General features: G+C 61.7%; 52 protein-coding genes (1 of these 52 running past the window's edge). 23 read left to right on the top strand and 29 right to left on the bottom strand.

Translation table 11 applies throughout. The annotated features are described in order from the left end of the window. The 5 genes from H281_RS0106345 to H281_RS0106325 form a co-directional block, all read right to left on the bottom strand. Positions 1–1,015, bottom strand: partial view of a CmpA/NrtA family ABC transporter substrate-binding protein gene (locus H281_RS0106345; protein WP_027804345.1) — the 5' portion only. Its footprint begins 134 nt before the window's first position; only the first 1,015 of its 1,149 coding nucleotides appear in the window; its start codon is at positions 1,013–1,015; its stop codon lies beyond the left edge, outside the window. A 9-nt stretch (positions 1,016–1,024) separates the two neighbouring features. Then, positions 1,025–1,600, bottom strand: a complete 576-nt coding sequence (locus tag H281_RS0106340; RefSeq protein ID WP_020066242.1) for an ANTAR domain-containing response regulator — start codon at positions 1,598–1,600, stop codon at positions 1,025–1,027. A 382-nt stretch (positions 1,601–1,982) separates the two neighbouring features. After that, positions 1,983–2,258 carry a translation initiation factor IF-1 gene (gene infA / locus H281_RS0106335; RefSeq protein ID WP_013343004.1) on the bottom strand — a complete coding sequence of 92 codons (276 nt, stop codon included), beginning with the start codon at positions 2,256–2,258 and terminating at the stop codon, positions 1,983–1,985. A 163-nt stretch (positions 2,259–2,421) separates the two neighbouring features. Then, on the bottom strand, positions 2,422–2,703 hold the full coding sequence (locus tag H281_RS0106330; RefSeq protein WP_027775843.1) for a hypothetical protein: 282 nt from the start codon (positions 2,701–2,703) through the stop codon (positions 2,422–2,424). 532 nt (positions 2,704–3,235) lie between these two features. Further along, a complete protein-coding gene (locus tag H281_RS0106325) occupies positions 3,236–3,454 on the bottom strand; it encodes a hypothetical protein (protein WP_020066239.1) in 219 nt (72 codons plus the stop codon). A gap of 197 nt (positions 3,455–3,651) precedes the next feature. Here H281_RS0106325 and H281_RS0106315 point away from each other — a divergent pair, with 197 nt between their 5' ends. Beyond that, on the top strand, positions 3,652–4,296 hold the full coding sequence (locus tag H281_RS0106315) for a helix-turn-helix transcriptional regulator (protein ID WP_020066237.1): 645 nt from the start codon (positions 3,652–3,654) through the stop codon (positions 4,294–4,296). A gap of 29 nt (positions 4,297–4,325) precedes the next feature. Beyond that, positions 4,326–4,529 carry a DUF1653 domain-containing protein gene (locus H281_RS0106310; protein WP_020066236.1) on the top strand — a complete coding sequence of 68 codons (204 nt, stop codon included), beginning with the start codon at positions 4,326–4,328 and terminating at the stop codon, positions 4,527–4,529. A 49-nt stretch (positions 4,530–4,578) separates the two neighbouring features. On the opposite strand, the gene H281_RS0106305 is transcribed toward H281_RS0106310, so the two are convergent. Together H281_RS0106305 and H281_RS0106300 are read right to left on the bottom strand one after the other, a co-directional pair. Next, positions 4,579–4,890: a 2Fe-2S iron-sulfur cluster-binding protein gene (locus H281_RS0106305; protein ID WP_020066235.1), complete on the bottom strand. Its 312-nt coding sequence runs from the start codon at positions 4,888–4,890 to the stop codon at positions 4,579–4,581. A 244-nt stretch (positions 4,891–5,134) separates the two neighbouring features. Beyond that, entirely contained in the window at positions 5,135–7,111 is a 1,977-nt protein-coding gene (locus H281_RS0106300; protein ID WP_020066234.1) for a sigma-54-dependent Fis family transcriptional regulator, read from the bottom strand. 397 nt (positions 7,112–7,508) lie between these two features. On the opposite strand from H281_RS0106300, the gene H281_RS0106295 reads away from it, so the two are divergent. Continuing rightward, on the top strand, positions 7,509–7,799 hold the full coding sequence (locus H281_RS0106295) for a DUF1488 family protein (protein ID WP_025597272.1): 291 nt from the start codon (positions 7,509–7,511) through the stop codon (positions 7,797–7,799). Positions 7,800–7,829: 30 nt separating this feature from the next. Here H281_RS0106295 and H281_RS0106290 read toward each other — a convergent pair whose 3' ends face one another. The 5 genes from H281_RS0106290 to H281_RS0106270 all read right to left on the bottom strand — a co-directional run bounded on the left by H281_RS0106290 (position 7,830) and on the right by H281_RS0106270 (position 13,392). Then, the gene (locus H281_RS0106290; protein WP_020066232.1) at positions 7,830–9,131 is read right to left on the bottom strand and encodes an NCS2 family permease; all 1,302 of its coding nucleotides are present in this window, start codon (positions 9,129–9,131) and stop codon (positions 7,830–7,832) included. A gap of 222 nt (positions 9,132–9,353) precedes the next feature. Continuing rightward, a complete protein-coding gene (locus H281_RS0106285; RefSeq protein WP_020066231.1) occupies positions 9,354–9,614 on the bottom strand; it encodes a DUF4148 domain-containing protein in 261 nt (86 codons plus the stop codon). A gap of 120 nt (positions 9,615–9,734) precedes the next feature. Further along, the gene (locus tag H281_RS0106280) at positions 9,735–10,508 is read right to left on the bottom strand and encodes a slipin family protein (RefSeq protein ID WP_020066230.1); all 774 of its coding nucleotides are present in this window, start codon (positions 10,506–10,508) and stop codon (positions 9,735–9,737) included. 49 nt (positions 10,509–10,557) lie between these two features. Then, the gene (locus tag H281_RS0106275; RefSeq protein ID WP_020066229.1) at positions 10,558–12,273 is read right to left on the bottom strand and encodes an NfeD family protein; all 1,716 of its coding nucleotides are present in this window, start codon (positions 12,271–12,273) and stop codon (positions 10,558–10,560) included. Between the two features lie 81 nt (positions 12,274–12,354). Then, complete coding sequence (locus tag H281_RS0106270; RefSeq protein WP_020066228.1) at positions 12,355–13,392, bottom strand: AraC family transcriptional regulator; 1,038 nt, start codon at positions 13,390–13,392, stop codon at positions 12,355–12,357. 211 nt (positions 13,393–13,603) lie between these two features. Here H281_RS0106270 and H281_RS0106265 point away from each other — a divergent pair, with 211 nt between their 5' ends. From H281_RS0106265 to H281_RS0106240, 6 genes are all read left to right on the top strand, one after another. Continuing rightward, the gene (locus H281_RS0106265) at positions 13,604–14,737 is read left to right on the top strand and encodes an acyl-CoA dehydrogenase family protein (RefSeq protein ID WP_020066227.1); all 1,134 of its coding nucleotides are present in this window, start codon (positions 13,604–13,606) and stop codon (positions 14,735–14,737) included. Between the two features lie 95 nt (positions 14,738–14,832). Then, complete coding sequence (locus tag H281_RS0106260; RefSeq protein ID WP_020066226.1) at positions 14,833–16,536, top strand: AMP-binding protein; 1,704 nt, start codon at positions 14,833–14,835, stop codon at positions 16,534–16,536. Between the two features lie 80 nt (positions 16,537–16,616). Next, positions 16,617–18,125, top strand: a complete 1,509-nt coding sequence (locus H281_RS0106255; protein ID WP_020066225.1) for a CoA-acylating methylmalonate-semialdehyde dehydrogenase — start codon at positions 16,617–16,619, stop codon at positions 18,123–18,125. Positions 18,126–18,153: 28 nt separating this feature from the next. Beyond that, on the top strand, positions 18,154–19,083 hold the full coding sequence (gene mmsB / locus H281_RS0106250) for a 3-hydroxyisobutyrate dehydrogenase (RefSeq protein ID WP_020066224.1): 930 nt from the start codon (positions 18,154–18,156) through the stop codon (positions 19,081–19,083). After that, positions 19,080–19,916 (top strand): enoyl-CoA hydratase, encoded by an 837-nt coding sequence (locus H281_RS0106245; protein ID WP_020066223.1) that lies wholly within the window; start codon positions 19,080–19,082, stop codon positions 19,914–19,916. The genes mmsB and H281_RS0106245 overlap by 4 nt, the downstream gene beginning before the upstream one ends. Next, positions 19,913–21,073 carry an enoyl-CoA hydratase/isomerase family protein gene (locus tag H281_RS0106240; protein ID WP_020066222.1) on the top strand — a complete coding sequence of 387 codons (1,161 nt, stop codon included), beginning with the start codon at positions 19,913–19,915 and terminating at the stop codon, positions 21,071–21,073. The genes H281_RS0106245 and H281_RS0106240 overlap by 4 nt, the downstream gene beginning before the upstream one ends. 37 nt (positions 21,074–21,110) lie before the next feature. On the opposite strand, the gene H281_RS0106235 is transcribed toward H281_RS0106240, so the two are convergent. The 3 genes from H281_RS0106235 to H281_RS0106225 form a co-directional block, all read right to left on the bottom strand. After that, positions 21,111–22,373, bottom strand: a complete 1,263-nt coding sequence (locus H281_RS0106235) for an MFS transporter (RefSeq protein WP_020066221.1) — start codon at positions 22,371–22,373, stop codon at positions 21,111–21,113. 83 nt (positions 22,374–22,456) lie between these two features. Next, positions 22,457–23,281, bottom strand: a complete 825-nt coding sequence (locus H281_RS0106230) for a siderophore-interacting protein (RefSeq protein ID WP_020066220.1) — start codon at positions 23,279–23,281, stop codon at positions 22,457–22,459. A gap of 106 nt (positions 23,282–23,387) precedes the next feature. Then, positions 23,388–24,200 (bottom strand): PadR family transcriptional regulator, encoded by an 813-nt coding sequence (locus tag H281_RS0106225; protein ID WP_020066219.1) that lies wholly within the window; start codon positions 24,198–24,200, stop codon positions 23,388–23,390. A 410-nt stretch (positions 24,201–24,610) separates the two neighbouring features. Between H281_RS0106225 and H281_RS0106220 the strand changes: the two genes are divergently transcribed. The 7 genes from H281_RS0106220 (at position 24,611) to H281_RS0106190 (ending at position 31,818) form a co-directional block, all read left to right on the top strand. Further along, entirely contained in the window at positions 24,611–25,555 is a 945-nt protein-coding gene (locus H281_RS0106220) for a dihydrodipicolinate synthase family protein (RefSeq protein WP_020066218.1), read from the top strand. Between the two features lie 310 nt (positions 25,556–25,865). Continuing rightward, positions 25,866–27,017, top strand: coding sequence for a branched-chain amino acid ABC transporter substrate-binding protein (locus tag H281_RS0106215; protein ID WP_020066217.1), 1,152 nt, complete (start codon positions 25,866–25,868; stop codon positions 27,015–27,017). Positions 27,018–27,294: 277 nt separating this feature from the next. Then, the gene (locus tag H281_RS0106210; RefSeq protein ID WP_020066216.1) at positions 27,295–28,275 is read left to right on the top strand and encodes a 4-hydroxyproline epimerase; all 981 of its coding nucleotides are present in this window, start codon (positions 27,295–27,297) and stop codon (positions 28,273–28,275) included. Beyond that, a complete protein-coding gene (locus H281_RS0106205; protein WP_020066215.1) occupies positions 28,257–29,438 on the top strand; it encodes an NAD(P)/FAD-dependent oxidoreductase in 1,182 nt (393 codons plus the stop codon). Before H281_RS0106210 ends, H281_RS0106205 begins: the two co-directional genes overlap by 19 nt. Continuing rightward, positions 29,431–29,697, top strand: coding sequence for a (2Fe-2S)-binding protein (locus tag H281_RS0106200; protein WP_020066214.1), 267 nt, complete (start codon positions 29,431–29,433; stop codon positions 29,695–29,697). Before H281_RS0106205 ends, H281_RS0106200 begins: the two co-directional genes overlap by 8 nt. Further along, the gene (locus H281_RS0106195) at positions 29,694–30,962 is read left to right on the top strand and encodes an FAD-dependent oxidoreductase (RefSeq protein WP_020066213.1); all 1,269 of its coding nucleotides are present in this window, start codon (positions 29,694–29,696) and stop codon (positions 30,960–30,962) included. The genes H281_RS0106200 and H281_RS0106195 overlap by 4 nt, the downstream gene beginning before the upstream one ends. 76 nt (positions 30,963–31,038) lie before the next feature. Next, positions 31,039–31,818, top strand: a complete 780-nt coding sequence (locus H281_RS0106190) for an AraC family transcriptional regulator (protein ID WP_033379447.1) — start codon at positions 31,039–31,041, stop codon at positions 31,816–31,818. Positions 31,819–31,862: 44 nt separating this feature from the next. On the opposite strand, the gene H281_RS35890 is transcribed toward H281_RS0106190, so the two are convergent. The 14 genes from H281_RS35890 to H281_RS0106125 all read right to left on the bottom strand — a co-directional run bounded on the left by H281_RS35890 (position 31,863) and on the right by H281_RS0106125 (position 47,885). Beyond that, complete coding sequence (locus H281_RS35890) at positions 31,863–32,120, bottom strand: phage integrase family protein (RefSeq protein WP_084690041.1); 258 nt, start codon at positions 32,118–32,120, stop codon at positions 31,863–31,865. A gap of 42 nt (positions 32,121–32,162) precedes the next feature. Next, positions 32,163–32,915 (bottom strand): SDR family NAD(P)-dependent oxidoreductase, encoded by a 753-nt coding sequence (locus tag H281_RS0106185; protein WP_020066211.1) that lies wholly within the window; start codon positions 32,913–32,915, stop codon positions 32,163–32,165. A 132-nt stretch (positions 32,916–33,047) separates the two neighbouring features. Next, positions 33,048–33,839, bottom strand: coding sequence for an enoyl-CoA hydratase/isomerase family protein (locus H281_RS0106180; protein WP_033379465.1), 792 nt, complete (start codon positions 33,837–33,839; stop codon positions 33,048–33,050). Between the two features lie 161 nt (positions 33,840–34,000). Beyond that, positions 34,001–34,912, bottom strand: coding sequence for a LysR family transcriptional regulator (locus H281_RS0106175; protein ID WP_020066209.1), 912 nt, complete (start codon positions 34,910–34,912; stop codon positions 34,001–34,003). A gap of 143 nt (positions 34,913–35,055) precedes the next feature. After that, a complete protein-coding gene (locus H281_RS34375) occupies positions 35,056–36,417 on the bottom strand; it encodes an MFS transporter (RefSeq protein WP_020066208.1) in 1,362 nt (453 codons plus the stop codon). Positions 36,418–36,548: 131 nt separating this feature from the next. Next, positions 36,549–37,301 (bottom strand): SDR family NAD(P)-dependent oxidoreductase, encoded by a 753-nt coding sequence (locus tag H281_RS0106165; protein ID WP_020066207.1) that lies wholly within the window; start codon positions 37,299–37,301, stop codon positions 36,549–36,551. Between the two features lie 28 nt (positions 37,302–37,329). Then, positions 37,330–38,211 carry an SMP-30/gluconolactonase/LRE family protein gene (locus H281_RS0106160; protein WP_020066206.1) on the bottom strand — a complete coding sequence of 294 codons (882 nt, stop codon included), beginning with the start codon at positions 38,209–38,211 and terminating at the stop codon, positions 37,330–37,332. 11 nt (positions 38,212–38,222) lie between these two features. Then, the gene (locus H281_RS0106155) at positions 38,223–38,795 is read right to left on the bottom strand and encodes a nuclear transport factor 2 family protein (RefSeq protein WP_020066205.1); all 573 of its coding nucleotides are present in this window, start codon (positions 38,793–38,795) and stop codon (positions 38,223–38,225) included. A gap of 60 nt (positions 38,796–38,855) precedes the next feature. Then, positions 38,856–40,940 carry an acetate--CoA ligase family protein gene (locus tag H281_RS0106150; RefSeq protein WP_027804340.1) on the bottom strand — a complete coding sequence of 695 codons (2,085 nt, stop codon included), beginning with the start codon at positions 40,938–40,940 and terminating at the stop codon, positions 38,856–38,858. Positions 40,941–41,002: 62 nt separating this feature from the next. After that, positions 41,003–43,291, bottom strand: a complete 2,289-nt coding sequence (locus H281_RS35725) for an acyl-CoA dehydrogenase family protein (protein WP_020066203.1) — start codon at positions 43,289–43,291, stop codon at positions 41,003–41,005. Between the two features lie 78 nt (positions 43,292–43,369). Further along, on the bottom strand, positions 43,370–44,143 hold the full coding sequence (locus H281_RS0106140) for an enoyl-CoA hydratase/isomerase family protein (RefSeq protein WP_020066202.1): 774 nt from the start codon (positions 44,141–44,143) through the stop codon (positions 43,370–43,372). A 44-nt stretch (positions 44,144–44,187) separates the two neighbouring features. After that, positions 44,188–45,000, bottom strand: coding sequence for an SDR family NAD(P)-dependent oxidoreductase (locus tag H281_RS0106135; protein ID WP_027804339.1), 813 nt, complete (start codon positions 44,998–45,000; stop codon positions 44,188–44,190). Then, positions 44,987–46,225, bottom strand: coding sequence for an SDR family oxidoreductase (locus H281_RS34365; protein WP_033379446.1), 1,239 nt, complete (start codon positions 46,223–46,225; stop codon positions 44,987–44,989). The genes H281_RS0106135 and H281_RS34365 overlap by 14 nt, the downstream gene beginning before the upstream one ends. A 4-nt stretch (positions 46,226–46,229) precedes the next feature. Further along, a complete protein-coding gene (locus H281_RS0106125) occupies positions 46,230–47,885 on the bottom strand; it encodes a long-chain fatty acid--CoA ligase (RefSeq protein WP_020066199.1) in 1,656 nt (551 codons plus the stop codon). Positions 47,886–48,410: 525 nt separating this feature from the next. Here H281_RS0106125 and H281_RS0106115 point away from each other — a divergent pair. The 7 genes from H281_RS0106115 to H281_RS0106080 form a co-directional block, all read left to right on the top strand. Continuing rightward, a complete protein-coding gene (locus H281_RS0106115) occupies positions 48,411–49,472 on the top strand; it encodes an LLM class flavin-dependent oxidoreductase (RefSeq protein WP_020066197.1) in 1,062 nt (353 codons plus the stop codon). A gap of 388 nt (positions 49,473–49,860) precedes the next feature. Then, positions 49,861–51,051: a porin gene (locus H281_RS0106110; RefSeq protein WP_020066196.1), complete on the top strand. Its 1,191-nt coding sequence runs from the start codon at positions 49,861–49,863 to the stop codon at positions 51,049–51,051. Between the two features lie 655 nt (positions 51,052–51,706). Next, positions 51,707–52,495 carry a flavin reductase family protein gene (locus H281_RS0106100; RefSeq protein ID WP_020066194.1) on the top strand — a complete coding sequence of 263 codons (789 nt, stop codon included), beginning with the start codon at positions 51,707–51,709 and terminating at the stop codon, positions 52,493–52,495. Positions 52,496–52,778: 283 nt separating this feature from the next. Next, positions 52,779–53,786 (top strand): alcohol dehydrogenase, encoded by a 1,008-nt coding sequence (locus H281_RS0106095; protein ID WP_164701833.1) that lies wholly within the window; start codon positions 52,779–52,781, stop codon positions 53,784–53,786. Beyond that, positions 53,783–55,768 carry an alkyl/aryl-sulfatase gene (locus H281_RS0106090; protein ID WP_020066192.1) on the top strand — a complete coding sequence of 662 codons (1,986 nt, stop codon included), beginning with the start codon at positions 53,783–53,785 and terminating at the stop codon, positions 55,766–55,768. Before H281_RS0106095 ends, H281_RS0106090 begins: the two co-directional genes overlap by 4 nt. After that, on the top strand, positions 55,765–56,967 hold the full coding sequence (locus tag H281_RS0106085) for a CaiB/BaiF CoA transferase family protein (protein WP_020066191.1): 1,203 nt from the start codon (positions 55,765–55,767) through the stop codon (positions 56,965–56,967). The genes H281_RS0106090 and H281_RS0106085 overlap by 4 nt, the downstream gene beginning before the upstream one ends. A 51-nt stretch (positions 56,968–57,018) precedes the next feature. Continuing rightward, the coding region (locus tag H281_RS0106080) for an electron transfer flavoprotein subunit beta/FixA family protein (protein WP_020066190.1) at positions 57,019–57,671 on the top strand (653 nt) is incomplete at its 3' end.

Raw genomic sequence — 57,671 nt, 5'->3', positions numbered from 1 at the left:
AAAGCTGGGTTTGGTTGATGCTCTCCGCGATCTGCGTGTAATCGCTGCGTGCGTCGATCATGCCCCAGCGCTCGAACTGCGTCAGAAACCACGCGCCTTCGAATGCGTGCGGGTAGTTCACCTCGCCGTTGTCGAAGAAGCGCATTGGCAAACCGCGCGGCACGGAGGCCGGAATTTTGTCGCCAAAGCGCGCCGCGATCAGGGCCTCGTCGATGCCGATATAGTCCGGCCGGGCAAGCCACCGCGCGATCTCAGTGCGATGACCGGGGCCGTCGAGCCAGCGGCACGCTTCGAGCATCGTCTGTACGAGCGCGCGCGCCGTATTCGGATACGCGCTCACAAAATCGCGCCGGCACGCGAGCACTTTCTCTGGGTGATCGGGCCACACTTCGCTCGTATACGCGACCGTTCTGCCGACGCCTTCCGCTTCGGCCATCGCGTTCCACGGCTCGCCGACACACAGGCCGTCGAGCTTGTCTTCCGCGAGCGCCGCGACCATTTGCGGCGGCGGAATCACCACGCTTTCGATGTCGCGCAACGGGTGCACACCTTGCGCAGCGAGCCAGTAATACAGCCACATCGCGTGCGTACCGGTCGGGAACGTCTGCGCGAATACCGGCTTGCGTCCGAGTGTAGCGAGCGCCTTGGGCAAGTTGCCATGTTCGGCGAGTGCATCCGCGAGACGGCTCGACAGTGTGACCGCCTGGCCGTTGCGGTTGAGTACCATCAACACCGCCATGTCGGTTTGCGGACCGCCCAGCCCGAGTTGCACTCCGTAGACGAGGCCGTAGAGCGTGTGCGCCGCGTCGAGATCGCCGGATAGCAGCTTGTCGCGCACGGCTGCCCACGAAGGCTGGCGCGACAGTTCGAGCGTGAGGCCGTGCGCGTGACCGAATTCAAGCAGCTTCGCGGCGACGAGCGGCGCGGCATCGGCGAGCGCCACGAAGCCGAGCCGCAAGTGGGTCTTCTCCAACGGCGCTGATGCTGACGATGCGAGGTGACTGGGAGTGTTCATGGACGTGCTTCACTTGAGCGATTCAGCCGACGCGACGACCGCGCGCGCGACCTCGGCGAGCTTGACGCCCTGATTCATCGCGCGTTTGCGCAGCGTGGCGTAGGCGGCGTGCTCGGTGATTTTCTGCTGATCCATCAGCAGGCGTTTGGCGCGGTCGATCAGCTTGCGCTCCGCAAGTTCGTTTTCGACTTGCGCGAGGCGTTCGCGCAGCTGCGATTCCTGCGCGAACCGCGCAAGCGCGACTTCGAGAATCGGCGCAAGCCGTTCGGTTGCCAGCCCTTCGACGAGATAGGCGGTCACGCCCGCGCCGACGGCGTCGCGGATCAACTGCTGGTTGGCGTCGTGACTGAACATCAGGACCGGGCGCGGCGCGGTCGCGTTCATCACCGCGAGCTGTTCGAGCGTATCGCGCGAAGGCGAGTCCGTATCGATGATGATGACGTCCGGCCGTTCACTCTGAACCACGCTATGCAACGCGTGCGGCGTCGCGGTGCTGGCGAGCATCTCGTAGCCGAGGCGGGCGAGCGCGTCACGTAGGTCGCCTATCGGCTTGTCGGTATCGGTGACGAGGAGAACACGCAGCATGGAGTAGTGGCAATCGACGACTGACCATCATTCAAGCAACGTCTATGCCATTAACCGCCAAGCCTTTGTATGCGGGCTCCTCGGAGATTCAACGCAAGCTTGACGACTGAAGTCATGCACCACAAAAGGGCGTGCAAGAGCCATGCACCGAAGCGGCGCGAAAAGAAGCGAGCATGTGGGGTGCAGCCAAACGGCAGGAGCGCATCAGGCGCGATTGACATCGCAACGATCGCCGCGACGAACTGATGAGATAAAGCGCCGCCGCTGCGCGCCGCTCAGATTCGACTGGAGCCGAACCGGAGAAGGCGCGCGAAAGGCTTCGCGAACAACGTTGCTGCAAGGGCACGCCAGCTAGCCCGAACGGGGCCGCGTGCCGTTCGCCTTAACGGCGACGGAATTGCGAGTTGCTACGGGCAGCGCCGCCACCGCCTGCGCGCTCGTCTTTGTGACGGAAGTTGATCCGTCCTTTGGTCAGGTCGTAGACCGACAGTTCCAGCGTCACGCGGTCGCCCGCGAGAATACGAATATGGTTCTTGCGCATGCGTCCGGACGCGTAAGCGCCAACTACGACGCCGTTGTCGAGCGTCACGCGGTAACGACTGTCCGGAAGTACTTCGTCGACGATACCGTCAAGTTCAAGCAGTTCTTCTTTCGCCATGCATAACTCCTGGTCGATGGGATAAGGGGTGCGCGACGCCTTGCGGCGGCGCTGCATCTGATACGGTTGCCGGCGGGTTCGAGCCCGCCGCTTGCGGCACCGGCTTATGCGCCGATTTATGCGCAGATACTAGTGCCGCGCGTGTTGCCGCGGCTCGTGCCGCTCAAAGATCGGCGACCGACTGGCCGTCCACGCGGCCGTCGATCAGTTGTTCGGCGTGAGCCATGCACGCAATGCGCGCCTTGCCCGTGCCGTCGAACGGAAACAAATACTGCAGGCGGAACACACGGCCCTCGGCCGCCGCATTGGCGCCGACACGGCAGATGCGCACCGACGCGTCGTAGCCTGCGTCCGGATTGCGGCTCGTCTGACCGTCTGTCGGACGGCGCGGATAGACGAGCGGGTGAATCTCATAACCCTTGTACGTCTTGACTGCTGAGTTCATAAGCATATAAGTATCCTGTATTACGTGGCCGGTGTGTCACGCGTGTTACGCGCGGCACGACTGGCCGGGCAGCGCAGCACCTTGAGGCGCGCCGCCATGGAAAAAGGTTGGCACAGGCCCAATGGGAAGGGCTTGAGCGCGCCGCGCAAAGTCGCGGATTCGATGGAGAAAAAACACGCTGATGTCGCGCGGACAGCGGGTGGGAAGCGGAAACCCGTTGAACAACACAGCTGCACAACTCGCGACGGCTAATGCAGGCGGCGCATTGCCGGAGTGACGGGATCGCCGGCGGGCGGCGGCCGAACAGTCGGGGGTGTTGCGGAGATGCCGCGAAAAATGCCGGGTTGAGACTGCCAGTGCTGCAAATGCGGAATACGACTATTCCAATATGATGCACTAAATAGGGCTAATTGGATAGCAAAAAGTTCCCCGCACGAACAGACCGCCCGCCCGAAGGGCTTCCGGCGGGACGCCAGAAAGCCCGAAAGAGCGGAAAAGACCGGGAAAGCCTAGGAAAGCCCAGAAAAGCCGGTTAGCCGGACGTTTCGGCAATGCGCTTCTGTAATTCGCGGGAGGCCGCGAGCGGAATGCGCGCGTCGTCCCACGCGGCGAGCCATTCGACTTCCTTCGACGTAAAAATCTGTCCGTGATTACGCAGCGCGTATTGCAGCGAATCGATGATGTGGTTGCGAATGATTTCCGGCGTTCTCTTGTCGTCGAGCACGGCGCGAAATGCTTCGAGCGTTGCCATCTGCTGCTCCGTGAAGTAGATCGCCTTTTATCGCACGAAAAAATAGCGCTTGCCACGAGGACAAAATTCGCCGCGCTCCGCCGGCCATGCGGGGGTGGCTACAATGGCGAGTTGCCGGGCGGGCCGCACATCGCTGGAACTGCCCGATTTTTGATCATTCGCCTTCAACACAGCGCCCTCGAACGCTGCCATTTTCAATGCGCCAGACAACCGTGTCTCCTGTGAAAGACCTGCTGCTCGAGCGTTACGCTCCCATCGCCGACGGCATCGCTGCGCTTTTCTACCCGTGCGCGGAGGTTGTGATTCACGACTTGCGGGATCAGACCATCGCCTACCTCGTGAATAATCTATCGAAGCTGGAAGTAGGCGGCCCCTCGGTGCTGGACGAAGTGCACTATGCGGCGCGCGGCCGCACCATCGGCCCATACGAGAAGCTCAATTGGGACGGCCGGCGCATGCGTTGCGTGAGCAACATTCTGTTCGACGACAACGGCAAGCCTGCGGGCATGCTGTGCATCAACTTCAATATTGCGGTGTTCGAGGACGTGCGCTCCACGCTCGATCTGTTTATCCGCGGTGGCAATCTGACCGATGCACCTGCCGAAGACCTCTTTCGCGACGACTGGCAGGACCGGATCAACACTTACCTGCACACGTGGCTGCGCGAGCGGCAAATCGGCATCAACGCGCTCACACGCGAGCATAAGCGTGAAATCGTCGAGGCGCTGCATGCGCAGGGCGCGTTTCGCGGACGCAGTTCGGCGAATTACGTAGCCGCCGTGCTGACGATGGGGCGCGCGACCGTCTATAAAATTCTGAAGCAGATGAAAGAGGGCGGCTGAATCTGGCGCTTTCTCACAAGGACAATTGAATGGTGCAGACCACACGTTACCGGCATTACAAAGGCGGTATTTACGAACTGATATGCGAGGCGACGCTGGAGTCGGATCCGGCTATCACGATGATCGTCTACAGAGCGGCCAACGGCACGATCTGGACGCGCCCGGCATCGGTGTTCTTCGAGCAAGTGGAGCATGAGGGCGCGAAGGTGCCGCGCTTTGCTGCGATAGAGTGAACGCGCGCCCACCGGACGCACCCGCATGGGGGAACTTTCGCCGCGCTGTTTAGCGTGATGGCGGGGCTTCTGTCGCTTCCGGTACTTCAATCACTACGTCCGTTTCGGCGATCGCAACGCACGGCAAGATGTAGCCTTCCTGTTTTTCCTCACGGCTGAGTCCGGGCCATTCGATCGTATAACGCACGCGTCCTGCTGTCATTTTGCACAGACATGTTCGGCAAGTACCGTTGCGGCACGAGCGGGGCAGACGCAGGTTCGCAAAGCCGGCGGCTTCGAGAATCGTCAGTGTATCGGGTGCTTCGAAGCTGCAGCCGAGCGGCTCCACGCGAACGAGAGGCGGGCGGTTTTGATCGGACATCGTGTGAATGTGTTGCTGGACGCGTCACACTTTACACGGCGGATGGAGAATGCGCGGGGCCAATAGGCGGGCGGCGGCGTGAACCGGCCGCCACGCGGTTGCCGACCGCAGTGCGAAGCCTATGAGGCGAACACTCGACGAGCAGCACTCGACGAGCAGCACTCGACTAGCAGCACGCGGCTGGCGGCACGCGGTGACACAGTCGCAGCGAGAGCACTAAGCTACAACCCCGCACCAACAACACCTAATGAGTCGCCCCACCGCGCCGCAAATACCGGTACACCGTATTGCGCGCGAGCCCCAGTTCTCGTGCCGCGGCCGACACGTTGCCGTCGAGGCGCGCCAGCGTCTGCGCGATCAGCGCGGCTTGCCAGTCGTCCATTCGCGAAGGCTGAGGTGAGTGCGCGCTACCTGCATCGCCCGTCGCATCATCAACGGCTTTAAGGGTTGACGGCGCGTTCTCGTCGGCCGCCTCGTCGTCGCAATCGTGCAGAAAGTCTTCGGGTAAATCGTCGAGTTCGATCTGATCCGTGCCCTCGGCCATGATGCTTGCGGTGCGCAGTACATTGGCCAGTTGCCGCAGATTGCCGGGCCAGCGGCATTGCATGAAGCGCTCGAGAACCGCCGCGGAAACGCGGCGCGGCAAGCCGTCGGCCTCGGGCTGGAGTTCGAGCATCCGCTCGACCAGCGCGGCGAGATCCGTGCGCTCGCGCAGTGCGGGCAAGGTCACTACGAGTCCATTGATCCGGTAGTACAGATCTTCGCGGAAGGTGCCTTCTGCGATCATTGCGCGCAGATTGCGGTGCGTCGCGCACACGATCCGCAGATCCACCGGAATCGCGCGAGTACCGCCGAGCGGCAGTACTGTGCGTTCCTGCAGCACGCGCATCAGCCGCACTTGCTGGGCGAGCGGCATATCGCCGATTTCATCGAGAAACAGCGTCCCGCCGTCGGCCTGCACGATCTTGCCGACGCTGCCCCGCTTTTTAGCGCCGGTGAACGCGCCGTCCTCATAGCCGAACAATTCCGCTTCGATCAACGTATCGGGCAGCGATGCGCAATTCAACGCGACGAACGGCGCCGCGCGCCGCGGCGAATCGTGATGGATCGCGCGCGCGAGCCACTCCTTGCCGGTGCCCGTTTTGCCGAGGATCAGGATCGGAATGTCGCGACCGCGAACCTTGGCCACGCGCGCCAGAATCGCGGCTACTTTCGCGTCGCCGGTATCGAGCGTTTCAAGCGTAGCGAGCGGCGCCGGATCGGCGGTATGCGGCACACCACGCGCACTTTTCGACGCAACGCCGCGCGACCCTTCCGTCTCGCCGATTGACGGCGTCACATAACGCTGCGCGGAATATTCGCCGCGCGCGACGACCCGCACGCCGCTCGGCAAAGTGAGCACGGTGTTCTCACCGGGCGCGCGCGCGATCTGCTGCAGCACGTGGGCGAATGGGACGCCGAAAAGCGCGTGGAACGGTTGTCTCTGCAAAGCGGCGAGCGGCTGGCCGAACTGGAACAACGCGCTCCTGTTTGCCGAGAGAAACGTACCGTCCGCGCCGAACGCGGCAAGTCCTTCGAAGAGCGTACCGATGAACTCGGCGCGCGCGTGGAAGTGCACGCGGACCGCATCGGCGAATTGATTGGAGAACAGATGATTCTCGATCATCTGCGCGGACATGCGCACGAGCGCGAGCGTGTGTTTGTGAAAGCCGCGTGTGTCGCCGCTGACGTCGAGTGCGCCGATGGTGTGCCCGAACGGATCCGCAATCGGCGCGCATGAACAGGTGAGAATACGGTTAGCGTGCAGAAAGTGTTCATCTGCGTGAACGACGGTCGGTTGCGCGTCGACGAGCGCAGTGCCGATAGCATTCGTGCCGCGATCGGCCTCCGCCCACGACACACCCGGACAGAGCGCGACACGGTTCGCCTTCTCGACGAAGTCGCTGTCCCCGAGACTGTGCAGGATCACGCCGCGGCTGTCGGTCAGCAGCACCATGCTTTGCGTATCGACGATCTGCGCGTGCAGCGTTTCCATGACCGGCAATGCGTGCGTATAAAGCGACTGATTGCGATCCACCAGTTCGCGCAGTGCAAGCCGGTTCAGCGGATGAAAATCCGGCGTTTCGGATGCGCGCAGCCCGAGTTCGACCGAGCGCGCGTGAGCTTGCGCGATGACGTCGGGCCGACCCACGGTGGGCGGCGTTGCAGTGCGATGGGTCAAGGCATGTCTCCGGTAATCGGACAGGCGGGTACATTGCCCGCCTTTCGATGCCGCAGCGCAGCATGCACGCTTGCGGCCCAACACCGATAGTACAGGACGTCAACGCTTGTGCGCGGCAGGGAAAATACCGCGGCGGCACGACGCACCGTGCACAATCTGTGCGCGTCCCGCACCGCGATCAGGCAAACAAAAAGGAAAACTCGCGCCGCGCGCGAACTCGTCTAAAGTGAATCAAATCATCCTCGCGGGGCGCGAACTGCGTCCGCATGCAACGGATGACGAGCCCGCGTCGCCAGCATTAGACAAGGAGGAAGAAGCTGAAGGCGCGACCAGCTGCAACCGGCGTGCGCATCACCCATGCGAATCATGCGCAGTGCCCAACTTCCAGGTGACTCCCATGCAGATACTTTTCCCGAACGAAAGTCCTGAATATTCAGGTCGCGAACTCACCCTGGCGTTTCCGGCGCTGGTCGATGGGCAGAGGGTCGAGTGCATGATCACCGCGGAAGCGCTGGAAGATCATTTTGGCGCCGCCTCACCGCGTCTCGAAGACATGGTCGGCGCATTCGACACGCACCGTGAGCGAATCGAAGCAGCCACGCGGCGCCTCCTGTCGGAAACGAGCGCGCAGTGCGTCGTGCTGCGAAGCGGCTATGTGCGCTTTTATGAAGCGAACTGGCGTGCCTGAGGAGAGCGGCACGCCGGGCCCGGTGTGCGCTTACTCGCTGCCTAGATAGAAGTAGCGGAACAGAAAAATCGCGGCGATGATCCACACCACCAGCTTCACCTGTCGCGCGCGGCCCGTGAGCAGCTTCAGCCCCGCATACGAGATGAAACCGAACGCCACGCCATTGGCGATGGAGTAGGTGAACGGCATCAGCAATGCGGTGAGCGCGGCCGGTACGACTTCGGTTGCGTCGTCCCACGGCAGGTCAACCATTTCGCGCAGCATCAGGCACGACACGTAGAGCAGCGCCGGCGCCGTCGCGTAACCGGGCACCACGCCCGCGAGCGGCGCGAAAAACAGCGCCGCGAGGAACAGCACGGCCACGGTAATCGCGGTGATGCCGGTGCGCCCGCCTGCCTGGACGCCCGACGCGCTCTCGATGTAAGCAGTGGTGGACGATGTGCCCAGCATCGAGCCGGCCAGAATGGCAGTGCTGTCAGCGAGCAGCGCGCGGTTCAGGCGGTGCATCTTGCCCTCCACCAGCAAGCCCGCGCGATTGGCCACGCCCATCAGCGTGCCGGTTGCATCGAACAGTTCGACGAGGAAGAACACCAGAATTACGTTCAGCACGCCCGTAGACAATGCGCCGCGAATGTCGAGTTGAAACAGTGTCGGCGAAATCGACGGCGGCGCCGAGACGATGCCGTGAAACTGGTTGCCGCCGAAGAAAAAGCTCAGCACCGTCACGCCGACAATGCCGATCAGAATTGCGCCGCGCACGCGTAGGTAGTCGAGCGTAACGATGGCGAAGAAGCCGATGACCGCGAGCACCACATGCGGGTTATGCAGATCGCCAAGCGTGACGAGCGTGGCCGGATTGCCGACCACTACGCCGGCCGTCTTCAGCGAAATGATCGCGAGAAAGAGGCCGATGCCGCCGGTAATCGCAATGCGTATGGAGTGCGGAATTCCGGTGACGATCACTTCGCGCACGCGAAACAGCGTGACCACGAGGAACAGGCAACCGGAAATGAACACTGCGCCGAGCGCGGCTTGCCACGTGAAACCCATGCCCTTGACCACGGTGTACGCGAAGTACGCATTCAGACCCATGCCGGGCGCGAGCGCTATGGGGTAGTTCGCATAAAGGCCCATGATCAGCGAGGCCAGCGCCGCGACCAGACAGGTCGCAACGAACACGGCGTCTTTCGGCATCCCTGCGTCACCCAGAATTGCCGGGTTGACGAAGATGATGTAAGCCATGGTCAGAAAAGTCGTCAGGCCGGCCAGCACTTCCGTGCGCAGGTTCGTGCCGGCCGCGTCGAGGCCAAAGTAGCGTTTTATGGAATCCATATGGCGGGTCTCTCGTCGTAGGGGCGAGATGATACCTTGCCAGCGCCCCCGCCGGAGCCGCAAGCGAATTTACGATGTCGCGCCGAGATGGCCGGAGATGGCCGAGATGGCCGAAGCCGGATTCAAGCGAAGAACGGCAGACCGCGTTCGAGCCACCCGCCGCTCGCGACCGTTGCAATCGCGGGTGCGGGCAGCGCAGCCTGCCGTTCGGCAGCAAGGCGCTTATTGCGTGACGCTCGGCGCCGGCTGCTGCGAGCGCCGTTCGGCGACGATGCTCGCGGCGCGCTGCGCGTTGTACGGGTAATCGATCCAGTCGAGCGGGTCGTAGCCGGCGGCGAGCCACTCGACCAGATCGGCCTTGACCTCGGCGCGCGTCTTCGGCGCGGAGGGGTCGTAAGGCCGTGCTGACGACTGCGCAAACGCGGCGCTCATGCTGGCGGCGGCCAATAGCGCGCCGAGTACAAATCGAAAGAACACTTTCATGACAGGCTCCCTGGGAGCGGTGATAGACGATTCAAACATTTTAGATTTCGCAGGTATCCGGAGTAAGGCGTTGGGAGACAATGCACCGTTTCGTCCGGTGAGCGAAAGCAGGGTGCGGGATCAAGGCGGCGGCGGTCTGGTGAGACGCTCGACCACCGCATTCAGCAGATCGACCGGTAACGGGAAAACGATGGTCGAGTTCTTGTCGGCGGCAATCGTCGTGAGGGTTTGCAGATAGCGCAACTGCATCGCCTGCGGCTCGCGCGCGAGCGTCTGCGCCGCTTGCAGCAGTTGCTGCGACGCCTGCAATTCACCTTCCGCGTGAATCACCTTGGCGCGCCGTTCGCGCTCCGCTTCGGCCTGACGGGCAATCGCGCGGATCATGGTTTCGTTGATATCGACATGTTTGATTTCGACGATCGCGACCTTGATGCCCCACGCATCGGTCTGCGCGTCGAGCACTTTCTGGATGTCGGCGTTCAGTTGCTCGCGGTCCGCGAGCAGTTCATCGAGTTCGTGTTTGCCGAGCACTGCGCGTAGCGTGGTTTGCGATAGCTGGCTGGTCGCCTCGAAATAGCGCGCCACCTGAATCACAGCTTTTTCCGGATCGACGACGCGAAAGTACACGACGGCGTTGACCTTCACCGAGACGTTGTCGCGCGTGATGACATCCTGCGGCGGCACGTCGAAAACGACGGTGCGCAGATCCATGCGCACAGCCTGCTGCACGACCGGAATGATAAGCACGAGCCCCGGCCCCTTGACCTTCCAGAAGCGCCCGAGCATGAACACGACGCCGCGCTCGTACTCGCGAAAGATCCTGATTGACGAAGCGATGAGCGCGGCCGCCATCAGGATCAGAATGCTGGAGAAACCAAAAGTGAACCCAATCATGAACTGTCTCCCATGCAGAGCGGTGGACCAGAGTTACCGCTTCAGCCCATCACCCCGATCCCACGCGCACCCTTTGCTCCACCATTCCCTCAACGGGCGCCACGGGCACAACCGTTAGCGTCAGCCCATTGCGCGCGGTAACCCGCACCGCCTGGCCCGCCGCGACGGGAACCGCGCTCGACACCTGCCAGCGCTCGCCCTTGACCTGCGCCCAGCCGGCGGCCATGCCATTGGCCGCGGTGGTGCCAACAGGCAGACCGCCTTCGAGCACCACGCCCACGCTGCCGATCAACCCTTCCGAACCGGTCACGACCGGCCTGCGCCGCGCGCGCAGCGCGAGCCTCGACACGCCGAGCACGAACAGCACGCTGAATACGACGACGGCGGCGATCATCGGCAACGGGATGCCATAACCGGGCACATCGGTGTCCATCAACATCAACGCGCCGATCACGAACGCGACGATCCCGCCGAAGCCAAGCGAACCGAACGTCGGCAGGAATGCCTCGCCGATCAGAAACGCAATGCCGAGAAAGATCAAACCGAGGCCGACGTAGCTGACCGGCAGCATCTGCATGGCAAACAGGCCGATCAGCAAGCTGATTGCGCCGACCACGCCCGGCAGCACGAAGCCAGGATTGGCAAACTCGAAGAAGAGGCCGTACATGCCCAGCATCAGCAGCATCAGCGCGACGTTCGGATCGGTGATCACCGCGAGAAAATGGCTGCGCCAGTCGGCCTCGAGCATCACGACGGGGGCCTGGGCTGTCGCGAGCTTGACGTTGCCGGTGGTCGTCGTGACCGTGCGGCCATTGAGCTGGCGCAGCAGATCCGGCACGTCGCGCGCGGTCAGATCCACGACATGTTGCGCGAGCGCGTCGCTTGCGCTCAGGCTTACCGCTTCGCGCACCGCACGTTCGGCCCAATCGGCGTTGCGACCGCGCATTTGCGCGAGGCCGCGGATGTAGGCAGCGGCGTCGTGGACCTGCTTGCGCAGTTCTGTCGATTGAGTGTCGAGCGGGAGCGCGCTTGCGGCGCCGGTGGCGGCGTCACTTGCCGCGCCGCGCGAAGCGTTGCCCGAAGCGCCGGCGGATGCAGTGCCGGAAGCAGCGCCCGCTGGACCGGCCGGCGCCTTCGGCTGCCGGTCGTCCGTGCCGGGCAAGCCGGGCAGTCCCGGTTTGTCGCGGCCTGGCGGCTCCGCGCCGCCAATGCCCATCTGGATCGGCGTCGCCGCACCGAGGTTGGTGCCCGGCGCCATCGCCGCAATGTGGCTCGCATAGACGATGTAGGTGCCCGCGCTCGCCGCCCGCGCGCCGCTCGGGGCGATGAACGTCGCGACCGGCACCGGCGAGCCGAGTATTGCCTTGATGATCTGCCGCATGGACGTATCGAGCCCACCCGGCGTATCCAGTTGCAGCACCGCGAGCTGGGCGTGGTCGTCGGCGGCGCGCTGCAGGCTGCGCACAATGAAGTCGGCGCTTGCCGGACCGATCGCGCCGCTCACCGGAATCACGACGACGCTATTGAGCATATGCCCGGTGGCGGCCTGTGTAGTGACCGGCGCCGCCTGGGCCGCGAGCGCCAACGAGTATTCGCGCGACGCGAACAGGAAGCCGGACACCCACGCAAGCGCGACCCCGATTACGAACGTCAAAAGCATCCCGCGCGCGGTCATGCCGCGCATGAGCCGGCGCCCAACACCGCCGTGGATAAACGGCCGATGCGCGCCGGATTGCCGGAACGGGCGACGCGGATACGTGCTCATCGCTAAGGGCGCCGCGCGCCGTCGACGAGTATCGACCGGCGCGGGCCGACACTCCAGTAAGACTGGCCTGCTGCATACAGCTTAGTCCGATTCCAGGCGCCGCGTGAAGTCCGCACGCACGGGCCTGTAGTCGGTGGGCCGCATGCCTGTCCATTTGCGGAATGCGCGATGAAATGCGCTCGGCTCGGCGAAGCCTACCGACGCGGCGATGTCTGCGATCGTGCGCCCGGATTGCTGCAGTTCGCCGATTGCAATGTCGCGCCGCAGGTCGTCCTTGATCGACTGATAGGTATGACCCTCCTGTTTCAGCCGCCGCCGCATCGTCGCCTCGGCGACGTGCAGGCGCGCGGCCATCTCGTCAGCCGCGGGCCAGTTCATCATGGGCAGCGCGCGCAGCGTCTTGCGAACGCGCGCGGCGAACGAGCCGGGATTACGGTATTTGACGATGAAGCTTGCCGGCGCGTCCCGCAGGAACGGCTTGGCCGACTTCGCCGTCTGGATCACGGGCAGCTCAGCGAACACCGGTGAGAGATCCACGTACGACTCCGGTTGCCCGAATGCCATGTCGTCGCAGAACATGAGCCGGTACTCGTGCGCAGCGGGAGGTTCCGCGCAGCGAAAGCGCGCCTCGATCAACGGTATGCGGCGTCCGACGAGCCAGCACAGGAGCCCGTAGACGACGATGAAATACGTCGCGTAAGCGAACATCGTCGGCAGCTTTGCGCCTTCGCGTTCGACGAAGCGCAGCCGCACGCGCTGGGCGTCCGTCTCGATGCACGCGCCCAGGTCGTCCAGCACGAGCCGCATGAAGCCAACCGCTCGCGCCAGCGCCTGCGCGCCGTTGCGCGCCGTGAGCGCCGTCTGCGTCATCGCGATAAAGCTGCCGCATTTCATGCGATGCGAGTCCTGACCGAAGAACTCGTCGTCGAGCGCGCGTGCTATGCCCGCCCACAGCGCGCCGTATTGCGCGGACGACACGCGGCTTTTCGGCGACGCCAGCATGGGTGCGGCGATGCCGGCCGCTTCGGCGAGCGGGAGCGCGTCGAAACCGCGTGCCCTGGCAAGCGCGAGTGTTTCCTCGACGAGACTCACGGAGATCGTGCCTTTATCGGTCTTCATCAGCGTTTGTTCGCAAGCGTGGAAGAGTGGCAATCGCGCTCAACGTTTTCCCTATGGTGATTCGACACGGGTCGAGACAGAGGCCGCGCGGACAGTACTGCATCGTACCAGTATGGCAAACGCGCTCACACACAATGATCGGGCTGAGCATCGAAGCCGGCGAGTCGCTTGCCTACACTTGGCCTCGAACGCAAGCAAAGGACTCGGACCCATGGACAGCTTCTACACCGAAGAACAACGCATGATCCGCGACGCCGCGCGCGACTTTGCGACCGAGCGCCTCGCGCCGAACGCTGCCCAGTGGGATCGCGACGCCCAACTGCCGGCGGACGTGGTCAGGCAAATGGGCGATCTGGGGTTTCTCGGCATGATCGTGCCGTCGCAGTGGGGCGGCTCGTACACCGACTACGTGGCCTACGCGCTCGCCCTGGAGGAAATCGCCGCGGGCTGCGCCGCATGCGCGACGCTGATGAGCGTGCACAACTCGGTCGGCTGCGGGCCGATCCTGAACTTCGGCAGCGACGCGCAAAAAGACCGCTATTTGCACGACCTCGCGACCGGACGGCGCATAGGCGCGTTCTGCCTGACCGAGCCGCAGGCGGGCTCTGAAGCGAACAATCTGCGCACGCGTGCGGTGCTCTGCGACGGCAAATGGATACTCAACGGCAGCAAGCAGTTCGTGACCAACGGCGCGCGAGCCGACATCGCGATCGTGTTCGCGGTCACGGATCCCGACCGCGGCAAGCGTGGCCTGTCGGCGTTCATCGTGCCAACGGATACGCCGGGATTCAACGTCGGCAAGCCGGAACACAAGCTCGGCATTCGCGCCTCCGACACGTGTCCGATTTCACTCGACGACTGCGCGGTGCCTGATGCGAATCTGCTCGGCGAACCGGGCGAGGGCTTGCGCATCGCGCTGTCGAATCTCGAAGGCGGGCGCATCGGCATCGCGGCGCAAGCCGTGGGTATTGCGCGAGCCGCGTTCGACGCCGCGCGGGCCTATGCGAGCGAGCGCATGCAATTCGGCAAGGCGCTGAAAGACCACCAGACCATCGCGAACATGCTTGCCGACATGGCCACGCGCCTGAACGCCGCGCGTCTGCTCGTGCATCACGCGGCGCGCCTGCGCTCGGCCGGCGAGCCGTGCTTGTCGGAGGCATCGCAGGCGAAACTGTTCGCGTCCGAGGTCGCCGAAGAGGTCTGCTCGAACGCGATCCAGATTCACGGCGGCTATGGCTATCTGGAGGATTACGCGGTGGAACGCCACTACCGCGACGCTCGCATCACGCAGATTTATGAAGGCACCAGCGAAGTGCAGCGCATGGTGATCGCGCGTCACGTTTGAACGCTGCGCGAACGGCGTTTGAGCGCAAAATAGCTTGCGGAAAAAACTAAACCCGAGCAAACGCGGATTCATACCGCGCCCATCAGGAGACGACCATGACTGCAGCGAAAGCCTTTTTCGACGCGCGTGACCTGTTATTGCGCCATCGAACCGATTACGAGCGCGCTTACCGCGAATTCGCATGGCCCGCGTTGGAACAGTTCAACTGGGCACTCGACTACTTCGACGTCATCGCACGCGACAACGACAACACCGCGCTGTGGATCGTCGACGACCCGGCCAGCGAAGGGCTGCGTCTCTCGTATGCGCAAATGTCGGAGCGCTCCGCGCGCATGGCGAACTTCCTGCGCAGCGTCGGGGTGAAACGCGGTGACCGCGTGCTGCTGATGCTGCCCAATCGGGTCGAACTGTGGGACGTCATGCTCGCCGCAATGAAGCTCGGCGCGATTGTCCTGCCGGCCACGACCCAGCTTTCCGCCGACGACGTTCGCGACCGCGTGCAGATCGGCGGCGCGAACTTTGTGGTGGTCGACAGCGCGGAGCTATCCAAATTCGATTCGCTTGACGTGCCGTTGACGCGTCTTTCGGTGGGCACACCGCGCGCCGGCTGGACCGATCTTGCGGCGGCGTATGACGCATCGCCGCAATTCACGCCTGACGGTGTGACGCGCGCCGCCGATCCGCTGCTGCTTTATTTCACGTCGGGCACGACGTCCAAGCCGAAGCTCGTGGAGCATACGCATCAAAGCTATCCGGTCGGCCACCTGTCGACGATGTACTGGATCGGCCTGCAACCGGGCGACATCCATTGGAATATCAGTTCGCCCGGCTGGGCGAAGCACGCGTGGAGTTGCTTCTTCGCGCCGTGGAACGCGCAGGCCTGTGTATTCGTTTTCAACTTTGCGCGCTTCGTGCCGAAAGACACGCTGGATGTGCTGGTGCGCTTCAACGTCACGACGGTGTGCGCGCCGCCCACTGTGTGGCGCATGCTCGTGCAGGAGCACCTTACCGATTATCCGGTGAAGCTGCGCGAAATCGTCGGCGCGGGCGAGCCGTTGAATCCGGAGATCATCGAGCGCGTGAAGCACGCTTGGGGCATTACGATTCGCGACGGTTTCGGGCAGACCGAGACCACTTGCCAGATCGGCAATTCGCCGGGGCAGCCGGTTGTTGCGGGTTCGATGGGCCGTCCGTTGCCGGGCTACAGAATCGAGTTGCTCGATGCCGACGATCAGCCGGTGACCGAAGGCGAGATCGCGTTGCCGATCGGACCCGACGGCAAGCAGCGGCCCCTCGGTCTGATGACAGGCTATGCGAACAGCGAGCAAGCGACCGCGCAAGCCATGCGCAACGGTTTTTACCGCACGTCAGACGTAGCGCTGCGCCGCGAGGACGGTTACTACGTGTATGTCGGTCGCGCAGACGACGTCTTCAAATCGTCCGATTACCGGCTCAGCCCGTTCGAGCTCGAAAGCGTACTGATCGAACACGAGGCCATCGGCGAGGCGGCCGTTGTGCCGAGCGCCGATGCGCTGCGCCTGTCGGTGCCCAAGGCATTCGTCACGGTGCGCCACGGCTATCAGGCAGGGCCTGAGCTCGCGCGCGCCGTGTTCGCGTTCTCGCGCGAAAAACTCGCACCGTATAAGCGTATTCGCCGTCTGCAATTCAGCGAGTTGCCGAAGACCATCTCCGGAAAGATTCGCCGCGTCGAGTTGCGGCGCCGCGAAATGGAGCGCCAGGCGGAACCGGCGCGCTTGCCGGACGAATACTGGGAAGAAGATTTCCCGGACCTGCGCTGAGTCGGGCAAAGCGTTATCGAACATTTTCTGTTTTCAGTCACTGTCCGGCCGTCACGCGGCCAACGCACAGGAGTTTCAGCATGAGCGCAATTGCTTCGAATACCGTCAAGCTGCTGATCAACGGCGAGTTCGTCGATTCCAGGACGACCGAATGGCGCGACGTCGTCAACCCGGCGACGCAACAGGTGCTGGCGCGCGTGCCGTTCGCTACCGCCGGTGAAGTCGACGAAGCCATCCGCTCGGCGCATGCCGCATTCAAAACGTGGAAGGACACGCCGATCGGCGCGCGCATGCGCATCATGCTCAAGTATCAGGCGTTGATCCGCGAACATATGCCGCGTATCGCGAAGACGTTGAGCGCCGAGCAGGGCAAGACGATTCCCGATGCAGAAGGCGATATCTTCCGCGGACTCGAAGTGGTCGAACATGCGTGTTCTATCGGTAGCTTGCAGCAAGGCGAATTCGCGGAAAACGTCGCCGGTGGCGTCGACACCTACACGCTGCGCCAGCCGCTCGGCGTGTGCGCCGGCATCACGCCGTTCAACTTTCCCGCAATGATCCCGCTATGGATGTTCCCGATGGCGATCGTATGCGGCAATACGTTCGTGCTGAAGCCTTCTGAGCAGGACCCCATGTCGACAATGCAGTTGGTCGAACTCGCGCTGGAGGCAGGCGTGCCGAAAGGCGTGCTGAACGTGGTGCACGGCGGCAAGGACGTGGTCGATGCGCTCTGCACGCACGAACTGGTAAAAGCGGTCTCGTTCGTCGGCTCGACGGCAGTCGGCACACATGTGTATCGCCTCGGCAGCGAGCATGGCAAACGCGTGCAATCGATGATGGGCGCAAAGAACCATGCCGTCGTGCTGCCCGACGCAAACCGCGAACAGACCTTGAACGCGCTTGCCGGTGCGGGCTTTGGCGCGGCCGGACAGCGCTGCATGGCGACTTCGGTCGTGGTGCTGGTGGGCGCCGCGCAGCAATGGCTGCCGGAGATCGTCGCCAAGGCGAAGACGCTGAAGGTGAACGCCGGTAACGAGCCGAACACCGATATCGGCCCCGTTGTCTCGCGCGCGGCGAAAGAGCGCATTCTGGGCTTGATCGAAGCCGGTGTGAAAGAGGGCGCTACGCTCGCACTCGACGGCCGCGACGTGACGGTGCCCGGCTACGAGCAAGGCAATTTTATTGGCCCGACGATTTTCTCGGACGTCAGCACCGAGATGGAGATCTATCGCACGGAGATTTTCGGGCCGGTCCTGCTCGTGCTGAACGCGGCGACGCTCGACGATGCGATCGCACTCGTCAACAGCAATCCGTTCGGCAATGGTGTCGGCCTCTTCACGCAGAGCGGCGCGGCGGCGCGCAAGTTCCAGAGCGAAATCGACGTGGGCCAGGTCGGCATCAACATTCCGATTCCGGTGCCCGTGCCGTTCTTCAGCTTTACAGGTTCGCGCGGCTCGAAGCTCGGCGACCTCGGCCCCTATGGCAAGCAGGTCGTGCAGTTTTACACGCAAACCAAGACCGTCACCGCGCGCTGGTTCGATGACGACACGGTCAACGACGGCGTGAACACGACCATCAGCCTGCGCTGAACGACGCCGCGAGAACGGAGACGAGATCATGAAAATAGGCTTTATCGGGCTCGGTAACATGGGCGCGCCGATGGCGCACAACCTGCTGAAGGCCGGCCACGCGGTCAATGTATTCGACCTCAATGCGCAAGCGGTGCAGGCGCTCGTCGACGCGGGCGCTCACGCTGCCGCTTCGCCGAAAGCGGCGGTGGCCGACGTCGAATGCGTGATCACGATGCTGCCTGCGGCGGCGCATGTGCGCAGCGTGCTGACCGCGGACGACGGCGTGTTGGCCGGCATCCCGCAAGGCGTGACCATCGTCGATTCGAGCACGATCGATCCGGCAAGCGTGAAGGCGTTTGCCGAACTCGCGCAGCAACGGGGCAACACGTTCGTCGATGCGCCCGTCTCGGGTGGAACCGGCGGTGCGGCTGCGGGCACGTTGACGTTCATGGTCGGCGGCAGTGCGAGTGCGTACGAGAAGGTCAAGCCGGTGTTGTCGGCGATGGGCAGGAATATCGTGCATTGCGGCGATACCGGCACCGGCCAGGTCGCGAAGATCTGCAACAACCTCGTGCTCGGCATCACGATGGCGGGCGTGGCGGAAGCCATGTCGCTGGGTGAAGCGCTCGGCATCGACGTGAAAGTGCTGGCCGGCATTATCAATACGTCGACGGGGCGCTGCTGGAGCTCCGACACGTATAACCCGATGCCGGGCGTAATCGATAGTGCGCCGTCGTCGCGGGAATACAGCGGCGGCTTCGGCACGGATCTGATGCTGAAAGACCTCGGGCTAGCCACCGACGCCGCCAGGTTCGCGCGTCAACCGGTCTATCTCGGCGCACTCGCGCAGCAGCTTTATCAAACGATGAGCGCAAAAGGCGCGGGTCGTCTGGACTTTTCCGCAGTCATCAAGCTCTATCGTCACGAGACCGCGGAAAACACCGCCAAAGCCACCGGTAATGGAGATGCGCGATGATCGAACTCGACTACGCACATGAGGGCGCCGTCGCGCAACTCACGCTGAAGCGTCCCCCTGCGAACGCATTCACACCTGACGGTCTGTTGCAGTTGCAGCAGACGGTGGAGCGCCTGAACGGCGAGACTCGTGTCCGCGCCATAGTCATTACCGGCGAAGGTCCGAAGTTCTTCAGTGCTGGCGCCGATCTGAATGCTTTCGCCGACGGCAATCGCGAAGTGGCGCGCGTCGCGGCAGCGCGCTTCGGCGCGGCCTTTGAAGCGTTGCAGAATGCGCGGCCCGTGGTGATCGCTGCGATCAACGGCTTTGCGATGGGCGGCGGGCTGGAATGCGCGTTGGCGTGCGACATACGGATCGCCGAACAGCACGCGGTGATGGCGCTGCCCGAAACCGCAGTTGGCCTGCTGCCTTGCGGTTGCGGAACGCAAACGCTGCCGTGGCTCGTCGGCGAAGGCTGGGCGAAACGCATGATTCTCACGGGCGAACGCGTGGATGCAGCGACCGCGCTGCGCATCGGTTTGGTTGAAGAAGTCGTGGAGAAGGGCGCCGCGCGCGAGGCTGCGTTGAGCATGGCGGCGCGCGTCGCGACACTGAGCCCGCAGGCAGTCGGCTTCAGCAAGACACTGATTCATCAGGGGCGCAATGGCGTGCCGCGTTCAGCCGCGCTTGCACTGGAACGTGAGCGCTTTGTCGATCTGTTCGACGGCGCCGATCAGCGCGAGGGCGTCAATGCGTTCCTCGAAAAACGCACGCCGCGCTGGCAGATCGCGCAAGGCGAACACACAGCGAGTTCGACGCAAGCAGCACACGCTCGCGGGGAGACGCAACGATGAGCGCCTTGCAGAGCGTCGTGCCCGAGAACGCGTCCGTTACAGGCGGCGAAGCTCAACGAGAAATCCAGTTTCGCGTGATCAACCGTGTCGCCGTTATCACGCTGAACCGGCCGGCAGCGCTTAATGCGCTGTCGCACGCGATGATCCGCGAGCTCGCCGTGCTCGTCGAGCATTGCCGCAACGACGACAGCATTGTCGCGATTGCCTTGAAAGGGGCTGGACACAAGGGCTTTTGTGCGGGCGGCGATGTGCGCGAAGTGCACCGGCTCGCCACAAGCGGCGACAGCCGCTGGCTCGCGTTTTTCGTCGACGAATACCGGCTCGATTACGCATTGCACACTTTCCCGAAGCCGGTGGTGGCGATACTCGACGGCATCGCGATGGGCGGCGGCATGGGCCTCGGACAGGCGGCGCGTTTGCGCGTCGTCACCGAGCGCAGCAAGATTGCGATGCCGGAGACGCGCATCGGCTTCCTGCCGGACGTCGGCGCAACGCGTTTTCTGAGCGTGATGCCCGCGGAGCTCGAGTTGTACGTGGGCCTGACCGGCGCGACTTTGTCCGGTGCCGATGCGTTGCGGCTGCAACTGGCCGATCAATGTGTGCCTGCCGACTGGCTGGTTTCTTGCGAACAGCGATTGCAGCACATGTCGCACGAGGGCGATCTGCTGAGCGCTTTGCGCGGGGTCGTCGAGCCGCCGTGCAACATCGTGCCGCACGCGGCGATCACGCCATTCACGCAACTGATCCAGCGGCACTTCGACCGGCGTTCCGGCGTCGACAGAATCATGGCGACGTTGCGGCACGATCTCGAACGCGACCCGCCGCGCGAAGTCAGGCAGTGGCTGCAGTCCACTTACGACGCGCTCGCTGCGCATTCACCCACCATGCTTTACGTCACACGTGAGGCGTTGTTACGTGGCCGCCAGATGACGCTTGCCGAGTGTTTCCGGATGGAACTGGGCATCGTGAAGCGCGCAATCGAGGAGGGCGACTTCTGCGAAGGCGTGCGCGCGCAGCTGATCGATAAAGACCGCAAAGGACGCTGGGCGCCTGCCACGCTCGCAGAAGTGCGGCCCGAGCGGGTCAGGCACTTTCTGAGTTCGCCGTGGAAGCAGGAGGCACATCCGTTGGCGGATCTCGGCGCGGAACCGGTCTGATGATCGCGCCGAGGCCGTGCGGTAGGGACCGTGAGCTTCAGCTTTCGCCGACGACCTCACCGTGCACGACCGCGGGTGCCGGTGCGGCGCCGTCGCTGCGCGCGCCTCGAACTCGCGAAACCCACAGCACGCCGCTGAGCGCGACCGCGACCGACACCCATCCAACGGTTCCATAGCCGACTATCTGGCCGGCGGACGAACTGCCGAGCATAAGACCGCCGATCCACGCGCCGCATCCTGTGCCGAGCGCCTGGAGCGCGCTGTTCGCGCTGAGAAACGCGCCGCGTCGATCGGGCTGCGGCACGGTGGTCAAGAGTGCCTGCATCGGCACCATTCGCCCCGACATCAACACCATGAAAACCGGGAAGAACAGAAGCAGCGCATAGAACGGCAGGTCCGGCAGATGAGTGACGAAAAGGACTGGCAGACACGCAAGCAGCGCCGTGATACGGAAGACGCGCCGTGTACCGAACCGGTCTGCGAGCCTGCCGACCCGTCGCGAGGTGAAGAACGTTGCTGCTCCACCGGCCATGTATAGCCACGACAGTTGCTCGGGCGACACGCCGTGATTGGCAACGAGCACCGGCGAAATGAACGGGATGACCAGCATATGCGCGACCATCATCACGAAGGTCAGTGCAAAGGCCGACATATGCCGTGGGTTGCCGAGAAGCCGCATCAGATCGGGCAGTATTTCGGCGAGCGGCGGTTGGCGTTGGCTGAGATGTCCGGCCAGCGAAGGCACCAGTTGCCAGCCCGCCACCCACACGGCGAACGACAGCCCGACCAGCAGGAAGAACGGCGCGGCCCAACTGAAATGCGCGCCTAGCATCACGCCGGCCGGCACGCCGGCGATTGCGGCGAGAGAGAAGGCCGTCATGATCGTGCCGGTTGCGGCGCCGCGTCGTTGCACGGGAATCACGTCGGCGACGATCGCCATGATCACCGATGCCAGCACGCCTCCCGTTATTCCTGCAAAAGCCCGCGCGGCCAGCAGCAACGCGAAGCTGCTCGCCAGCGCGCACGCGAGATTCGACATCGCGAACAGCGCATACATGGTGAGCAGCAGACGCCGCCTGTCGAAGCGGTCGATGTAAGTAGCCGCAAAAAGTCCGGACAGGCCCGAGCACCACGAATACGCCGACACCGCGGTGGCGAAGCCGGCCGGCGCAATGCCAAACGCGTGCATGATCTGTGGACCGAGCGGCATCATCACCATGAAGTCCATGATGATGGTGAACTGGGTCAGCGCGAGCAGCCAGAGCAAACGGCGCTCGTGCTTTGCGTCAATTGAATACATTGGCAAGGTTCCTTGTTGTTGTTATAAGCGCCGCTTGCACGCGTCTGGCCGCTCATCGCATAAGCCGGATGCTCGTACGGCGCTCAGTCGTCTATCGTTTCATGCACGGCCGCCGCGCCCTGCTTCCAGTAGCTCGCCGCGCGAATACGCGCTTTGTCGACGCCGCGTTCCATGCACAGATGATGACGAATCGCGCGGATGGTCGCCGATTCGCCCGCAGCCCATAGATAGCCTTCGCCGTCTTCGGGCAGATACGTTTCGCGGACCGCTTGCAGCAAAGCCTCGCCGCGAGAGCCGGCTTCGCTGCGATAACGCCACACCAGATGCAACTCGGCCCGAGTCTCGAACTCGATGCGAGCCGACGGGTCGGCCACTTCGATCACGGCGGCCACGCGCTTACCGGCCGGCAGTTCCTGGAGTCGGCGCGCGATTGCGGGCAGCGCGGTGTCGTCGCCGATCAGCAAATGCCAGTCGAAAGCGGCAGGGATCACGAGTGAGCCACGCGGCCCGCCGATGCCCAGATACTGCCCGACCTGCGCTTGCGCAGCCCATGTGGCTGCCGGGCCGGCTTCGTGCATGGCGAATTCGATGTCGAGTTCGCGAGCCTCGCGATCGAAGCGGCGCGGCGTGAAGTCGCGTGCGGTGGGGCGCCGTCCTTCAGGAAACACCGGGCCGTCGGGGCCGGCTTCCGGCAGCACGGGTTTGTCCGCGCCCGGTTCCGGGAAGAACACCTTGATGTGATCGTCGAATGAAGCGGACACGAAGTCGTGCAAGTCTTCGCCGGTAAAGGTCACGCGGATCAGATGCGGTGTCAGCGCCTGCACTTTGCTGACTTGCAGCAGGCGGAATTTGAGCGGGTGCCGCACGCGATGCACGGCGAGGTCGGGTCGGTTTTCTGAAGTCGTCATTGAGCTGGTCCGATGCAAAGCGGTAGGTTCGGTGAGCCGCGTACCGCGCGTTAGCGCGGCGTGCGTGCAGTGAAGAGCCGGGCGTAAGGCGCCGGCGTTCGCGATGTCACGCGGTGGATGCGTCGTCGCTATGACCGCTGCCCGGATTGTGCTCGCCTTCGATCTCCTTCACCGCGCGCATCAGAATCGCGGCAATGCGGCGCTGTTCGTCGGCTGGCGCATTGTCACGACGCAGCAGCGCATTTTTCAGCGCGCGGCGTGCTTCGTTCAACTCGGGCGCCCAACCGCCTTCGCTGATGTCGGCCGGCTCTTCACCGGCAAACGCGCGGCGCACCGAATCCATCTTGCGAGCGATGTGGCTGAGCTTCGCGAGCATCAGCTCGACGCGGTCGCGGTTGGCCGCGAGATAGTCGCGCCCCGCCTGCGCCAGTTCATAGCGCTTGCGATTGCCTTCGAGTTGCACGGTGACGTAGCCGAGTTCTTCCAGATACGTGAGCGCCGGATAGACCATGCCGGGGCTCGGACTGTAGAAGCCGTTCGAGCGTGTTTCCAGCGCCTTGATGAGTTCGTAGCCGTGGCTCGGTTGCGCGTCGATCAGCGAGAGCAACAGCAGTTGCAGATCGTCGGAGCTGAATTTACGGCCGCGCGGAAATCCGTCGCCTTCGCCGCCGAAGCCGCCCGGCCCGCCGCCGAAATGGCCGCGCCCGCCGCGGTGGTCATGGTGGCGTCCAATCGCATGCCAGAGCGCATGCGGTGAGAAGCGATGGCCCGCATCGGCGTGTTCGCCGGGACCCTGGCCGTGAGCTTCACGATGATGGCCGAACGCATGCCACCACGCGTGCAGCAACCGGCGCTCGAAACCTGCGCCCGAAGGATAGTCGCCGCCGTGCGGGCGGCCTGAACGATGGTGATGACGCATCTCGCACACTCCATTTGTGTCTTAAGATGTGTCTTAAGATATATATCTAAAGATAGATTGTCAAGTTTTTGAGGGGAGGTATGGGCGCATAACAAAGTCTGCGGGAACGCAAGGCAGCGACCGTGCTTGGTAACAGTGCCCAGATTCTGTGTGCAGCGCTTCCCCAAACGCGACTCTATGCAGAAATCGTCGTCGTCGGCGCGCCACGGAGACAAGACGGCCAGATAAGCGCTGCCTAAAATTCCCGGCATACATACTGTCACTGCGACCTGCTTCCAGTACAGGCGCTTAGCGCGAGTCGTCCCTTGTTGAGTGCATCGGCTTACCTGGGCGCTTGCTCAGCTGGAACAAGCCTCGTAAAGCAAATCGGGAAAGCGGCTTCCAAACCTCCCAAATCAAAAGGAAACAGCATGAGCAACAACATCTTCACTGGCACGATTCCGGCCCTCATGACCCCGTGCACCGCCGACCGCCTGCCCGATTACGACGCACTCGTCGCCAAAGCACGCGAACTGGTTAATCTCGGCATGTCCGCCGTCGTTTACTGCGGTTCGATGGGCGACTGGCCGCTACTGACCGAAGCCCAACGTCAGGAAGGTGTCGCGCGGCTCGTGGCCGCCGGCATCCCCACCATCGTTGGCACGGGCGCGGTCAACTCAAAAGAAGCGATTTCTCACGCTGCGCACGCCGCAAAAGTAGGGGCGAGCGGCTTGATGGTTATCCCGCGCGTGCTGTCTCGCGGGGCGTCGCCCGCCGCGCAGAAAGCGCACTTCGCCGCGATTCTCGAAGCGGCTCCGGCACTACCCGCCGTCATCTATAACAGCCCGTACTATGGTTTCGCTACGCGTGCGGACCTGTTCTTCGAACTGCGCGGCAGGTATCCGAATCTGATCGGCTTCAAGGAGTTCGGCGGTGCTGCCGACATGCGTTACGCAGCCGAGCACATCACGAGCCAGGACGACACCGTGACGCTCATGGCAGGCGTTGACACGCAGGTCTTCCATGGCTTCGTCAACTGCGGCGCCACGGGCGCTATTACCGGCATTGGCAACGCATTGCCGCGCGAAGTCCTCCAACTGGTCGACCTGTGCCGCAAGGCGGCGAAGGGCGATGTCACCGCGCGCCGTCAGGCGCGGGAACTGGAATCGGCGCTGGCTGTGCTGTCGTCGTTCGATGAAGGAACCGACCTGGTGCTTTACTACAAGTACCTGATGGTGCTCAACGGTGACACGGAATATTCGCTGCATTTCTACGAAACCGATGCGCTGAGCGAGGCGCAGCGTCGTTACGCGCAGACGCAGTACGAGTTGTTCCGCAACTGGTATGCAGAGTGGTCGAAGGAAGTGAATGCTTGAGGCTCGAGCAGTTGCAGTGCATGCAACATCGGAAAGCGCCCCACGTGGGCGCTTTTTTCATTGGAAGCCGCGAGAGAAAACCCTTGGAGACAGCCGCGCCTGCTCCGGTTAAAGCGACGCGCGAGTGCGCCGACGACTATGCAGATTTCTGCCTGGTTGCTGTCGATTTCCCTCAAGACTCCGCGATTTTTGGACTCTTATATTGCTCAAGCCATCCACCGGTCGGACCGGAAGGCGACAGGCATGTGCCTGCCACACAAGTGCGGGCGCGGGTACCGCGGTAATCCACTAAACGAGGAGCACAAGAACAATGCAATTCCATAGGACCGTCATCTCCAGCGCAATCGTCATGGGCCTCGCCCTGGCAGGCGCACCATGCTCCTATGCCGCAACGCCGGTCGATGTCAAGATCGGCTTCGCTGCGCCCCTCACCGGCGGTCAAGCCCACTATGGCGCAGATTTCCGCAGCGGCGTGCAGCTCGCCATCGAGGACATGAACGGGACGAATCCGGTTATCGGGGGCAAGCCTGTGCATTTCGTACTGGATGCGCAGGACGATCAGGCCGATCCTCGCACCGGCACGACGGTTGCACAAAAACTCGTGGACGACGGTGTGGTCGCCGTGATTGGTCACTACAACTCGGGCACCAGCATTCCGGCCGCGCCGATCTACGCGAAAGCGGGCACGCCGCAAGTTGCCATGGCCACTGCCCCCAGCTACACGCGCCTCGGGCTGCCCACCACGTTCCGCCTGCTGACTTCCGATACGCAACTCGGCGCGGTGCTCGGTGACTTCGCTGTGAAGGGGCTCAAGTTCAAGCGCCTCGCGATCGTCGACGATCGCACCGCCTACGGACAAGGCGTGGCCGAAGAGTTCGCCAAGGCCGCGAAGGCGGCGGGCGCGACGGTGGTCACCGAGGAATACACGAACGACAAGGCCGTGGACTTCCGCGCGATTCTCACCAAGATCAAGCAGGCGAATGTCGACGCGGTGTTCTACGGCGGCGCCGACACGCAGGCTGCGCCGATGCTGAAGCAGATGCGCTCGCTCGCAATCAAGTCGACTCTGCTCGGTCCGGACATGCTCCAGTCGGATAACCTGATCAAGATTGCAGGCGAGGCGTCCGAAGGCACGTTGGCCGCATCCGAGGGCAGCCCGCTCTCGCAGATGCCGGGCGGCAAGGCGTTCGCCGAGCGTTACCAGAAGCGCTTCAACCAGCCGGTCGAGCTGTACGCACCGTATGCCTACGACGGCACAATGGCCGTGTTCAATGCGATGAAGAAAGCGGACTCGACCGATCCGCATGTGTTCCTGAGCGCGCTGAAGGCTACGAATATGAAGGGCGTCACTACAAGTGAACTCTCTTACGACCAGTACGGCGACCTCAAGTACGGCGGCGTGACGGTGTACAAGGTCGTCAATGGCACATGGAAGCCGCTGCAAACGGTGGGTACGAAGTAAGTCACCATCGAAGATGGGCGGTGCCCTCAGACACCGCCCGCGCAGACTGCTCACGTCACCGGAAGCGCGGAACACGTGAGCGATTTGCCTCCAGATACCGCGACGATGCCCGTCGAGATTCCCTCGCAAGTTTCTACTCTCGCATAGCTCGCGTGGTTGAGTGCTGGCAGTGCTTACCGGTGGGTCCGGGTGCCGTGGCGCACTTCCCTTTGCTGTGCCCAAATCGTCACTGCCATAGCGGCGTTCGAACAAGACGGCCTTGCGGCCGATGCGTAGGATGGTGGACATGAACTCCATTACCGTTATCGACTCCCACACCGGCGGCGAGCCTACACGGCTCGTCGTCGAAGGCGGCCCTGATCTGGGCCGTGGCCCGCTCGCTGAGCGGCTCGACATATTTCGCCGCGATTTCGATCACGTGCGTGCGGGCGTGGTCAACGAACCGCGCGGCTCCGACGTCATGGTCGGCGCGCTGCTTTGCGAACCGCATGATACGAGGTGCTCGGCGGGCGTGATTTTCTTCAACAACGTCGGTTATCTCGGCATGTGCGGACACGGCACGATCGGCCTGATCGTGTCGCTCGCGCACATGGGTCGCATCAAGCCGGGCGTACATCGCATCGAAACGCCCGTGGGGGTGGTTGAAGCCGAATTGCACGGCGACGGCAGCGTGAGCGTCCGTAACGTGCCCGCGTATCGCTATCGCACGGAAGTGCAGCTCGACGTGCCGGGACTCGGCCGCGTGCATGGCGACATCGCATGGGGTGGCAACTGGTTCTTCCTCGTCGCCGATCACGGGCAGACGCTCGAATTTGCAAACGTCGAATCGCTCACGAATGTCACCTGGGCAATTCGCGCCGCGCTCGAAGCCAACGGCATCACTGGCGAAGGCGGTGCGCTCATCGACCACATCGAATTGTTTGCGGATTCGACCACGCCCGGTGTCGATAGCCGCAACTTCGTGTTGTGTCCCGGCAAGGCGTACGACCGCTCGCCATGCGGCACCGGCACGAGTGCAAAGATCGCTTGCCTCGCCGCCGACGCTCACCTCGCACCCGGCGCGACCTGGCGGCAGGAAAGCATCATCGGCAGCATATTCGAAGCGAGCTACGAGCCTCATGAAGACACGAGTCATAACGTGGACAATGCCAGCCGCCGCTACGTGCGTCCCAGCATTCGCGGCACGGCGCATGTGAGCGCGGAGGCAAAGCTGATTTTCTCCGCCGACGATCCTTTCGCATGGGGCATTCGCGCGTGATTCAGCCGGGTCAGTCGAGTCCCGACGTCGTGGTGGTCGGCGCGGGCATCGTCGGCGCGGCTTGTGCACACGAACTGGCGAAGCAGGGCGCTGACGTGCTCGTCCTCGATCGCGCGGGCGTGGGCGGCGGAGTGACGGCAGCGGGTATGGGCCACCTCGTGCTGATGGACGACTCGCCTGCCGAATTCGCGTTGTCTGCGTGGTCGCGCGAGCTGTGGCTCGAGCTCGCGCCGCGTCTGAGTGCGCGCGAGGCGTTCGTGCGTTGCGGCACACTCTGGGTCGCCGTAGACGACGAGGAATACGAACTCGCGCAAACGCGCCAGCAGGCACTTGTGCAGGCGGGCGTCGACTGCTCGTTGCTGGACGCACAGCAGATGCGCGAAGCGGAACCCGAACTGCGCGAAGGCCTGCGTGGCGGCATGATGCTCCCCGACGACGCCGTGGTGTACGCGCCTGCCGCTGCCGCATGGCTACTCGCGCAGCCAGTGAAAGGACGCGTGACGTGCAGGCTCGATACGCAGGTTGTGCGCGTGAATCGCGAGGGCGTCGTGCTCGAGAGCGGTGAGGCGATCGCAGCGGGCGCCGTGCTAGTGGCCAACGGTCTGCAAGCGTCCGATCTGCTGCCCGGGCTACCGATGCAGGCGAAAAAAGGGCATCTGCTGATCACCGATCGTTATCCGGGCACGATCCGTCATCAAATACTTGAACTCGGCTATATCAAGAGCGCCCACAACGCGAGCGGTACGTCGGTGGCGTTCAACGTGCAGCCGCGTCCAACCGGTCAGATCCTGATCGGATCGTCACGGCAATTCGACACTGTCGATCCGGCTATCGAACCAGACGTTCTCGCACGCATGCTACGCCGCGCCGCGGAGTATCTGCCGACGTTGCCGACCCTCAACGCGATTCGGGCCTGGACCGGCTTTCGTCCGGCCACGAGTGACGGCTTGCCGTTGATCGGGCCCGCAGCACCGTTCGGGGACGACTCCTGTCACCGTTCTACGTGGCTCGCGACGGGTCACGAGGGCCTCGGCGTCACGACGGCACTCGCTACCGCCAAACTGATCGCCGCGCAGATGCTCGATCTGGGCGACGTGCTGCCAATCGACGCTGCGCCGTACCTGCCTGCACGCTTCGAAAACGTGGGAGCCAGTCATGCGTGACCCGGTGACGATTAGCGTGGATGGACGCAACGTGCAGGTCGAGCGCGGCAGTTCGGTCGTAGCGGCTATCGCGCTCGTAACGGGCGGTGCGGACGTGGTGACGCGTGAATCCGTGAGCGGCGCGCAACGCGGGCCGCTGTGCGGAATGGGCGTTTGCCAGGAATGCCGCGTGACGATCGACGGCGTGCGCCATCGGCTCGCCTGTCAGACGCTCTGCGCCGACGGCATGAACATCAGGACAGCAAGGTCTGCATCATGAATTTCGATATCCTGATCATTGGTGCGGGGCCTGCGGGACTGCATGCTGCAAGTGTCGCTGCGCAAGCAGGTGCTACAGTTGGCATCGTCGACGATAACGCACTGCCTGGCGGTCAGATCTGGCGACAAGGACCGCATCATCGACCGCAAGGGCGCGGACGCGAAGCAATCGATGCGGTGGCGCAAGCCGCGAACGTCGCGCGTTTGCACGGTACGCGCGTCGTGCAGGCGCTTCGTGAACACGAGTTGCTCGTGGAGGATGCTACACGCGGCTATGCGATCGGTTACGACAAGCTCATCATCGCAACCGGCGCGCGCGAGCGTTTTCTGCCGTACCCGGGATGGACACTCCCTGGCGTGACAGGGGCGGGCGGTTTGCAGGCGCTGGTGAAGGGCGGCATGCCGGTGCGTGGCGAGCGCGTCGTTATCGCAGGAACAGGCCCGTTATTGTGGGCGGCGGCCGTGACCGCGCGCGAACAGGGCGCGCACGTTGCGGCGATTGTCGAGCAGGCGCCGACGCATGCAGTGCGGCAGTTCGCAATGTCGCTCGTGAGCACGCCAGCGAAACTCGCCCAGGCGGCGCGCATGCGGTTCGCTTTGCGCGCTACGCCATATCTGCGGGGCGCCTATGTGAGCGCCGCACACGGCGATCAGAAGATCACGCAGGTCGTGGTGCAGCAGGGTACGAGGCAAACGCAGATCGACTGCGACAGGCTCGCCTGCGCGTATGGTCTCGTCCCCAACACGATCCCGGGCACGGCGCTTGGTTGCGATGTCGCCGAAACGGACGGCGTGCTCGCCCTCGTCGTCGATGATTTTCAGGCAACCACCCAGCCGGGCATCTATGCGGCCGGAGAATGTACGGGCGTCGGCGGCATGGAACTGTCTGCTGTCGAAGGGCGAATCGCCGCGCTTGCTGCGATTGGCAACGTAGCCGATGCGCGTGCTCTCTTTGCGGAGCGCGAGCGCTACCGCCGCTTTGCAGCGAAAATGCATACGGCCTTCGCCCTCGATCCGCAACTCCGCGGACTCGCCACCGCAGACACTGTGATGTGCCGATGTGAGGACGTCAGCTTTGGTGAGGTCGCGCAGCATCGCGGCTGGCGTGATGCCAAGTTGCACACACGCTGCGGCATGGGGCCTTGCCAAGGCAAGATTTGCGGGGAAGCAGCAGCGTTTTGCCTCGGCTGGTCGCGCTATGGGCAGCGTCCGCCGTTCTCGCCTGCACGCGTGAGCACTTTAATGAGCTTCCAGACGCCGGTCTGAACGCCGGGAACCGCGAGCGTTCGAGTGACCTGGGCGTCGGCATAATCAAGCCTATCCTGATCCGCAACACTTAGCCATGAACCAACTGCTCCTTTCCGCTGTCACTGGAAACACGACCCTGCAGCAGATGGTGGCGCATTACGCGCTGCTCGTGCCGCTCTTCGATGCCATGCCCGATGTGGTTTTTTTCGTAAAGGATCACGAGGCACGGTATGTGATCGCCAATGCGACCCTCGCGGCCCGCTGCGGTTACAAGGACCGGCAGTCATTGCTGGGGAAGACAGCAGCAGAAGCATTCCCTTCGCGCTTTGGCCGCATCTATATGGAACAGGACAAAGCGGTTGTGCGAGATAACAACCGGCTGGTCGATCAACTTGAACTGCATCTCTATCCAGGTCGCCAGCCCGGTTGGTGCCTTACCTCGAAAGTACCGCTGCGCGATGTAGAGGGACGCGTCCTGGGCGTCGCAGGTATCTCGCGCGATCTTCGAGCGGCTGCAAGTACACATCCCTCGTATCAACGTGTTGCGATTGCAGTAAAGCACATTCAGGATCATTACGCGCATCCGCTGAAGTTGGCGGATCTTGCAGCACTTATCGACATGTCAGTTGCGCAGGTCGAGCGCTATTTCTTCAGAGTCTTTCACCTTACGCCTCGACAGATGCTACTCAAAACGCGGCTGGATGCAGCTTCGCAATTGCTCGCGGGTGACCTTAACATCACCGACATTGCGACGCGTTGCGGCTACACCGATCACAGTGCATTCACGCGTCAATTCAAGACGACGGTGGGGATTACGCCGACCCAATATCGCTCGTTGCTGCAACCCGCGACGACGTCGGTCAGTAAGCATTGAAAAGCAGTGAGGTCCAGGTACCGTTTCGTCGTTGCATGGTCTTGTCACCACGTAGAATCGCTTGAATGTAGGCGTTGGCGTGGCAAGGGTATCGGCATTGGTTCGCCAGCGGTTCGATCGCGTTTGCCGTTCGAGTGTTCATGTTGGCGCAGCCGCCCCACAACGTTGCATGGGCGGCCCACGCCAATTCGCGGCACGCTCCCGACCTTGGCGTTGCAAAGCTCGAACAGCTCGCCAAGAGATGCGATACCGTGCTCTTTCAATCGTTTAGCGACGAGAGGCCTGAACCATGCCGACCCCATCGCTAATGGAAACCGCCGCTTCGGACGCGAAAGACTGAAGCATTAAATATTCGTAAAGGTAATACCCCCGTCGACGGCAAGCCATTGCGCGGTGATGAAGCCGGCGTCGTCCGAAGCCAGATACACGATCGCCTTGGCGATGTCATCCACGTTGCCCAAACGGCCCAGTGGCGTCGTGGCCACGCGCCTCGCGTCGCGCTCTTCGTTCCGGTTGCGCTCTGTTCCCTCGGTCGGCACTGCGGATGGGCAAACAGCGTTGACGCGGATTTTGCGCGTACCGAGTTCTGCCGCTGCTGCACGCGTGATGCCGAGGATCCCAGACTTAATGCCCGAGTAAACAATGGATTGGCTGGCGGAACGCAGCGCTGCCGTCGATGCGACATTGACGATCGCACCGCCTTCGGTCATTACCGCAGCCGCGGCCTGAATACCCCATACCACCGCCTTGAAGCCGATATCGAGCATTCGATCCATGGTCTCGGGCGCGATGTCGGGAACCGACTGGTAGCGCACCCATGCCGCATTGTTGACCAGAATGTCGAAGCGACCACCTTTGGCGTGGACTTCGTTCACTGCTTCAGTGATGCCCTCGCGGGTGCTCACGTTTTTCACGACCGGGATGGCCTGGCCGCCGGCATCGATCAGTGCGGCCACAGTATCGTTGACCAGTTCCTCCTTCAGATCATTGACGCCAACAACAGCGCCGCGGGCGGCGAGTCGAAGGGCCGTCGCCTTGCCGATCCCCGCGCCAGCGCCGGTCACAAGGGCGTAACGTCCGGCCAGATCCTGTTGCATTGCTGTCTCCGTCGATAATCTGTCAAGGTGGGCTTTATAGCGGCTGTCGAGGACGATGAAGTGAATCGCGACCAGTCAAGAATCCTGACTATCAGGCATGCTTAACTAATATCGGTGCGACCAGGGCGTTTCCTATCGGCCTTTGAATACCGGCTCGCGCTTTTCCAGAAACGCCATGCGCGCTTCTTTGGCGTCTTCCGTCCTGGAAAGCATCATCGTGATGTCCTGCTCGTGACGGTAAGCTTCGCGCTGAGGCATCTGATCGGTGAAATTCGCAGCCTTCTTCGCCTCGATGAGCGCGATAGGCGACTTCCTGGCGATGCGGCGCGCAAGCTCCATGACGTAAGGCATAAGCGTGTCCGCAGGCAGCACGTCTTCCAATACGTTGCGACGGAGCAGATCTTGAGCCGTCAGTTTGTCGCCGGTGAAGAACATGCGACGGACGGTCGATCGACCGAACAGGGTGCGCAGCATCGACGCTCCACCGGCCAGACCGACGTTGATTTCCGGCATCGCGAATACGGCGTTATCGCTCGCGTACATGATGTCGCAAGCGGCCATCAGACCCAGGCCCGCGCCCAGCGCCGCGCCATTAACCGCTGCTATCACAGGCTTCACGCATTCCTTAATCGCATTGCCCGTCTCGCGGGTCCAGCGATTGTGGTCGAGGAAGTCTCCCGGGACATCGGGATCAGGGCGGTCACGCAGGTCCGCGCCCGAACAGAACGTGTCGCCGGCACCGGTCAGCACCGCACAGCGAATGTCGTTGCGAGCGCTGATTTCGTCGAATATTGCAATGAGACGGCGACGCATGGCCCGCGACAGCGCGTTTTTGACCTCCGGGCGATTCAGCGTAACCAAAGCCACGCCGTCCGTGACTGCCAGGGTGACAGCGCAAATCTCTGCGCTGGATGCTTCGCTCATGGTCATGTCGTCTCCTGAAGGCATTTTGTCTGGTTGACGAAAATTGTAATGCCTCCAGGGCCGGCGATTTTCAATCAAAAACGGGTTCTGATTTGCCGGAAACAACGTAATTTGCACGACACGGGGCGTTATCATGTGCCCCGCGGATCGCATAACTCATTTCACGGCGACCCGTAGGCGGAAAATCTGAGCTCCGGGCCGGACACGCGGGAGGCCACAAAATCCAGGAAGAGGCGGACCTTGGTCGGGATGGCGGGCGAGTCGATGATCGTAGCGTACATGCCGTCTTCAAAGCTGGAATTGGTCACCTGATAGTCGGGGAGTAGCCGCACCAGTTTGCCACTGATGAGATCCTTGTGAACCGTGTAGTCATCCAATAGGACGATGCCTTCGCCCATGCGCGCGAATTCGAGCAGAGCAATGCCATTGTTGGTGATGTGGCGGGGCTGAAAGTGAATTTCCGTTTCGGCGCCGTCTTTTCGGAATCGCCACGAATAGCCCGATCCGGGCATGGAATACGCGATGCATTGATGGCTCTTTAGTTCTTCGGGCGCCATGACGGAGCTTCGACCAATAAAGTAACCGGGAGAGACGACCAGGTAGCGGTCACTTCGAAACATAATCCGGCGTTTGATCCCGGATTCGACCGGTGGAGCAATTCGAAAATCAATATCGACCGGATCCTTGTTCAGATCCGATGGCGCTTCGCTTAGCGTCAGTTCGATCTGAATGCTCGGGTACAGCTTGGAGAATTCGGCAATCAGTGAAGGCAATACGCCGAGGCCGAACATGACTCTTGAATGCACTCGCAGCGTGCCCAAGGGTGCAGAAGTGATGGACGAGATACTTCGGTGGGCATCGTCAATGCTTCGCAGAATACCTTCGACGTGCTTTGCGTACTCTATTCCCGCTTCGGTAAGCGTGACCAGGCGGGTAGTGCGGGTGAACAGCTTTACCTTCAGATCATTTTCGAGGTCGAGAACCATTCTCGAAACAGACGCGGGCGCGATGCCAAACTGGCGGGCAGTCTCCGAAAAGCTTTTGTTCCTGGAAATGGAAAGGAAAAATTCCATTGCACGAAGTCTGTCCACGAAGTCTCACTTTCCCTATTGATAGGAACAGGGCTTGTAAAAACGGGTTGCCCCGATCGGAAAGAACAAAAGCCGCTACACATTGGTAGCGGCTTCGCCGAATTGCAATCGTAGTCGCTCAACCGTTAGTGGACGGCTTCACCTGAGGGCAGGCCGACATAGCCACGCCGCAATGCAGGGATGCGGAAGCCAATGCAGAAGATTGAAACCGAGGCGATAACTGCCGGGAGTGCAATCCACGCAACGATGGTCGTCAGCGGCCAGCCCAAGCCAATCATAACAGGACCCAGGAAGGTGCCGGCAATGCCGCCAAAGCGACCCACGCCAAGCACCCAGGCTGCGCCCGTGGCGCGGCTGCTGGTCGGGTACATTTGCGTCGCGAGCGTGGACATCGAGGAGCAAGCGCCGTTATTGGTCATTGCCGCTATGACGAGCAGCGTGAGCAATGCATCGCCGTGCGCACCGCTGATCGAGACAAGGAGCGCCATCGACATGGAGATCGCAAAGTACGCGGAGATAACGCGGACCGGGCCGAACTTGTCCATCAGAACGCCGGCCAGCAGGATGGCGGCACCCGAGCACCAGTTGAACCACATCATTGTGTTTGCCGTCTGGGCGAGCGTGCGGCCATCTCCTTGAAGAATGGTCGGGAGCCACATGCTCAGCACATACAGTGTGATCGTGGAACAGATGTAGGCAACCCAAAGCAACATCGTTGGCCATCGCAGCCTGGCGGAGAACAGTTCTGAGACCGGAAATTTGCGCTTCTGAACCGCAGCCGACACCTCGGCGACGAAGGTCGTGTCGGTGAAATCGGCTGTAGGGTCTATGCGCTTCAATGCCTTCACAATTTTGTCTTGCCCCTTGCCCGCCGCCGCCAGGTATCGAACCGACTCCGGAAGAAAAAATGCGAGCAGCACTGCAACGACGATAGGTGCGACGCCGCCGACGATCAGATAGCCTTCCCACCCATGTGTCGGAATGACCGATTTGGCCAGCGGGCCGGTGATGCCGCCGCCGACTGCGAAACCGAACAGCATGAAGTTCACGGCACGCGAGCGCATGCGCGATGGAAGAAACTCGTTCACGAGCGTCGCGCACAGCGGGATGGCAGCGCCAAGTCCAACGCCGGTCAGCAAACGCGACCACATCAGTTCGGTCACGTTCGTCGAACAACCTGCAGCGATTGAAAATACACCGAAAAAGGCGACCGAGGTCACCAGAACGACACGACGACCGATGCGATCGGCGAGCGGCGCTCCGAAAATTGCGCCGATGCCGATACCGACCAGCGCGGCACTGAGTACCGGCGCCAGATCCGATTTGGTAACGCCCCATTGCTTCATCAGAGTAGGTGCGATCAGGCCCATCGCCGAGGTGTCCAGACCATCGAGAACGATGGTCAGAAACATCAACATAAAAAGAATTGCGTGGAAAGGTTTGAGTGGTCGTTGATCGATAAACGACTTCACGTCGATTGTCTTCATGCTGCTGTCTCCTGTTATGTTTTCAACGGACTTAGTGGGCGCTGTGGTCATATCTCGCATGTCCATGCCGCCCTGCCGTCCTTTTCGGTTCCTACATCACGCTTTACATCACGCCAGACCCTTTGCGCGCTTCACAGATAAGAAATGGCGGACCCGCCATCCACGCGAATGCATTCACCGTTGACGAACGCGCTTTCGTTCGAGGCCAGGAAGCACGCGGCATTCGCGATGTCGTCCGGCAGGCCGAGACGCGGCATCGGCGTCTTGGCCTGACGAACCTTGCGCGTCTCTTCGGATACGTTCTTGGCCACGCCTTCCGTCTCCGTGTATCCCGGGGCGACTGAATTCACGCGAATGCCACGTGGGCCTAGCTCCGCCGCGGCAGCGCGCATCAGCCCGAGAACGCCCGCCTTCACACCGCAATAAACGAGCGCCCTGGGCAACCCGATGAAGGCCGACGACGATGCGATATTGACGACTGAGCCGCCATCTTTCATGTATTGAGCCGCCGCCTGAATGCCCCACACGACAGAACTGAAACCCGTGCCGGTCATCATGGACACGTCTTTCTCAGTGATGTCCAGAACCGGAGCATAGCGAACCCACATTGCGTTGCTCACGATGATGTCGAAGCAACCGGCAACTTCGACGAGGCCTGCGGCGGCCTTGAAAATAGTGTCGCGCTCGGCGACGTTGCCGCCGAAGGCATGCGCGACTCCGCCCTGTGCGTTGATTTCATCGGCTGCGGCCTGAGCCCCGCCGAGATCGCGATCCAGAATGCCGACAACGGCACCCTCGCGGACGAATTTATCGACAATGCCGCGACCGATACCTTGAGCGCCGCCCGTCACAAGCGCGACTTTGCCTTCCAGTTGCTTCGCCATTTCTGCTCCTGAACGTCGTCCGACTGGTTTACTGATCTTTGAAACGGCACTCCGGCAGGCCGCGCACGCCTGTACCGGTGATGGCTACGACGGCCCCGGCATTCGGGTTCTGGCTCTTGAGCGCATTCCCGCTGTCGCTGATGCTGGTCACGAAGATCGTGTCGAGAGCCGGCCCCCCGATAGAGGGGCAGGTCGGGTAGACAGTAGGCAGGTCGATGATCCGGTCCAGCCGGCCGTCGGGTGTGAAGCGAGCCAGTTGTCCCGAGATGACCAGCGCCGTCCAGAGATTGCCGTCGGCGTCGATCGTCGCCCCGTCAGGGCCTGATTTGAGCGATGTCGTATCCACGAACAGTGTCCGCTCGCTCAGCGTACCGGCCGAAGAGTGGTAGGCGTAACGGCGCAACTGGCAGCTCAAGCTATCGGAGAAGTAGAGATACTGGCCATCGGGAGAAAAGCATGTCGAGTTCGTGATGCAAATACCCGTATCCAGAACCTTCAGGTTGCCTTCGCCATCCAGTTGATACAGTTCGCCCGCGGGTTCACGGCGGCCGAGCGCCATCGAACCGAGAACGAGACGGCCTTCGCGATCGACCCGCCCATCGTTCAGGCGCATATTGGGAGCCGGGTGCGTCACATCGACGAAGTTCGTCAGCTCGCCGGTGTCGGTATCCAGGAAAACAAAGCTGCTCACGAGTGCGACAAGTAGACGACCGCTCTCGCACAATGCAATAGCGCCGATCTGTGACGGCATTTTCCATTCGCGAAGCGTATTTGCTTCCATGTCGCGGGCTTTCACGAGACGCGCGTGGGAATCGATCCAATACAGAATCTGCTTGCGGTCGTCCCACAGGGGGCTCTCGCCCAGCGCGTCACGGGATTCTCCGCAAATGCTGATGTTGTGGTTTGTCATGATGCTTTACGTCAATCGCCTCGTTGCGTAGCGTTATGCGCCAGAATCTCGGCACGGACTTCGTAGAGCGTGTCGTAAGGGGAATGGGCACCGAGCGGGCGACGCGCCGTTCCGAACATGCCGGTTTCGGTGGAATCGGTCACCGGCGTGCTACGCGACCAGTCGTAGACCACCGTACGGGCCGCAACCTTCCATTCGCCGCGTCGCTTTTCGAAACGGTCGATATAGCGGCCGTAGAGCGAGACTTCAGTGACCGTGCCCGGCACGACCTTGCGGTCTTCCTGAACGGCGTGGAAATAGCTCTCCGTCAATGCCTGGTCGCCGTGCAACTCGATCATGATGTTGCCGATCAGGTGAACGCCGCGGCTTAGGGGTCTCAGCGCTCCCAGCAACCAATCGCAGAATCCGGTTGCCGAGCCCTGGTAAGGGCCGTGGCGGTCCGTTGCGTCTGTCCAGTAGGTGGCGCGCAACGCCGCCTCGTCACGCCGATCCACGCCTCTGCAATAGCGGTAAAGACATTCGCGAATGGCTTCGCGGTCGAGCAGATCCTGCACTGCCTGATTCGACACTTCGTTGTTGTCCATATGTTTGCCTGGCTGGAAGATAAAACACCGATGGACGCACCGGCGCTGTCTGTCTTTCCGCTATTGTTTGAAGATGACGGCGTCTAGCACGGCGGCGCCGGTCTCACGTACAACCAGCGGATTGACGTCGACGCTTACGATGTCCGGGTGGCTCATTGCGAAATCGGAGAGTTTGACCATGGCCTTGACCAGGGCGTCCATGTCTTTAGGCGCAGCGCCACGCCAGCCCTTCAGGAGTGCCGTCGCCTTTACCTTGTCGAGCGCCTTGCGTGCGCGCGCATGCGTGAGCGGGGCAGAGACCAGGGACACGTCCTTGTACAACTCGGTATTGACACCGCCGGCACCCACGAGAATCATCGGACCGAAGGTGGCATCGTTGTTCATCCCTAGGATCATTTCTGTGCCGCCGACGATCATCGGACACACAAGAATGCCGTCGATCTGCGCTTCAGGTGCACGGGCGCGAACGCTGTCCATGATCTGCCCGTAGGCCGCTCGCACGCCGTCCGCATTCCTGACGTTAAGGGCTACGCCACCAACCTCCGTCTTGTGCACGATCTGCGGGCTCACGATCTTGAGCACCACGGGGTACCCCATGGCATCGGCGGCGGCAACCGCCGCCTCGACATCCACGGTCAGAACGTCTCGCGGCACCGGCAGGCCAGCGTCGGCCAGTGCTTCCTTCGCCAGCGCTTCCGTGCTCACGTCGCCTAGTGCATGAGCCTGCCGCGTTGCTTCAACCGGCTCATACAGGTCGGCCCAACGTGCGCGGATCGTTGCCGCAGCGCCGAGTGCGAGCGTGGCACGCGTCGCGTCGTTGAATACCGGAATGCCGATCTCCTCGAGCTCGCGGTCCACTTCGGGCACGGAGAGCGTGACGATGACGACGTCGCGTCCGGGATGCCGTGCCTTCAGTTCGGCAAGCGGCTGCGCATAGTTCATCTTGAATGACGAGGGCGCCAGGCCCGCCGATGCCAAAAACGCCAGCGTCGTGCCGTAGCCGCTGTTCGAGAGCATGAGATCCAGCGCTCGAACCGTGCCATTCTTGACCGATGTAATTTGAGCCGTAACGTCGAGCGGGTTGGCTGCGACCGCAAAAGGAAGCAGTTCGAGCATGGCCGTCCTGGCGGCTTCGGGCAGTGCAGGCATAGTGAGGCCTGAATCGCCGCATGCGTCCGCGACCATCACGCCGATGCCTCCCGACGACGTGAGAACAGCCAGTTCGTTATTGATGGGCAGATGACCCATGGTCGAGATGAGGTACGCAATGTCCAGCATCTGTTCTTGCGACTGCGCGCGATATGCGCCGCACTCCGAGAAAACGGCGTCATAGGCTGCGTCGTTACCCGCGAGGGAACCCGTGTGGGTTGCTGCAGCCGCCGCCCCGAGTTCCGAGCGACCGACCTTCATGACGATGACTGGCTTTTGCGCTTTGGCAGCTTTCAGAAGTGCACGCCGCAGTTTCTGACCGTCCTTCGCCGATTCAAGAGCGGCCATGATGACCCGGGTGCTGGGATCGCCGGCCAGATAGTCAATGGCTTCCGCGACGTCCACGTCTGCTTCGTTGCCGGTAGCCACGATCTTGCTGAAGCCCATGCCGCGCAGCGTTGCTGCGCCGTAAAGAGCGGAGCCGAAGGCGCCCGACTGCGTGGCCAGCGCGATGTTGCCAGCCTTTGGGCGGACGCCGTAAAGCACGACCGAGAATGTCGAGAACAGACGGGATTCGACGTTGAGCAGACCAAGCGAATTCGGGCCGATCATGCGCACGCCGGCGGCTTTGCACATGGCCGCCATCCGGTCCTGAGCGGCTCGCCCTTGGGCGTCGATTTCGGCGAAGCCGGCGGTCAGCACGACCACGGATTTGACACCCTTCTGGATCGCATCGTGCAATGCGGATTCCACGCTCCCGGTCGGAACCACGATGATCGCTTGATCGGGAACACCGGGCACGTCGAGAACAGACGGGTAGGCAGGCAGCCCCTGGATTTCCGAGCCGCTGCGGTTGATCGGGAACAGTGCTCCTTCATAGCCGGATTCGCGAAGGAATCGCAGTACGCGACCGCCGATGCGGTCTGGATCCGACGAGGCGCCGATGATGGCCACCGATTTTGCGTCAAACAGTGCGCTAAGAGTAGACGATGTCATGGTATGCGAGTGAGGTCGATGATTTCCCCGGACGATCCGGGGAGCCTGAAGCAGGGCGGTACTCAGGTTTGTGCGACGAGCCAGTCGAGACACTGGCTACGGTTGCCAAACCGTTCCGCTGCAGTGCGTGACTGCATGCAGAGTTGAGTCGCGGGCATCTCGACCGTCATACCCATGCCGCCGTGCATCTGAATCACTGCATGGCCAACTTCCTTGGCGACGCCTGCGCAGAACATCTTGGTCAATATGACCAGGCGGTCAATCGCGCAGTCGTCACTGCCGTTGAAGCTTTCCATCAGACGGGCGACTTGCCCCTTGATCCCCTCGTAGGCCACATAGCAGTCGACGACGTTGTGCCGGAGCGCCTGGTGAACAGCCAGCGGTTTGCCGAACTGCACGCGATCGTTGAGGTACTGGATCGTCTGTTCGACCTGCGCACCGACCGCACCCACGATCTGAACGCACGTCAACAGTGCCCCGATCTGCAGAGCCTGGCTAACCGCGACGTTGACGGCGGGACCGGTCAGGACAATCTCGCCTTCGTTAAGCGCGAGGCCGTCAACGTCATAGTCTGCGGTCACCGTACCGTCGATCCCGCCGAAGAACCGGGCGCGTTCAGCCAGCCGCGCGCGCTCGATGAGCACCAATGCCTGACCCTCCGTGGTGGACGCATTGAAGACAACGTGCGTTGCCGGCTCGCTTTCGTTGGAACCGCGTACGGAACCGCGCAGCACGTTTCCTTCGAGACTGACCGTGGCAGCCTGGAGCGGGGTGCCCTGGTACGATTGCAGAACCGGCGACACGGAGGCTTCGCCGGTCAGCAGTTTTTCGAGCATAGGAGATACCGTCGGTGCGGCAGCCGCTGCTTCGAGCAGAACCGGGGCCACGGCACAACGCTCGACCAGTGGAGCGACGTTCGGATAACGCGACGCCGCTTCGACAATTGAGGCGAGATCGGCGAGCGTCCCACCGATGCCGCCGTTCTCTTCTGAAACCAGAACCGACTGCCAGCCCAGTTCGAGGGCTTGCTGCCACTTGCCCGAGGCGTTTCCTTCTACTGCATTGCCCGCGAGCGTTTCGGAAGCAGCGGCCAAACGTGCCGACGAGTCAAACATGTCGCCACAGAACATATTGGCCACGGTATAGCCCGGCTCCATGATCGTCTTGGCGATGATGTTTTTCTGGACTTCCGTCGAACCGCCCGCCAGCGTGCGCGAACGGTAGAACAGGTACGTATGGACAAAGTTGCGTTCGAGGTTCAGTTCGTCGTCCGACGTTGTTAGCGGCTGTAGGCGCGCGGCATACTCAGGTCCGAGCACGTCCATTGCAATCGATGTCACTTCCTGACTCTGTTTTGAACACGCCATCTTCAGTGCTGACGACTTGGACGACTCTAGTGTGCCTGCCATGTCCTCCCTGATCGCCGACAGCAGGATCTCACGTGTCCCGTATGCGCCGGCTTCCACTTCGAGCAAGCGGTCGAGCGCCTTCAGTAGCGACGGTGAAGCACCTTTTTCTTTGATCTTGTCCTGAACCAGTTGGGTCACCTGCTGGACATGACGGAGCAGGCGCGGCATGAGTGCCGGGCTGAGGCGCTCGCGGTCGAGCAGAAACTTGCCGTATGACCAGCCTTGGCCTTCGGCACCGATGCGATTCGATACCGGAACCTTGACGTCCTTCAGGAACACCTCGTTGACGTGGTGCCACTGGTCGATCGTACGAATCGGGCGAACTTCAATGCCCGGCGTGTTCATCGGAATCAGGAGCAGCGTGATACCTTCCTGGCGCTTACCTTCGTTGCTCGTCCGCACTAGCGTGTACATGATGTCCGCTTCCTGGGCGTGCGAAGTCCAGATCTTCTGGCCGTTGACGATGTAATGCTCGCCGGTTCCATCCAGAACCGCGGAGGTTTTGAGCGAGGCGAGGTCAGAGCCCGCGCCGGGCTCCGAATAGCCTTGGCACCACCATTCCGTACCGTCGATAATCGGCGGCAGGAAGCGCGCTTTCTGCTCGTCAGTACCGAATGCCTGAATGACGGGGCCAATGTGGCCAATACCGTGGTGATACAGTTGCGGACAGTCCATTGCCGCCGTCACTTCTTCGAAGATCAGGCGTTGCATCACGTCCCAACCCGGACCGCCGAACTCTTTCGTCCAACCGGGCGCCGAATAGCCGAGTCCACCTTTGGCCATCGCGGCGGTGTATCGACTCAGCAGATCGCGGCCCAGTTTCCTGTTCGCGCGCGTAGCAGCGCGCACGTCAGCGGGCACATTGGCTTCAATGTAGTCAGCGATTTTTTTGCGAAACGCTGCATAAAACGCTTCATCCTTCACCTGATCGACTTCGCTCATGATTGACTCGGTTTAATCTAATAGGGCGGCTATAGCGGACAGAGGCGTCGCCACATATTTTTCAGGTTCTGTAATTGATCAGCGGCCTACATATACGGGAGCACGCTTCTCGATGAACGCGCGCTGTGCTTCCTTCGAGTCTTCCGTTTTAGAGAGAAATTCGGTGTTGCCTTGCTCGTAGCGGTACGCTTCACGCAGCGGCATGTTCTCGGTCAGACCCGCCGCTTCTTTCGCAAGGCGCAACGCGACGGGCGATTTCGACGCTATCTCCCTGGCGATTTCCATCGCGAACGGCAGCAGTTCTTCTTTTGTCGTGCACGCTTCCACGAGGCCGAGTCGATACAGTTCACGTCCCGTGACTTTCATGCCCGTATAGAACATGCGGCGGGCCCGCGACTGGCTGAAAATGCGATTCAGAAACGAGACGCCTCCGGCGAGGCCAACGTTGATTTCAGGCATTGAGACGTAAGCCTCTTCTGATGCCACCCAGATGTCCGAGTTCATGACGATGCCAAAGCCGGCGCCCATGGCTGCGCCGTTGATCGCGGCAATGATGGGCTTCGGGCATTCGCGGATCGCATAGGCCGATTCGCGGACGATACGGTGATGTTTCGGAAACGCACCGGGCTGCGAGAGATCCTTGCGGTCGGTGAGATCGGCGCCAGCCGAAAACGCCGAACCTGCACCCGTCACGACGATGACCGACACGTCGTCACGCGCGCCGAGCACGTCGAAACAGTCGATGATTTCATTGCGCATCTCCGAGTTTTGGGCGTTGCGCTTTTCCGGACGGTTGAGCGTAACAACCGCGATCTTGTTGTTGATCTCAACCAGCAGGGTGTTGAATTCCATTTTGTGACTTCCTCTATTAATTCGAGTGGTGCTTGGATAGCCGATCAGATGCGCGGAATGTTCGCCATGACAACCTGGCTCAAACCGCCGTCGATCAGAAGATCTTCACCATTGACATAGTCGGACCGGTCGCTGGACAGGAACAGAATCGCTTCCGCCATGTCCTTTGAGGTTGCAATCCGACCGCGGGGTACGGCTTTGTTGCGTGCCTGAAGGCGGCCTTCGTCCCGGTAATAGGCCTCACTCATTGGAGTGCGGACGAGTCCGGGGCTGACGCAATTGCTCCGAATGCCGAATGGCGCGAGTTCCAGGCAAAGTTGCCGGGAGAGCATCAGGACGCCCGCCTTGCTCGCGCTGTATGAAATACCGTTCGGTATTGCGATGTCGCCGCCGATCGACGCGACGTGCACCATGGCTCCGCCTGTTCCCGCGTCGCGCATCTGAGCGCCGAATGCCTGGGCGCAAAGAAATGCCCCGGTCAGATTGATAGACAGCAGACGGTTCCATTCGTCGACCGATGCATCCAGCAGAGCGGTATGGCCACCCCCGCCGATACCTGCGTTGTTGACCAGAACTCGCGCGGGGCCGAGCGCGCGGATTACCGTTCTGGCAGCGAGCGTCACGGACGCGACGTCGGATACGTCGCAGCCGATGGCGATTGCGGTGCCGCCCGCCCGCTGGATATCGTTGACGACATCGGCACCGAGTGCTTCGGTTCGATCGACGACGGCGACTTTCGCGCCCGCCGCCGCCATTTGCCTGGCCGTTTCCGAGCCGATGCCGCCGGCACCGCCCGTTACAACGCAAGTGCGTCCAGCCAGGCCCAGCCACGACATGGCATGTTCAAATTGACTCACGGCCATGCCCCTCGCAGGAAGCGACGACCCACGACTGGCCGGTCAGAAATTGTGCCGCCGCGCTGGCCATGTAGCGGGTGATGGGCTGAACCTCATCGACGGACGTATGGGCGTGGACCTCGAGGGAGTTGATGCGCAGGCCGCTTGAGCCCCATTCACAAGCCTGTGTCGCTACGAACATGCGCGCCGCCGCCTCGTCACCGCAAGTGCTCCAGTCCATGGTTTGTGTGGGTAGCAAAAGCGTGAGGCTGGCGTTGCGCGTATGGGCGCGGGCGAATCGCGCCGCCGCTTCATGCGCCGCGTTCAGGCACTGGCCATACGGCGCGTCCAGTACGGAGGCGTCGATTACCGCGGTGTATCCGGCATCGCGGTTACCCGTCTGTAGCGACATCCAGTTCTGCCCGGCGCCTGAGGCAACCCCCACGACCTCGATGTACGTTTCGGTGTCCATGGGCAGAACGTCATACGCGGCCGGGGGGCACTGGGCAGATCCGCCGTAGACCGAAGATGCACCGTCCACGGACACAGCAGAGCCGGACAATGGGCGAGCGCCTTCGCTGCCAAGGAAGAACAGCGCTTCGGCAAGTTCAGCTGGCTCTGCAATACGGCCGAGGGGCGTTTTTCCCGCTGCGCGAACCGGATCGAGTCGACCCGAGTCGATCAGGCGGCGGACGATCTCCGTGCGAACAAAACCTGGGCAAAGGGCTGTCACGCCCAGATCCGGACGTGCAAGGGCCAGCGCCTTTGTGAGCGCGATGACACCCGCTTTTGTGGGGGAGTACGCGCCGCGCAATGGGATGGCATGCAGCCCGGCGCCCGACGCGACATTGACGACGCGCGCGTGCGGTTTGAGCCTGTTTTCCAGCGTCTGGAACATCAGCCGGGGTGCATCGAGATTCAGACGGACTAGCGGCGAAAACTGCTCTTGCGTCATCGCTGTGAGCGGCAATTGCGTGCTGTCCGACATGCCCGCGTTGTTGATCAGGGCATCGAGATACGGCATATCCGCGGCGAGTGTCGCGATTTCCGCCCGCTCCATAAGGTTGACGACGCGAATCAGGTGCGGCTGCTTCGCCGGCGGCATTTTTTCGAGCAAATGCTGCAACGCTCCGGCCTGGTAGTCGACCAGCACGCAGCGCCATCCATCGCTGGCGAAGCGCATGGCGCTCGCATAGCCGATACCTGACGCGGATCCCGTGATAAGAACTGTTTTCTCGGATTGCATAGGTCTAACCTCGAGCGTTGCCAATATCGGTCGAGAACCGGAAGCACTCGAACTGTTTGCGCAGCGCGACCTTGTACAGCTTTCCCGTCGCGGTATGGGGGAGGGCATCCACGAACACCACGTCGTCCGGAAGCCACCACTTGGCAACGTGGCGGCGCATGTGATCCAGAATGTCCTGAGCCGTCACTTCCATGCCCTGTTGTTTCACCGCGACGAGCAGTGGACGCTCCTGCCAGTGCGAGTGATGCAGACCAATAACTGCGGCCTCGGCAATCGCGGGATGGCTGAGGGCCGCGCTTTCCAGGTCCAGCGACGAAATCCATTCGCCTCCCGACTTGATCACGTCTTTTACGCGGTCCGTAATCTTGAGAAATCCGTCGGCGTTCAGCGTCGCCATATCGCCGGTCGAGAACCAGCCGTCCGAGTCCCATCCGTCATGCTCGTGCTTGTAGTACGCGCGGGATACCCACGCGCCGCGCACCTTCAGTTGTCCGGTGGTTCGGCCATCGCGCGCAAGCGGATTTCCGTCGTGGTCGAAGACCGCGATTTCAGTGCCGGGCAGCGGACGACCGGCAAGCATCTGGAGACCAACGCGTTCATCAACTGTCAAATGCGAGTGCTTGGCAAGGGGCACGTTAACGGTGACGACGGGACTGGTTTCGGTCATTCCCCACGCTTGACACAGATAAGCGCCAAAATACTGCTCGAGCTGCTCGATGACGCGGCGCGGCGCTGCCGATCCTCCCGAGAGCGCCCGCGTCATGACGATGTCGCGGCGGCGCTGTTCGGGGTCCACGTTCTGCGCATAGTCGAGCAGCGACATCCAGACGGTAGGTACGCCGCAAGACACCGAGCACTTCTCGTCGCGGAGCATCGCGTAGACGCTTTCCCCGGACAGTTGCGTGCCCGGAAGAACGAGCTTGGCGCCGGCCATCGCGGACGAATGCGGGATGCCCCATCCGTTCACATGAAACATGGGAACAACTAGAAGGATGCTGTCGCGAGCGCTAATGGCGAAGCAGTCGGCCATGCAAGTGGACATGGCATGCAGTACCGTGGATCGGTGGCTGTACACCACACCTTTGGGATCGCCCGTCGTGCCCGAGGTAAAGCACATGGACGAGGCGCTGTTTTCGTCGAGTCGGGGCCATGTATAGACGTCGCGACATGCTGCGATCAGGGATTCGTAGCAGGCGAGTCCAGGAAGGTCCACGTCGGGCATCTGCCCGACTTCGCACAGCGCGATGAAGCTTTTGACATTCGGGCACTGCGGTGCAATTTTCTCCGCAAGTCCGGAGAGGCCCACATCGAAGAACACATGAGTGCTCTCGGAGTGATTCAGGATGTACGCGACCTGGTCGGCGAACAGGCGCGGGTTCACAGTGGTCAGGACTGCGCCGGTGCCGCACACCCCGTAATACAGTTCAAGGTGCCGGTGTGTATTCCAGGCCAGCGTCGCGACACGTTGACCGGCGCTCACACCTAGAGAATGGATCAGATTCGCGACCTGCTTCGAGCGGCTGCGCGCGGCCGACCACGTGTAGCGATGGATATCGCCATCGCCAAGGTTGGACACGATTTCCTGATCGCCATGGTAGTTGGCCGCATGCTCGATCAGATCGGAGATCAGGAGCTGCCGTTCTTGCATCAGTCCGTTCATTGTCGTCCTGTTTTATCGATCTAACGTCTCACTCCATGAACCTGTTTGCCGAAGCAACAAACAGAGCTTTGAGGCAGGTTCGCGCAAGGGCTCTCACGCGACGTCGAACGGCACGATGGCCGCCGTTACGGACCGAAGCAACCCGGCGGCAACGGAGCGACGCATGCCAATGCGGCCGATACCTGAGTCCGCACATTGTCGATTCGTCGTGCAGACGGTCTTCATCCACATTCCGTCCGGCTGGTCGCATCGGATGACGCCCGCGGACCTTCAAGAACGCATTGCGCACGGCAAGCGCTTCAGGATTGTCACAGGGTTAATACTGGTCCGAGCACTGAAATAGCCTCAAATAGCTGAAGCTAATGTACTACACGGAATGCTCGCTATTGCGTGACTATTAATGTCGAATTCGCAATACAGAACGAGAAATTATGTGGGTTGTGCGATGGGTCACGGGCTGCTCATAATCCGCTTCAGCTTAGCGCCAGCCAGTAAGCCATTAACCACTACAACGGAGATGCCATCATGGAATTCGGCGTATTTCTTCTTGCGCAGCAGCGCAGCTACGCTCAAACCTCACAGAGCGTCATCCACAACACTATCGAGCAAACGGTCGTAGCCGAACAGGCAGGCTTCGATGCTGCGTGGTACGCCGAGCACCATTTCAACAATTACTCGCTGTCCCCGTCTCCGTTGATGACGATTGCTCACGCAGCGGCCAAGACGACGAAAATCCGCCTGGGGTCCGCGGTTTGCATTCTTCCGCTCTACCATCCGGCACGCCTGCTGACCGAGGTCGGTCTTGCAGATACGCTGTCCGATGGACGCCTCGAACTGGGTATCGGCTCAGGCTACCAGCAGTTCGAATTCGAGCGGTTCGGCTGCAACCTCGCCAACAGCGGCGAGATCTTCCATGAGGTATGGGACATCCTCAACAAAGGTCTCAACGAGAAGGTCTTCGAGTACAAAGGCAAGCACTTCGACATGCTGCCCACCTCGGTTGCGGTCCGAACAGTGCAGAAGAAGATACCGTTCTGGATCACGTCGATGAACCCATCAACGCTGGGCCGCGCATTCAGCGAGAACGTCAACTTGTTCACAACGGTCCTGCATGGCGGCAACGACGCGCTGCGTGCTCTGCGCGACAGGCTGGAGGGTCTCGCCGCGCAGCTGGGCAAGGATCTCGGCCAGACCAAGATCGGGTTCTTGCGGTGCGGCTTTGCATCGGACAGTAAAGCCGAGGTCGACGCATACCTGGACTCGGCACGCTGGGCGCGCCGTATCTCGGAAGCGCTGAAGGATCGTCGCATGGACGTAGACGACGGATACCTGATGAAGGAGACTCCGTGCGCCGCTGATATGACGCTCGACCAGTTGCGTCAGAACTTGCCGGTCGGCTCCGTGAATCAGGTGATTGACAAGCTCCTCGCCGAAATCGAGATCCTGAAGCCGAACCATATCGCTCTGCAAACGCAGCTCGGTGATTGTGACCAGAAAACAATGCTCCGGCAGATCGAGCTCTGGGGCGACAAGATCATTCCGGCAGTGCGCAAGGAACTGGCTCGCAACAACAAGCTTGCAGCCTGAAGGACCGAATAGAAAGGCGGAGGCGAATGCGTCCGCAGATAACGGACAGTAATGGGCATACGCCGATTGCACCGACGCTATTCCGGCAAACCGGCAATTGGGAAACTGGACGGAACCCCAACGCGATGTTGGCAGGGTAACGACGCAGGTTTGCCTCGCGACCTTCCCACGCGCTAAACGCTTGACCATTCTTGCTCTCACGCAGCAAGTGAAGAAGCTCCGCAAATAAACACTATGAGAATGGGATGCGGAGAGTAGTTGCTTGGCCCTGCAGCGCTGCTGTGCGGGGACTGAAATGAATTCGTTTTTTTGATTTCTTTTCATTTTCGCGGACCGACACCGATTGTGTCTGATCACGCGATCAATAAAAAATATTGGAGACACCGCAATGAAAAAGACTTTCGCGGGCGCTGCATTGGCGATGTTCACCGCCGCAGCACATGCACAAAGCTCAGTGCTGATATACGGCATTCTCGACGAGGCAATCACGTACACGAATAATACTGGGACGAGCAATGCGAACGGGACAGTCTCGCCGGCCGGCTCCAAATTCGCAATGGACTCTCTTTCGGGGACGGCCGGTTCGCGATTGGGATTCCGCGGTGACGAAGATCTCGGTGGCGGCCTCCACACGATCTTCACGATGGAATCGGGCGTCAATCTTCCGGCCGGCAGTTTGGGTCAAGGCGGACTGATGTGGGGACGACAGATCTTCGTCGGTCTGCGGAGCGCGAAGTTCGGTCAGGTGACGTTGGGTCGCCAGTACGATTCTGTCTACAACTTCACACTGCTGCTAACCTCAGGCTCGCTGACTTCGAATGGCGCTTCCATGCACGCGGGCGATCTTGACAACGCCGCAATCAATCTGCGGCAAAACAATTCGATTCGCTATCTAAGCCCAAATATCAAGGGCCTGACGTTCGGCGGTGGACTTGCTCTCGGCGGCGTCGCGGGTGACGTCACCAATGGCCTGCAATATAACTTCGGTACTCAATATGATACGGGAGTGGGCCTGAAAGTCGGGGCGGCCTACGAGTTCTTCAAGAATCCTACCGGGCCCACGAGTGGCACCGGCTGGTTCACGTCGAATGGCTCAGGGACGCTGCTGAGCCACCAACTGGACGCTGGCTATGTCAGCGCGCGTTCCTACCAGATCGAGATGATTGCCGCGCAATACACGAAGGGCGCGTGGACGTTCGCCGGTTCGTGGTCGAATGCTGAGTTTGGCAATATGACGGGCTTCAACGGTGCTGCGGTCAAATTCAATACGTTTGATCTAGGCGCGCAATACAAGTGGACGCCCGCCTTCTATACCTCGGTGGGCTGGAACTATCAGACGTCGGCTGGCGTGACGAAAGCGGATGGCACGAAGGTCGGCAATCAGCACTCGAACCAGTTCTACGCACTCGCCTGGTACAGCCTGTCGAAACGTACCGGGCTATACGCCGCGGTGGGTTATCAGGACGCGAGAGGCGTGAATTCGCGAGGCGGTCTTGCAGTCGCCGACATCGACAACATAGTAGATAGCTCGACGGCCAAACAGGTTGTGGCACGAATCGGCATTCGCCAAAACTTTTGAGGCGCGTGCTCATATCGTGTGATGGCGCAAGAAGTATCGACGGGCGGATGATTGTTATCGATCGATGCGCATGACCGGATATCTGGCGAAGACTTCGGTCATGGTTTGTTCGCAGTTGTGCACGGGGATACGGGGAAACGTGTTCGCGAAGCCACGCAACGCCGGCATGATGACATCGGGCGCGTTAGAGATTGCCAATTAGAACTTTGCGATCGCCTCGCGGGAAATTCCGCCTCGTCTTCTATGCACTCCCGTACGGCCACTGCCTGAACTGGGTACCCCACCGTCATGCTGTCCACCGGCACGTATCCGGCGCAGGCGGTATTGCTGCGCTCCGAGGACGTGAATGCAAGAACAGCGAACGTCACCTCGAAAGCCAGCAGTATTGATGTCAAATCATCAATACAGAAAGCGAGTTTTTTGAATTGAGCCGGGTCTGTTGAACGTCATAGAATCAATTCAACAACCAATCGTACTCCTGTCGTCGGTTTTGCTGACGATTGCTTATCCGGGATTGGATATGTTCAGGATGACTCCCGGTGTTCCATCGTTTATTGATTGCGCGCCGAGTCTGCGAAGCAATGAAGGCACTAACGTGGAACGAAATGAGAGTGGCGTTTGGACTAATTGAAATCAGGCAATACGGAGACCTGCAATGCGTTTGCATATGACCAACAGTGGTGCGATCACGCTGATCGCACCGTCACATTTCAAGCAATTCGAGATATTGGTCGACGAGCAACCGAGCGCTTCGTTGGATCGAGCGATTGCGCGAGTCGGTCAGCGTGCCGATGATGAGCATATCTGGGTCAATCCTCAAGTCATTCGATTTCTGTCGGGCAAAGCGGGGGATGCGGATTGGGAGGCTGGATTTGACGCCATGGTAGGTTTCGCCCGGAAATTCAACTGGGTTAACGAAGCTGGTCTGATTCGCGCGCACATTGTGCGCAATGAGCGCGCGGACAGTAGTTCGGTCGAAGATTTCAAGGCCGCCATGCGCATGCTGGCGGCTGGCGTATCCGCGATAACCACGGGCGACGTCGCCAATCCGAGCGGTATGGTGGTGTCCAGCCTGACTGCAATTTCGGCTGAACCGCCGCTGGTGGGCTTCTTCGTGCACCGCGATTCCTCCATGCTTGAACCGTTGAAAACCCATGCCAAATTCGTCGCGAATATCCTGGGGCACACGCATGAGGGCGTGGCGACGAATTTCCTGAAGAAGCCGCAGGGCTGTTCGCGCTTCGCCGAAGGGCAGTGGGGTTCGGGGCTGGACGGCCTCCCAATCTTGGCCGACGCGCTGGCCAATGTCGAATGCCATGTCATTCATACAACGACTCTGGGCACGCATGAGATGTTCGTGGGCAAGATCCGCAAGACGACCACCGGCGCGTCAGGCTCGCCGATGGTGAACTTCAATGCCGGAATGCGCGCTCTGGTGCAGTAAGTGGAGATCCAGATGCTGGCACACGATTGGACGATCAGCGCGCCACGACAATGTCAAATTCCGACCGGTTTCAATTCATGGCCGGTATCCACGCCTGCATTGAGGACTACGGCAGATTACGGGATCGACCTGGTCCGCTATTTTGGCGACAACGGTATGGGATCGGTGGAATTCCGGCCGCATGGCGACACCGGTTCATGTACATACCAAGGAGACAAAAATGTTGAGTTACGAAGTCACGGAGCACGGCAGGCCGTTGCAGGCTCGCCTGCGTGAGACACCCGTGCCGAAAGGCCGCGAGGTCGTGCTTCGCGTCACGCACTCGGGCCTGTGTCACACCGACCTCCACTTGTGGCATGGCTACTTCGATCTGGGCGGCGGCCGCCGCGCGCCGCTCAGCGAGCGAGGCCTCGTCCCGCCGCTGACACTGGGACATGAGCCACTCGGAATTGTGGAGGCGGTGGGCGACGCCGTGACCGGGGTGGCCCCGGGCGCACGCTGTCTGGCGTTCCCCTGGATCGCTTGTGGTGCCTGTTGGGCATGTGACAAGGGGCGCACCGAACTATGCGCCAGACAGCGCAACCTCGGAATCGGCCTGCCGGGCGGGTTCGCCACGCACCTTGTGGTGCCCGACGCGCGCTACCTGGTCAATGTCGACGGCATCGACGACGCTTTCGCCGCAACGTTGGCCTGCTCTGGTGTGACGTCTTATGCCGCTGTCAGCAAGCTACCGACGCTCGAAGCCGATGATCACGTTGCTGTAATCGGCTGCGGCGGCGTAGGCCTAACCGCAATCTCGATCCTTCGTGCGCGCGGTATCGAACGCATTATTGCTTGCGACGTCTCGGAGGAGAAACTGGAGGCCGCGCGTTCACTCGGCGCCGCGCAGGCGCTGCGCACGGACAGCGCAGAGGCGGCCCAGGCGCTCATGGAGCTCGCAGGCAACATGCTTGGCGGCGCGCTGGATTTTGTCGGCATTCCTTCCACGCTCGACCTGGCCTACACGGCGCTGCGCAAAGGCGGCACCTACGTGCTTTGCGGCTTGCACGGCGGCCAAGCCACAATACCGATCCCGCCGATCGCGCAACGTTCGCTTTCGATCGTCGGCTCGTTCGTTGGCTCCATCGCCGATCTCGAAGCCACCGTCGAGCTGGCCAAGGCGGGCAAGCTCGCCCGGCTTCCAATACAGACCTGCGATGCCCGCGAGATCAATACGGCGCTAAGCGCGCTCGATGCTGGCCGTGTGATCGGCCGGACCGTGATCGATTTCACGAACGCGGAGGCCGCATGACCACGATTGCACGGGACACCGCGACCGTGGCGGCTAACAGCGACGCGGTAACCAAACCGAAAGAGGCGCATCCGGCGACGATCGTCCACAACGCGACTGTGCGCGACACGCTGGACTTCGACGATACAGCTGACTTCGACGATGCCCGGCATGGATTTGTCGGAACGCTTGAGCCTCCGGTGATCTACAACAGCAATGGTGAAGCGATCTGGGACCAGACGCGGTACGGTTTTCTTGAGAACGAAGCCGCGCCCGATTCGGTGAATCCGAGCCTGTGGCGGCTCGCGCGTCTGAATCATATTCACGGCCTGTTCAAGGTGACCGACCGGATATACCAGGTGCGCGGTTTCGACCTGGCAAACATCACGTTCGTCGAGACCGATCATGGGCTGATCGTGATCGACCCGCTGACCTTCGAGGAGTCGGCGCGTGCTGCCCTGGCGCTGTACGCTGCGCACCGCGGCGAGCGGACAGTCCTCGCGGTTTTCTACAGTCACAGCCACCGCGATCATTTTGGCGGCGTGCGCGGCGTGATCGACAGTGCGGACGTGGCGGCCGGCGCAGTGCAAGTTATCGCACCCGAGGGATTTCTCGAAGAAGCGGTCTCGGAAGCCGTGCTGGCCGGCGTTCCGATGCGTCGCCGCTCGGAATTCCAGTTCGGTACGTCACTTGATGCAGGCATATTTGCCCATGTCGACAGCGGTCTCGGCAAGGCGGTGGGCCGTGGCACATCGGGGCTGATTGCGCCGACACGAACGATCGCGCGGACAGGCGAGTCGATGGTAATCGACGGACTCGAGATCGAGTTCCAGTTGACCCCGGGCGCCGAAGCACCATCGGAAATGAATTTTTTCTTTCCGTCGTTGCGGGCACTGAACATGGCGGAGAACGCGTGCCATACGATGCACAATCTTTGCCCGCTGCGCGGCGCCAAGGTACGCGATGCACTCGCGTGGGCACGGTATCTCGACGAATCGATCGACGCCTATGCAGATCGCGTCGATGTTGTCTACGCACAGCACCACTGGCCGATCTGGGGACGCGAGCGCATCAACACGTTTCTCGTCGAGCAGCGAGACCTGTATCGCTATCTGCACGACCAGACGCTGCGCTGGATGAGCCACGGCTTGGGCCCTCGCGATATCGCAGAAAAGTTGATGTTTGCTGAAGGGCTGTCCCGCAAGTGGCATACGCGTGGCTACTACGGCGCGGTTGTGCATAACGTTCAGGCCATCTACGCGTTCTATATGGGACCCTACGACGGCAATCCCTCGACCCTGCATCCGCTTGCACCTACTGCGGCCGGTGCCAAGTATATCGACTACATGGGCGGCATCACGGCCGTGATCGAGCGAGCCCGCGTGGATTACGCCCGCGGAGAATTTCGTTGGGTCGCTCAGCTGATGAATCACGCGGTATTTGCCGATCCGTTGTGCGAGCCTGCGCGACAGCTAGGCGCGGATGCGCTCGAACAACTCGGCTACCAGGCCGAATCGGCTACCTGGCGTAACGCCTATCTGCTGGCGTCGCGCGAATTGCGACATGGGAGTCCGAGCCGCGCGGTGGCGGGCAACACGGTCAGTCCTGGCATGGTCGCTCAATTGCCTGTGTCGCTGCTGCTCGATTTCCTGGCGATTCGCGTCAAGGGGCGCGAGGCGGCCGCGCTGACGCTGCGGCTGGATTGGACGATGCGCGACGAGAATCGCTCGCACCGTCTCGTGCTCAGCCACGGCGCGCTCACTCACCGCGCCGGCAGTCACGGCGACGCTGCCCAGGCACGCGTGGTGACCGACCGTGCTGGCCTGACACAAATCTTTGCGAATGGTGGCGACTTCAAAAAGGCGATGGACCGCGGCTGGCTGACGGTGGAAGGGGATTCCGAGGCAGCGCGAACATTGTTTAGCCTGTTGGACGAATTCGATCCGGCGTTCGCTGTAGTCGAGCCGGCATCGGCTTGTGGCCGACAGCGGGAGGCAGCATGAGCGCGCTGGACACAATTCGCGTGGTGGACCTCTCGCGCGTGCTCGGTGGACCCTTTTGCACACAGATGCTTGCGGATCACGGCGCACAAGTCGTCAAGATCGAACCGCCGCGAGGCGACGAGACTCGTGGCTGGGGGCCGCCGTTTGACGGAGAGACAGCGGCGTATTTCCTTGGTACAAACCGCAATAAACAGGGGATGGCGCTCGATCTAGGGCAGTCGGCTGCGCGCACGGTGTTGCTCGATCTGCTCGCCGACGCGGATGTCCTGGTCGAGAACTTTCGCGCCGGCACCATGGAGAAGTGGGGGCTCGGCTACGCCGACCTTGCGCAGCGGTTCCCCCGACTTATCTACTGCCGAATCTCGGGCTTCGGCTCCACGGGGCCGCTTGGTGGTCTGCCTGGCTATGATGCGGTCGCACAGGCCATGTCGGGACTCATGTCGGTCAATGGTGAAGCGGGCGGCGGGCCGTTGCGCATGGGTGTACCGGTAATAGACATCGTCACCGGTATGAATGCGGCGATTGCGATCTTGCTGGCGCTCGCGGAGCGTACCCGCTCCGGCAAGGGACAGCTCGTAGAGGCCACGCTGTATGACTCGGGGCTGTCGCTCATGCACCCGCATCTGCCGAACTACCACTTGACTGGCCGCTCGTCGCCGCGCACGGGCAACGCGCATCCAAGCATCTGTCCATACGATTTATTCGCCACCGCGAGCGCGCCGTTGTTTCTTGCTGTCGGCAACGACGCGCAGTTCAGGACCTTTGCACGCGTTATCGGTGCAGAGGCATTGGCCACAGATCCGCGCTTTACGAACAACGCACTTCGCCTGGCTCATCGCGATGCGCTGCGCGAGGCGATCGAGGCAGCTCTCGCGGGCCTGGACGGAGTGAGCCTCGCCGAGCAATTGATGGCCGAAGGCGTGCCGTGCGGTGTCGTATCTGATACGGCTGGCGCCGCGTGCCACCCGCACACGGAACATCGTGGAATGACCGTACGCATTGGCGAGTACACAGGAACTGCTGCGCCAGTCACGCTGTCACGGTCTCCGCCGTCGTATCGGCGGCCTCCGCCAAAGTTTGCAGAGCACACTTTGGAAATTCTGCGCTCGCTCGGTTACGACGACGAGCGCCTTGCCACATTGACCGGTACTGGCGCGGTGCCGCTTGCGCTCGCTGAGTCGGCCGGCAAACCGGCGTGAATTCGCCGGTACGCCCAAGCAGCGCCACTTATCCCCGCATGAGAAAACCAGATGAAGATTCTTGTCGCAGTAAAGCGAGTGGTCGATTACAACGTGAAGGTCCGAGTCAAGTCGGACGGCACGGGCGTCGACATTGCGAACGTAAAGATGTCGATGAATCCGTTCGACGAAATCGCGGTTGAAGAAGCGGTGCGTCTGAAAGAAGCCGGTGTGGCGACTGAAGTGATCGCGGTATCGGCCGGTGTCACGCAATCGCAGGAAACGCTGCGCACAGCGCTCGCCATCGGCGCGGACCGCGCGATCCTGATCGAGTCGTCGGAAGAGTTGCAGCCGCTGGCGGTCGCCAAGCTGCTCAAGGCGCTGGTCGACAAGGAGCAGCCGCAACTGGTGATTCTCGGCAAGCAGGCCATCGACGACGATTCGAATCAGACCGGTCAGATGCTTGCCGCACTGGCTAACCTGCCGCAGGCAACGTTCGCGTCGAAAGTGGTCGTGGCCGACGGCAAGGCAACGGTTTCGCGCGAAGTTGACGGCGGTGCCGAAACGCTGTCGCTCACGCTGCCCGCAGTGGTCACCACCGACCTGCGCCTGAACGAGCCGCGCTATGTGACGCTGCCGAACATCATGAAGGCGAAGAAAAAGCCGCTCGAAACGATCAGGCCTGAAGACCTCGGTGTGGATGTCGCGCCGCGTCTGAAAACGCT

Source organism: Paraburkholderia caledonica (assembly GCF_000383275.1).
Taxonomy (GTDB): Bacteria; Pseudomonadota; Gammaproteobacteria; order Burkholderiales; family Burkholderiaceae; genus Paraburkholderia; species Paraburkholderia caledonica.
The sequence above is the reverse complement of the archived record's forward strand: the minus strand, read 5'-3'. Positions and strand labels throughout refer to the sequence as shown.

Bases quoted from the DNA above. Each gene is read 5' to 3' on its own strand.
- H281_RS0106330 (WP_027775843.1), bottom strand. From the start codon at position 2,703: ATGAACTCAGCAGTCAAGACGTACAAGGGTTATGAGATTCACCCGCTC.
- H281_RS0106295 (WP_025597272.1), top strand. From the start codon at position 7,509: ATGCAGATACTTTTCCCGAACGAAAGTCCTGAATATTCAGGTCGCGAA.
- H281_RS0106290 (WP_020066232.1), bottom strand. From the start codon at position 9,131: ATGGATTCCATAAAACGCTACTTTGGCCTCGACGCGGCCGGCACGAAC.
- H281_RS0106325 (WP_020066239.1), bottom strand. From the start codon at position 3,454: ATGGCAACGCTCGAAGCATTTCGCGCCGTGCTCGACGACAAGAGAACG.
- H281_RS0106225 (WP_020066219.1), bottom strand. From the start codon at position 24,200: ATGCGTCATCACCATCGTTCAGGCCGCCCGCACGGCGGCGACTATCCT.
- H281_RS0106220 (WP_020066218.1), top strand. From the start codon at position 24,611: ATGAGCAACAACATCTTCACTGGCACGATTCCGGCCCTCATGACCCCG.
- H281_RS0106265 (WP_020066227.1), top strand. From the start codon at position 13,604: ATGGACAGCTTCTACACCGAAGAACAACGCATGATCCGCGACGCCGCG.
- H281_RS0106260 (WP_020066226.1), top strand. From the start codon at position 14,833: ATGACTGCAGCGAAAGCCTTTTTCGACGCGCGTGACCTGTTATTGCGC.
- H281_RS0106150 (WP_027804340.1), bottom strand. From the start codon at position 40,940: ATGACATCGTCTACTCTTAGCGCACTGTTTGACGCAAAATCGGTGGCC.
- H281_RS0106245 (WP_020066223.1), top strand. From the start codon at position 19,080: ATGATCGAACTCGACTACGCACATGAGGGCGCCGTCGCGCAACTCACG.
- H281_RS0106275 (WP_020066229.1), bottom strand. From the start codon at position 12,273: ATGAGCACGTATCCGCGTCGCCCGTTCCGGCAATCCGGCGCGCATCGG.
- H281_RS0106115 (WP_020066197.1), top strand. From the start codon at position 48,411: ATGGAATTCGGCGTATTTCTTCTTGCGCAGCAGCGCAGCTACGCTCAA.
- H281_RS0106240 (WP_020066222.1), top strand. From the start codon at position 19,913: ATGAGCGCCTTGCAGAGCGTCGTGCCCGAGAACGCGTCCGTTACAGGC.
- H281_RS0106195 (WP_020066213.1), top strand. From the start codon at position 29,694: ATGAATTTCGATATCCTGATCATTGGTGCGGGGCCTGCGGGACTGCAT.
- H281_RS34365 (WP_033379446.1), bottom strand. From the start codon at position 46,225: ATGCAATCCGAGAAAACAGTTCTTATCACGGGATCCGCGTCAGGTATC.
- H281_RS0106315 (WP_020066237.1), top strand. From the start codon at position 3,652: ATGCGCCAGACAACCGTGTCTCCTGTGAAAGACCTGCTGCTCGAGCGT.
- H281_RS35725 (WP_020066203.1), bottom strand. From the start codon at position 43,291: ATGAGCGAAGTCGATCAGGTGAAGGATGAAGCGTTTTATGCAGCGTTT.
- H281_RS0106305 (WP_020066235.1), bottom strand. From the start codon at position 4,890: ATGTCCGATCAAAACCGCCCGCCTCTCGTTCGCGTGGAGCCGCTCGGC.
- H281_RS35890 (WP_084690041.1), bottom strand. From the start codon at position 32,120: ATGGGGTCGGCATGGTTCAGGCCTCTCGTCGCTAAACGATTGAAAGAG.
- H281_RS0106125 (WP_020066199.1), bottom strand. From the start codon at position 47,885: ATGAACGGACTGATGCAAGAACGGCAGCTCCTGATCTCCGATCTGATC.
- H281_RS0106110 (WP_020066196.1), top strand. From the start codon at position 49,861: ATGAAAAAGACTTTCGCGGGCGCTGCATTGGCGATGTTCACCGCCGCA.
- H281_RS0106230 (WP_020066220.1), bottom strand. From the start codon at position 23,281: ATGACGACTTCAGAAAACCGACCCGACCTCGCCGTGCATCGCGTGCGG.
- H281_RS0106310 (WP_020066236.1), top strand. From the start codon at position 4,326: ATGGTGCAGACCACACGTTACCGGCATTACAAAGGCGGTATTTACGAA.
- H281_RS0106280 (WP_020066230.1), bottom strand. From the start codon at position 10,508: ATGATTGGGTTCACTTTTGGTTTCTCCAGCATTCTGATCCTGATGGCG.
- infA (WP_013343004.1), bottom strand. From the start codon at position 2,258: ATGGCGAAAGAAGAACTGCTTGAACTTGACGGTATCGTCGACGAAGTA.
- H281_RS0106155 (WP_020066205.1), bottom strand. From the start codon at position 38,795: ATGGACAACAACGAAGTGTCGAATCAGGCAGTGCAGGATCTGCTCGAC.
- mmsB (WP_020066224.1), top strand. From the start codon at position 18,154: ATGAAAATAGGCTTTATCGGGCTCGGTAACATGGGCGCGCCGATGGCG.
- H281_RS0106200 (WP_020066214.1), top strand. From the start codon at position 29,431: ATGCGTGACCCGGTGACGATTAGCGTGGATGGACGCAACGTGCAGGTC.
- H281_RS0106175 (WP_020066209.1), bottom strand. From the start codon at position 34,912: ATGGAATTTTTCCTTTCCATTTCCAGGAACAAAAGCTTTTCGGAGACT.
- H281_RS0106235 (WP_020066221.1), bottom strand. From the start codon at position 22,373: ATGTATTCAATTGACGCAAAGCACGAGCGCCGTTTGCTCTGGCTGCTC.
- H281_RS0106255 (WP_020066225.1), top strand. From the start codon at position 16,617: ATGAGCGCAATTGCTTCGAATACCGTCAAGCTGCTGATCAACGGCGAG.
- H281_RS0106140 (WP_020066202.1), bottom strand. From the start codon at position 44,143: ATGGAATTCAACACCCTGCTGGTTGAGATCAACAACAAGATCGCGGTT.
- H281_RS0106180 (WP_033379465.1), bottom strand. From the start codon at position 33,839: ATGAGCGAAGCATCCAGCGCAGAGATTTGCGCTGTCACCCTGGCAGTC.
- H281_RS0106340 (WP_020066242.1), bottom strand. From the start codon at position 1,600: ATGCTGCGTGTTCTCCTCGTCACCGATACCGACAAGCCGATAGGCGAC.
- H281_RS34375 (WP_020066208.1), bottom strand. From the start codon at position 36,417: ATGAAGACAATCGACGTGAAGTCGTTTATCGATCAACGACCACTCAAA.
- H281_RS0106210 (WP_020066216.1), top strand. From the start codon at position 27,295: ATGGTGGACATGAACTCCATTACCGTTATCGACTCCCACACCGGCGGC.
- H281_RS0106285 (WP_020066231.1), bottom strand. From the start codon at position 9,614: ATGAAAGTGTTCTTTCGATTTGTACTCGGCGCGCTATTGGCCGCCGCC.
- H281_RS0106090 (WP_020066192.1), top strand. From the start codon at position 53,783: ATGACCACGATTGCACGGGACACCGCGACCGTGGCGGCTAACAGCGAC.
- H281_RS0106215 (WP_020066217.1), top strand. From the start codon at position 25,866: ATGCAATTCCATAGGACCGTCATCTCCAGCGCAATCGTCATGGGCCTC.
- H281_RS0106085 (WP_020066191.1), top strand. From the start codon at position 55,765: ATGAGCGCGCTGGACACAATTCGCGTGGTGGACCTCTCGCGCGTGCTC.
- H281_RS0106165 (WP_020066207.1), bottom strand. From the start codon at position 37,301: ATGGCGAAGCAACTGGAAGGCAAAGTCGCGCTTGTGACGGGCGGCGCT.
- H281_RS0106100 (WP_020066194.1), top strand. From the start codon at position 51,707: ATGCGTTTGCATATGACCAACAGTGGTGCGATCACGCTGATCGCACCG.
- H281_RS0106270 (WP_020066228.1), bottom strand. From the start codon at position 13,392: ATGAAGACCGATAAAGGCACGATCTCCGTGAGTCTCGTCGAGGAAACA.
- H281_RS0106160 (WP_020066206.1), bottom strand. From the start codon at position 38,211: ATGACAAACCACAACATCAGCATTTGCGGAGAATCCCGTGACGCGCTG.
- H281_RS0106190 (WP_033379447.1), top strand. From the start codon at position 31,039: ATGAACCAACTGCTCCTTTCCGCTGTCACTGGAAACACGACCCTGCAG.
- H281_RS0106205 (WP_020066215.1), top strand. From the start codon at position 28,257: ATGGGGCATTCGCGCGTGATTCAGCCGGGTCAGTCGAGTCCCGACGTC.
- H281_RS0106185 (WP_020066211.1), bottom strand. From the start codon at position 32,915: ATGCAACAGGATCTGGCCGGACGTTACGCCCTTGTGACCGGCGCTGGC.